The sequence below is a fragment of the Paenibacillus cellulosilyticus genome (assembly GCF_003182255.1).
Lineage (GTDB): Bacteria > Bacillota > Bacilli > Paenibacillales > Paenibacillaceae > Paenibacillus_T > Paenibacillus_T cellulosilyticus.
This window is the reverse complement of record NZ_QGTQ01000016.1, coordinates 1-57,671: the sequence shown is the minus strand read 5'-3', so window position 1 is coordinate 57,671 and position 57,671 is coordinate 1. Positions and strand designations below refer to the sequence as shown.

Annotated in this window: 34 protein-coding genes and 2 pseudogenes (1 of these 36 running past the window's edge); 25 read left to right on the top strand and 11 right to left on the bottom strand. The window is 53.1% G+C overall.

Annotated elements, in window-relative coordinates:
- On the top strand, window positions 1-843 hold the 3' portion of the coding sequence (locus DFQ01_RS18735; RefSeq protein ID WP_110045491.1) for a copper amine oxidase N-terminal domain-containing protein. It extends 9 nt beyond the left edge of the window; only the last 843 of its 852 coding nucleotides appear in the window; the start codon falls outside the window, past its left edge; the stop codon is at window positions 841-843.
- Between the two features lie 348 nt (window positions 844-1,191).
- Here the strand turns inward: DFQ01_RS18735 and DFQ01_RS18730 are convergent, their stop codons facing one another.
- Together DFQ01_RS18730 and DFQ01_RS18725 are read right to left on the bottom strand one after the other, a co-directional pair.
- A complete protein-coding gene (locus DFQ01_RS18730; protein ID WP_110045433.1) occupies window positions 1,192-1,398 on the bottom strand; it encodes a helix-turn-helix domain-containing protein in 207 nt (68 codons plus the stop codon).
- Window positions 1,399-1,408: 10 nt separating this feature from the next.
- Window positions 1,409-1,885, bottom strand: a complete 477-nt coding sequence (locus DFQ01_RS18725; protein WP_110045432.1) for a DUF2975 domain-containing protein — start codon at window positions 1,883-1,885, stop codon at window positions 1,409-1,411.
- A gap of 188 nt (window positions 1,886-2,073) precedes the next feature.
- Here DFQ01_RS18725 and DFQ01_RS18720 point away from each other — a divergent pair, with 188 nt between their 5' ends.
- From DFQ01_RS18720 to DFQ01_RS18680, 9 genes are all read left to right on the top strand, one after another.
- The gene (locus DFQ01_RS18720) at window positions 2,074-2,373 is read left to right on the top strand and encodes a thioredoxin family protein (RefSeq protein ID WP_110045431.1); all 300 of its coding nucleotides are present in this window, start codon (window positions 2,074-2,076) and stop codon (window positions 2,371-2,373) included.
- A gap of 341 nt (window positions 2,374-2,714) precedes the next feature.
- Window positions 2,715-3,506, top strand: a complete 792-nt coding sequence (locus DFQ01_RS18715; RefSeq protein WP_110045430.1) for a formate/nitrite transporter family protein — start codon at window positions 2,715-2,717, stop codon at window positions 3,504-3,506.
- Window positions 3,503-4,423, top strand: coding sequence for an L-lactate dehydrogenase (locus DFQ01_RS18710; protein WP_110045429.1), 921 nt, complete (start codon window positions 3,503-3,505; stop codon window positions 4,421-4,423). Before DFQ01_RS18715 ends, DFQ01_RS18710 begins: the two co-directional genes overlap by 4 nt.
- Window positions 4,424-4,928: 505 nt before the next feature.
- Entirely contained in the window at window positions 4,929-10,310 is a 5,382-nt protein-coding gene (locus DFQ01_RS31955) for a LamG-like jellyroll fold domain-containing protein (RefSeq protein WP_174812502.1), read from the top strand.
- 138 nt (window positions 10,311-10,448) lie between these two features.
- Window positions 10,449-11,000: a dihydrofolate reductase family protein gene (locus tag DFQ01_RS18700; RefSeq protein WP_110045490.1), complete on the top strand. Its 552-nt coding sequence runs from the start codon at window positions 10,449-10,451 to the stop codon at window positions 10,998-11,000.
- A 109-nt stretch (window positions 11,001-11,109) separates the two neighbouring features.
- On the top strand, window positions 11,110-15,267 hold the full coding sequence (locus tag DFQ01_RS18695) for a choice-of-anchor I family protein (protein ID WP_174812503.1): 4,158 nt from the start codon (window positions 11,110-11,112) through the stop codon (window positions 15,265-15,267).
- Window positions 15,268-15,749: 482 nt separating this feature from the next.
- Window positions 15,750-16,529, top strand: coding sequence for an NUDIX domain-containing protein (locus tag DFQ01_RS18690; protein ID WP_110045426.1), 780 nt, complete (start codon window positions 15,750-15,752; stop codon window positions 16,527-16,529).
- An 82-nt stretch (window positions 16,530-16,611) separates the two neighbouring features.
- A complete protein-coding gene (locus DFQ01_RS18685) occupies window positions 16,612-18,015 on the top strand; it encodes a nicotinamide phosphoribosyltransferase domain-containing protein (RefSeq protein WP_110045425.1) in 1,404 nt (467 codons plus the stop codon).
- A 107-nt stretch (window positions 18,016-18,122) separates the two neighbouring features.
- The gene (locus DFQ01_RS18680) at window positions 18,123-18,728 is read left to right on the top strand and encodes an adenylyltransferase/cytidyltransferase family protein (protein ID WP_110045424.1); all 606 of its coding nucleotides are present in this window, start codon (window positions 18,123-18,125) and stop codon (window positions 18,726-18,728) included.
- An 84-nt stretch (window positions 18,729-18,812) separates the two neighbouring features.
- Here DFQ01_RS18680 and DFQ01_RS18675 read toward each other — a convergent pair whose 3' ends face one another.
- The 4 genes from DFQ01_RS18675 to DFQ01_RS18660 form a co-directional block, all read right to left on the bottom strand.
- Window positions 18,813-20,228, bottom strand: coding sequence for a sugar porter family MFS transporter (locus tag DFQ01_RS18675; RefSeq protein WP_110045423.1), 1,416 nt, complete (start codon window positions 20,226-20,228; stop codon window positions 18,813-18,815).
- A gap of 236 nt (window positions 20,229-20,464) precedes the next feature.
- A complete protein-coding gene (locus DFQ01_RS18670; RefSeq protein WP_174812727.1) occupies window positions 20,465-21,859 on the bottom strand; it encodes an AraC family transcriptional regulator in 1,395 nt (464 codons plus the stop codon).
- 110 nt (window positions 21,860-21,969) lie between these two features.
- A complete protein-coding gene (locus DFQ01_RS18665; protein WP_110045422.1) occupies window positions 21,970-23,433 on the bottom strand; it encodes a sensor histidine kinase in 1,464 nt (487 codons plus the stop codon).
- On the bottom strand, window positions 23,430-24,509 hold the full coding sequence (locus DFQ01_RS18660) for a substrate-binding domain-containing protein (RefSeq protein WP_174812504.1): 1,080 nt from the start codon (window positions 24,507-24,509) through the stop codon (window positions 23,430-23,432). Before DFQ01_RS18660 ends, DFQ01_RS18665 begins: the two co-directional genes overlap by 4 nt.
- 176 nt (window positions 24,510-24,685) lie before the next feature.
- Here DFQ01_RS18660 and DFQ01_RS18655 point away from each other — a divergent pair, with 176 nt between their 5' ends.
- A complete protein-coding gene (locus tag DFQ01_RS18655; protein WP_174812505.1) occupies window positions 24,686-25,834 on the top strand; it encodes an RDD family protein in 1,149 nt (382 codons plus the stop codon).
- A 529-nt stretch (window positions 25,835-26,363) separates the two neighbouring features.
- Here DFQ01_RS18655 and DFQ01_RS18645 read toward each other — a convergent pair.
- Window positions 26,364-27,137, bottom strand: coding sequence for a Cof-type HAD-IIB family hydrolase (locus DFQ01_RS18645; RefSeq protein WP_110045418.1), 774 nt, complete (start codon window positions 27,135-27,137; stop codon window positions 26,364-26,366).
- A 165-nt stretch (window positions 27,138-27,302) separates the two neighbouring features.
- Here DFQ01_RS18645 and DFQ01_RS18640 point away from each other — a divergent pair, with 165 nt between their 5' ends.
- From DFQ01_RS18640 to DFQ01_RS18605, 8 genes are all read left to right on the top strand, one after another.
- Window positions 27,303-27,449, top strand: a complete 147-nt coding sequence (locus DFQ01_RS18640; RefSeq protein WP_110045417.1) for a DUF4023 domain-containing protein — start codon at window positions 27,303-27,305, stop codon at window positions 27,447-27,449.
- Window positions 27,450-27,635: 186 nt separating this feature from the next.
- Window positions 27,636-29,429, top strand: coding sequence for a cache domain-containing sensor histidine kinase (locus DFQ01_RS18635; protein ID WP_110045416.1), 1,794 nt, complete (start codon window positions 27,636-27,638; stop codon window positions 29,427-29,429).
- Window positions 29,422-30,837 carry a response regulator transcription factor gene (locus DFQ01_RS18630; protein ID WP_110045415.1) on the top strand — a complete coding sequence of 472 codons (1,416 nt, stop codon included), beginning with the start codon at window positions 29,422-29,424 and terminating at the stop codon, window positions 30,835-30,837. The genes DFQ01_RS18635 and DFQ01_RS18630 overlap by 8 nt, the downstream gene beginning before the upstream one ends.
- A 332-nt stretch (window positions 30,838-31,169) precedes the next feature.
- Window positions 31,170-32,930 carry an extracellular solute-binding protein gene (locus DFQ01_RS18625; protein WP_174812506.1) on the top strand — a complete coding sequence of 587 codons (1,761 nt, stop codon included), beginning with the start codon at window positions 31,170-31,172 and terminating at the stop codon, window positions 32,928-32,930.
- A 122-nt stretch (window positions 32,931-33,052) separates the two neighbouring features.
- Window positions 33,053-33,943, top strand: a complete 891-nt coding sequence (locus tag DFQ01_RS18620) for an ABC transporter permease (RefSeq protein ID WP_110045413.1) — start codon at window positions 33,053-33,055, stop codon at window positions 33,941-33,943.
- Between the two features lie 18 nt (window positions 33,944-33,961).
- A complete protein-coding gene (locus tag DFQ01_RS18615; RefSeq protein WP_110045412.1) occupies window positions 33,962-34,855 on the top strand; it encodes a carbohydrate ABC transporter permease in 894 nt (297 codons plus the stop codon).
- Between the two features lie 196 nt (window positions 34,856-35,051).
- Window positions 35,052-35,936: a DMT family transporter gene (locus DFQ01_RS18610; protein WP_110045411.1), complete on the top strand. Its 885-nt coding sequence runs from the start codon at window positions 35,052-35,054 to the stop codon at window positions 35,934-35,936.
- 692 nt (window positions 35,937-36,628) lie between these two features.
- Window positions 36,629-38,521 carry a methyl-accepting chemotaxis protein gene (locus DFQ01_RS18605; RefSeq protein ID WP_110045410.1) on the top strand — a complete coding sequence of 631 codons (1,893 nt, stop codon included), beginning with the start codon at window positions 36,629-36,631 and terminating at the stop codon, window positions 38,519-38,521.
- 184 nt (window positions 38,522-38,705) lie between these two features.
- Here the strand turns inward: DFQ01_RS18605 and DFQ01_RS32220 are convergent.
- The 4 genes and pseudogenes from DFQ01_RS32220 to DFQ01_RS18585 all read right to left on the bottom strand — a co-directional run.
- Window positions 38,706-39,428, bottom strand: a pseudogene (locus DFQ01_RS32220) (X2-like carbohydrate binding domain-containing protein); the annotation flags it as partial.
- 23 nt (window positions 39,429-39,451) lie between these two features.
- Window positions 39,452-42,314 (bottom strand): annotated as a pseudogene (locus DFQ01_RS18600) (X2-like carbohydrate binding domain-containing protein); the annotation flags it as partial.
- A gap of 491 nt (window positions 42,315-42,805) precedes the next feature.
- On the bottom strand, window positions 42,806-44,350 hold the full coding sequence (gene abnB / locus DFQ01_RS18595) for an arabinan endo-1,5-alpha-L-arabinosidase AbnB (RefSeq protein ID WP_110045409.1): 1,545 nt from the start codon (window positions 44,348-44,350) through the stop codon (window positions 42,806-42,808).
- Between the two features lie 991 nt (window positions 44,351-45,341).
- Window positions 45,342-46,268 carry a prohibitin family protein gene (locus DFQ01_RS18585; RefSeq protein WP_110045407.1) on the bottom strand — a complete coding sequence of 309 codons (927 nt, stop codon included), beginning with the start codon at window positions 46,266-46,268 and terminating at the stop codon, window positions 45,342-45,344.
- A gap of 342 nt (window positions 46,269-46,610) precedes the next feature.
- On the opposite strand from DFQ01_RS18585, the gene DFQ01_RS18580 reads away from it, so the two are divergent.
- The 6 genes from DFQ01_RS18580 (at window position 46,611) to DFQ01_RS18550 (ending at window position 57,141) form a co-directional block, all read left to right on the top strand.
- Window positions 46,611-47,459, top strand: coding sequence for a hypothetical protein (locus tag DFQ01_RS18580; RefSeq protein WP_146216898.1), 849 nt, complete (start codon window positions 46,611-46,613; stop codon window positions 47,457-47,459).
- A gap of 394 nt (window positions 47,460-47,853) precedes the next feature.
- Complete coding sequence (nirB, locus tag DFQ01_RS18570; RefSeq protein ID WP_110045404.1) at window positions 47,854-50,280, top strand: nitrite reductase large subunit NirB; 2,427 nt, start codon at window positions 47,854-47,856, stop codon at window positions 50,278-50,280.
- Window positions 50,281-50,357: 77 nt separating this feature from the next.
- Entirely contained in the window at window positions 50,358-52,451 is a 2,094-nt protein-coding gene (nasC, locus tag DFQ01_RS18565) for an assimilatory nitrate reductase catalytic subunit NasC (RefSeq protein ID WP_110045487.1), read from the top strand.
- A gap of 260 nt (window positions 52,452-52,711) precedes the next feature.
- Window positions 52,712-55,300 (top strand): putative bifunctional diguanylate cyclase/phosphodiesterase, encoded by a 2,589-nt coding sequence (locus DFQ01_RS18560; RefSeq protein ID WP_110045403.1) that lies wholly within the window; start codon window positions 52,712-52,714, stop codon window positions 55,298-55,300.
- Window positions 55,297-56,544, top strand: coding sequence for an ABC transporter substrate-binding protein (locus DFQ01_RS18555; RefSeq protein WP_110045402.1), 1,248 nt, complete (start codon window positions 55,297-55,299; stop codon window positions 56,542-56,544). Before DFQ01_RS18560 ends, DFQ01_RS18555 begins: the two co-directional genes overlap by 4 nt.
- 123 nt (window positions 56,545-56,667) lie before the next feature.
- Window positions 56,668-57,141 carry a cupin domain-containing protein gene (locus DFQ01_RS18550; protein ID WP_110045401.1) on the top strand — a complete coding sequence of 158 codons (474 nt, stop codon included), beginning with the start codon at window positions 56,668-56,670 and terminating at the stop codon, window positions 57,139-57,141.
- Window positions 57,142-57,671 lie beyond the last annotated feature (530 nt).

The following is a 57,671-nucleotide window of genomic DNA, read 5'->3' as shown; positions in this document are numbered from 1 at the left end:
ATAATCCCTGGTATCGCGCTTAGCCTAACACTAGCTTTTGCATCAATGCCTGCATACGCTGCGGACAATTCTGCTATTAAAATCGACGGCATCGCGATCGGGTCCGATGTACAGCCGGAAGTGCGCAACAACCGGACGATGGTACCGCTGCGTGTCATCAGCGAGAACCTGGGTGCGAAGGTTCATTGGTCGAATTCAGAAGTGACGATTACGAAGGACAACTTGAAGGTTGTTCTGAAGCTGAATAGTAAAACGGCGGAAGTCAATGGCAAAGCAGTAACGCTGGATGCTGCGCCGTATGTGAAGAACAATCGTGTCATCGTTCCTCTACGCTTTATTGCAGAGACGTTTGATTGCGAAGTTGGCTACAGCAACGCTGCAGTAACCGTCCATACGGCTCCGCTCGTCATTGGCGGGGTGCAGGTAAAAGCTTTGCAGCAGGAATACCACATGACAATGGGCGGAGTCGTTCAACAGCTCAGCGGCAATACAACGAACAAGGCGATCTATGATCTGTTCGAAGACAACAAGGGCAAGAAGGTTGATGCCCCAGAGAGTTACGACTGGAGGGCTAATATAGATGTACCGGGATCCTATGAGAAGGCCGGTCAATATGACTTCCTTGACAGCGAAGAGAATAGTGTAAAGCGTTACGATATCTATGTATTGGTTAATGCATTCCCGGAGGATCTGTTAACCGGTTATGAGAAGACGCTGCTCTATGACGCCTCGGAAGACCAATGGTACGTATTCAGCGAAAGTGCAGCAGCTTCGATCGGCAATCTAGTGAACACAGCCTACGCCAACGGCCTGGTGAAGATCATCAGCAACACGGTCGTATAGCCTAATGTCGCACGCAGTGTAGCAAAAAAGGACTTCATTCCCCGCCGCGAAGCGGGAGGATGAAGTCCTTTTGTATCAAGTCAAGTAGCAAGCTCCAAAAGTAAGTTGTGCCCCAAAAGGGGCAAGCGACTCCTATCACCCAAGTATGCGAATACGCCTCTGTTCCTCCCACGTTCATCCTTCCGGGGTCCCGGGGTTGGGAAACCCCGGGGGTCCTCCCTAGCAGGGAGGATTTAGGTGGGTAGAAATGTTGATTTAGGTGGGTAGAACTCTCGGATTTAAATGGGTAGCAATGTTGATTTAAGGGGGTAGAATCAGAAATAACGGGGTCCAAGGGGAGAACGCCCCTTACTCCTCCCTATACTCCAGTACATCCCCAGGCTGGCAGTCCAACGCCTTGCATATCGCCTCTAACGTCGAAATGCGAATGGCTTTCGCCTTGCCATTTTTGAGTATCGAAAGGTTAGCCATCGTAATTCCGACCTTCTCCGAAAGCTCGGTTACGCTCATTTTCCGTTTCGCCAGCATCACGTCGATATTAATAATTATGGTCATGTTCGTCACCTCAGACTGTTAAATCATTTTCTGATTTAATATCGATGGCATTCTTGAGCAGCCTCTGAAGGACGGCGGCGAACACGGCGACGACGAATGCGGTGAAAGCAAAGACCAATCCGATCACAATAACGCCAGGGGCGTCGTCGTTCTCCGCAATATAATAGAAGAGCGGCAGCGCGATTACATACAAGAGGCTGAACGTGAACGCGCAGTATTTGATTGTTTTCAGAGCCTTCACGGACAGATCAGAGAAAGCGATGTTCTTGTCGATGTAGCTGAGCAGCTTGAAGGATTGAAACAGCGCTGTAAAATACGGGATTGCCGTTGTATACCCAAGCGCGACCAGAAGATATACCCAAGACGCCGGATAATTATCGCCTGGATCCATCGCGATTACGGGCAGTCCATAAACACACAATGCAAGCACGGGAAGGGCGATTACAAGGAGCGTCAATTTTAGAATAAGGGTCGTTCCACGTTCCACACCATGCACCTCATTTCATAATGTTCCTTTAGAACTTACCATAGGATTTATCGATTTACAATAAATATTTGATGATTATAGATATACTGTGAGCGTCCGGAAATATTCTCAGAGGCGGCTCTTGAATATTGGACCAGAAATCGCTACATTGAAATGACGATTAGATGAGGAAGAGGGAGTGGTGCAGCATGGCGATTGCCGAGTGGACGGAGAAGGAATTGCTTGAGCGGCGGAGCGGGCGTGAGGCTGTGTTGTTCTATACGGCGATGTGCGGCACGTGCAAAGTGGCGGAGCGAATGTTGGAGGTGGTCGAGGCGACGGGGGTCCCGATCGGCATTCACAAAATCAACATTAACTACGCGCCGATTCTACGCGAGCGTTGGCGTGTGGCAAGTGTGCCGTGTCTCGTGCTGCTGGAGGACGGGGAGCCGGTCCGCATGGAATATGCGATGGGCTCGGTCGATCATTTGTACCGCATTTTACAATAAGAGGTTCTAGTCGTCGTGCCAATAGGGCCGTTTATGCCACCTGCCTTCAGCAGGGAGAAGAGCCGACGGCGGCCAGCGGCCAGCGGCAATTCCGCTAGTTGAAACGGTAGGGTGAAGAGAACTATATTTTGTGAAAGATTAATAAAGAAGCTGCTTATAGGTCGGTGCTATTGACTTATGGAGCGGCTTCTTATTTTTGTTAAAATTATACTATTGAGACTTGTGCCTCCTGTAAGCGCTGTGTACGCCTCCAAGTGTGATAAATGTCACAGCGCATCCGATGAGGCCTCTCTATAATGAAGGCCATATCCTTATCATAATGGCGGCAGGAGGCGGGCAATATGGAGCAAATTCCTTTGCAACGAGTCGTGAAGCTTGCGCTCAAGAAGCATCATATTTATGAGGTAAGCAAGCTGACCTCTCTACTCCGTGCCATGCTTGCCAGTATGTTCATCGGCTTCGGCGTTATCGTGGCGTTTAAGTCCGGAGGCGCATTTTACAACGAACATAGTCCGCTTGCTTATCCGATGGCGGCGCTGACGTTCGGTTCAGCGATCATCCTCATCTCGTACGGGGGCGGCGACCTGTTCACCGGCAATACGTTCTACTTCACGCTCGCTGCGCTGCGCAAGAAGCTGGCATGGCGTACGGTGACTCGCATGTGGTTGCTTTGTTACGTAGGCAACGTGCTTGGAGCATTCGCATTCGCATTGCTGATCTGGTCAACCGGATTGTTCCGCGATGCTTCTGTGAACGGATTTCTATTAAGCGTCGTCGATAAAAAGCTGCATGCCGATACTTTCGAGCTGTTCTTCCGCGCGATCCTTTGTAACTGGCTTGTCTGTCTAGCTTTCTTTATCCCAATGTCACTGCGGGGTGACGGGCCAAAGCTGTTCACGATGATGCTGTTCGTCTTCTGTTTCTTTATATCCGGCTACGAGCATAGCGTCGCTAATATGTGTACATTCGCAATCGGCTTGGTCGTTGGGGAGCCGGGGCAGGTTACGCTGGGCGGCATTATCCATAATCTCATTCCAGTGACGCTCGGCAATATGGTGGGCGGCGCGATCTTGATGGGCTTCATGTATCATACGGTTAACAAACCATTCGAAGAAGAGGGGAATCATCCATGAAGAAGACGAGAGTCGTTGTAATCGGAGTAGGCGCAGTTGGTTCGACTACTGCTTATACATTGCTGCTCAGAGAACGTGCGGACGAGCTGGTTCTCATTGATGCGAATCAAGCGAAGGCCGTTGGCGACGCGCTGGATATGAATCACGGCATGCCGTTCGTGGGTCAAACGAAGGTATGGGCGGGTACATATGAGGACTGCGCGGGCGCAGACATTATAATCATTACGGCGGGTGCAGCGCAAAAGCCAGGCGAGCCGCGCGTCGATCTGCTCAAACGCAACATCGCCATCTACGACAGCATCGTGTCGGAGGTGCTCAAATATAACGAAGACGGTATTCTGCTTATCGCAACGAATCCGGTAGATGTCATGAGCTACTTCTGCCTGCGCAAATCGAATTGGCCGACGAACCGTGTCATCGGCTCGGGCACGCTGCTCGACAGCGCACGTTTCCGTTACCTGATCGGCGAGGAGCTGGAGCTTGATCCGCGCAGCGTTCACGCTCATATCATTGGCGAGCACGGCGACTCGGAGCTGCCGGTATGGAGCCTTGCGAACGTAGCGGGTTCGCAGCTGAAGCTTGATGAAGAGGCGAAGACACGCATCTATACGAATACGCGTGATGCGGCGTACCAAATCATCGAAGCGAAAGGCGCGACTTATTATGCGATCGCGCTGGCGCTCGATCGAATCGTTACGGCGATTCTGCACAATGAAGCAGCGGTGCTGAACGTTTCGACGCTGCTGAACGATTACCATGGCGTATCGGATGTTTATCTGGGCGTGCCATGCGTCGTGGATCGGCAGGGCGTTCGCGAAGTGCTCGACATCGTGCTGACGGACGAGGAGACAGCGCTGCTGCATAAATCGGCTAATAAGCTGAAGTCGCTCATTCAAACGATCGAGACGAGCGAATAGTAGAATGGCGAGGAGGCTGGCACAATGGTGCCGGCCTCTTTTTGCATGCGAATAGCGTACATTTAAGTACACTAACTGGCGGACGAAGTGAGATGCGAGCGTATAGTGTACATTAATGTATACTAACTAGCGGACGAAGCCAGATGTGAGCAGATAGGATACATTTATGTGCTCTATCTACCGCTCCAGACGGAATGTACTTGTACTCAAAACGCGAATCAATACGAGGCTGGCACGACCGTGTCAGCCTTTTGCTATTTAGAAACAATTCGCCAATTATTGCTAACTTTTTATTGCGGTATTAATCAATCAATATTAATATTAAGTTATTAATAAAATCATAACATTATGATTTGACGTGCGGCTGAAGTGGGTGTGACAAAACCTATGAAGCCTGTGGTTACCTTGGAGGGAGGACTGAGAGGTCGTTTTTTTATCAGATCGAATGTAAGGGCTTTCAGGATTAATGCTTTTATTAATGTTGGAAACAGGAAAGGGGATCGCAATGTTCGCAATGCTTCCATCCAAACGTCTGGCACGCAAGAGCTTGTCCGCGGTATTAGCCATGGCATTGCTGCTGCCGACAACAGCATTTGGTGCCAGCTCAAGCGCACTAACCTCGTACAAGCAGGTGCTTCAAGATACGAAGGGCCATTGGGCAGAAAGCACCGTTCAAGATTGGTATGATAACGATCTTCTTAGCGGCTATGCAGACGGTACATTCCATCCGAATGCGGCGATTTCACGGGCGGATTTCATTGTGCTGCTGAACAATGTGTTCAATCTGCAGCACACAGGCACTAAGACATTCTCCGATGTTTCTGCAACCGCTTACTATGCGGACGATGTAAGTAAAGCAGTTGCGGCAGGCATTATCGAGGGCTACTCGGATGGGACTTTCCAGCCGAAGAAGCTGGTTAGCCGTGAGGAAGCAGCAGTTATGCTGTTCCGTGCGTTCCAGCTGGCGAGCAGCGCAGGCGAAACGGCAATTGCTGATCAAGATAAGCTTCATTCGTGGAGCAAGGATGCCGTTCTGTCGATGCTGGATGCAGGTTACATTAAAGGTTACGCAGACGGCACATTCGGCGGCGCTAAGTCGATTACACGTGCTGAAGCGGTAACGCTGCTTGATCGCATCGCAGGCAACGTGTTCCATGCGGCAGGTGAGTATAAAGGCGTTACGAAAGGCAATGCGGTCATCAATGTAGGCGGCGTTACGCTGAAGGATGCTGTCATCGAAGGCGACCTGTACATTACGGAAGGCGTTGGCGAAGGCGACGTGACCCTCGATAATGTAACGGTTAAAGGCGAAACACACGTTAACGGCGGCGGCGAGCACAGCATTGTGCTGAACGGCGTGACGATCTCGAAGATTGTAGTCGACAAAGCAAACGGCAAAGTACGGATTCTCGCGAATGACGGTACGGTTGTACAGGAGGTCGTACTCAAGTCCGGCGCTGCGTTGGAAGAGCAGATCAAAGATGGCGCAGCAGGCTTCGGACAAGTACTGCTCGATTCCTCGATTCCGGCGGGCGACATCGTTAATCTGTCGGGCAGCTTCGACCATGTAACAAGTAACGCGGACCAAGCGACAATTAAGTTGAACAGCGGCAGCATTACGCTGCTGGAGCTGCTGCGAGCAGCGGGTATTACACTAGCAGAAGGCACGACGGTCAGCGAACTGAATGTGGGCGCGGGCATCGTCGTTCATGTGACTGGCAGCGGCAAAGTAACGAAGCAGGAGCTTGGCAACGGGCAGTCGCAGCTTATTTTTGACGATGAACAATCCACAGGCAGCACAGGCAGCACTGGCGGTGGTACCGTAACGCTGCCTCAAGAGCAGCCGCAGCAGCAACAGCCGACATTCACGGATGTCTCGGTTCATGACCCGTCGGTCATTAAAGTCGATGACACGTACTACGTATTCGGCTCTCACCTCGCAGCTGCGAAGACGAAGGATCTGATGAACTGGACGCTGGTTGCATCGGGCGCTACGGCGGACAACCCGTTGTTCGAGGATGTAACGCAGAACCTAGCAGAGACGTTCGAATGGGCGGAATCTGATACGCTGTGGGCGGCGGATGTTATCCAGCTCGCAGACGGTAAGTACTACATGTACTACAATGCGTGCAAAGGCGACTCGCCGCGTTCGGCCATGGGCGTAGCTGTTGCGGACAGCATTGAAGGCCCATACGTGGACAAAGGTATTTTCCTGAAATCCGGCATGTGGGGCGAGATCAGCGACGACGGTGTCAATATTTATGATCTGGCCATTCATCCAAACGTCGTTGACCCTGATGCTTTCTTCGATAAAGAGGGCAACTTCTGGATGGTCTATGGATCTTATTCGGGCGGTATCTTCATTTTGAAGATGGACCAGGAAACAGGCAAGCCAGTTCCAGGCCAAGGCTACGGCAAACGGCTGACCGGCGGCAACTCCCGTATCGAGGCTTCGTATATGCTCTACAGCCCAGAGACGGATTACTACTATCTGTTCCTATCGTTCGGCGGATTCGCCTCGGACGGCGGCTATAATATGCGAATCGCGCGCTCGAAGAGTCCGGACGGGCCGTTCCTTGATGCACAAGGACAAGATATGACCAATACGCGCGGCACAGGCAGTACCGACATGGTCAACGATAGGGATATTGAAACGTACGGCGTGAAGCTGATGGGCAATTATCAGTTCGCCGACGAAGCAGGCAATAGTGTAGGGTATGTTTCCCCGGGACATAACTCCGCTTACTATGACGAGGAGACGGGGCAATACTATCTCATCTTCCATACGCGCTTCCCAGGACAAGGCGAAGGTCACCAAGTACGTGTCCATCAAATGTTCATGAACGCGGATGGCTGGCTTGTTACGGCTCCATATCGATACACCGGTGTGACAATCTCGACAGCGTCTGCACAAGCGCTCGTGGGCGACTATCAATTTATCAACCATGGGTACGAGATTACGACCGAGATTAAGAAAGCACAATACATCCGTTTGAATGCTGACGGTACGATTAGCGGTACGGCAACAGGTACTTGGCAGCTGCATGACGATCACGACATTACACTGACGATTGGCGAAGATACCTATGAAGGTGTCGTAGCCAAAGAGTGGGATCCGCTGCGCAAAGCCTATGTGGAAACATTCACAGCAGTATCGAGTAGCGGTGTAACGGTGTGGGGCAGCAAGATGGCAGCAGAAACAGATGCACAGGTTGTGGCGAATGCGAAGACGCAGCTAACCCTTGGCAACACGTCGCGTGTATATACGGACCTGACACTGCCAACGGAAAGCTATCGTCAAACGCAAATTACGTGGAGCTCCACGAATGAAGCTGTCGTTTCGACAACGGGTCATGTTACGCGTCCAGATGCTGGTGACGGTAATAAGACGGTAACGCTGACGGCGACGATTAAGCGTGGAACTGCAACGCAGACGAAGACCTTCCAAGTGACCGTCATTCAACAGGCGACGGATGCGCTGCTTGACGGGCTTGTGGCACGCTATGATTTTGAAGATAACCTGAATGATTCGGGTCCGGACAAAGTGACGACAGGTGCGGTCATCGGCAGTAAAATCGGTGCTGCAGCAACAGAGAATACGGCTATCACATATGCAGATGGCATTAACGGCAAAGCGGCAGTATTCAATGGCGAGTCTGGCGTGAAGCTGGCGAACGGTCTGATCAAAACTCGGATTTACAGTGTATCGATGTGGCTGAATCCAGAGGAACTGACTGCATACACGACCACTTTCTTCGGTGCAAAAAATGATACAAGCTGGATTAGTCTCTTGCCTAACAACTGGGACGACAAAACGATGCTCTGGTCCGGTGAGGCTTGGTATGACGGTGTGACCGGTATGCGAATTGCGAAGAACAGATGGTCGAACGTTACGTTTACCGTCAACAATGGCAATGTGAATGTATATGTGAACGGCGTTCTTCGCTTCACAGGCACGGACTTCCCAGATGTATTCACAACATCGGACGGTACATTCACGTTGGGCGTTAACTGGTGGGATACTCCGTTCAAAGGCATGATGGACGATGTGCGCGTGTACGAAACAGAGCTTAGCGCAGAGCAAGTCGCACAGATCGTGGGCGAGCATACGTCTGGTCAAAAGGTTGGTCTCGTTGCTCACTATACGTTCGACGGCGATCTGACGGACTCGACGAACCATTATGATGCAGGAACGGTTACAGGAAACCGTCTGAGTAACACGGGCGGTACGATTACGTACGGCGACGGTGTCAAAGGACAAGCTGCTCAGTTCGATGGAGCATCAGGCATTAATTTGGGCACCGGCCTCATTAGTGGATCGGAATATTCGGTATCGATGTGGCTCAACCCGACAACATTTACGGCTAGCACAACAACCTTCTTTGGTGCGATGACAGACACAAGCTGGATTTCACTCGTACCGCAAGCATGGGACGGCAATACGATGCTCTGGTCGGGAAGCTCGCCATGGTACGATGGCTCCTCCGGCATTAAGATTCCGGCGAATGAGTGGTCCCATGTTACGTTCACCGTAGATAAAGGCGCAGTAAAGGTCTATATCAACGGTGAGCTGAAGTTCCAAGGTACAGACTTCCCGGATGTATTCAACTCCGCTGACGCTGTGTTTGGTCTTGGCGTTAACTACTGGGATACGCCATTCCAAGGCCAAATCGACGATTTGCGTGTATATGACAACGTACTGTCCGATACGGAAATTGGGGCGTTGGCATCGGACATTCAAGTGAGCGGTGTAACGTTAAGTCATTCAAGCTACACGCTGACGATTGGCGATTCGACTACGCTGGCGGCAGCGGTTACACCTGTTACGACACTGCTGGATCGTACGGTAACATGGACGTCGAGCAACGATGATGTTGCGACGGTAGACGAGAATGGTGTTGTTACGGCTGTAGAAGAAGGCGTGGCAACGATTACGGCGACGTCCGTATCGAATCCGAACGTAAGCACATCGGCAGAGGTACACGTGATCGCCGAACCCGTTGCAGTGGCTTCGCTTGAGCTGGGACTGGAATCGAAAGCACTGAATCTGGGTCAAACATTCAAGCCGTCTATGATTGAAGTGCTGCCAACAGGAGCGACGAATAAAGCGCTGAGCTGGGCTTCATCGGATACGGACGTTGCAGTCGTTGATGCGGCAACGGGTAAAGTTACAGCGGTCGGCATTGGCTCTTCGACGATTTCGGCGGTAACGACTGACGGTACGAATTTGACTGACAGCTACATTCTCGATGTAAGCGGGAATGGACTTGTCGCGAATTACACCTTTGACAACAGCTTAGCGGATGCTGAAGGTACTTACGCGAACGGAACAGTCAGCGGCGTGAAAATCAATGTTGAAGGCGGCACTGAGAATTACACCGAAGGTGTGAAAGGTCAGTCGTTCGTATTCGACGGCAGCACGGGTGTCCGCTTGCCGAATGGCCTGATCAGCAGCAATACGTACACGGTATCGCTGTGGCTCAATCCGGCAGAGCTGACGTACCACACGACGACATTTTTTGGTTCACGCGATGATTCGCATTGGCTGAGCATTGTGCCTCAGGCTTGGAACGGCAACACGATGCTGTGGTCTAACAGCGACGGATGGGTGGATGGCAACAGCGGCATGCTCATTCCAACGAATGCATGGTCGAATGTGACGATTACGGTTAATAACGGAACGGCTGCGTTGTACATCAACGGGGTCAAGAAATATGGAGCGACTGGCTTCTCGAACATCTTCACGACGGCGGACGGTGTGTTCAGCCTCGGCGTGAACTGGTTCGATGACCCTGCCTTCAAGGGCAGCATGGACGATCTGCGCATCTACGACACGGCGCTTGATGCCGATCAAGTTGCCAATATGGTAGCTGGCGTAACCGAATAAGTAGGAAGAAGAAGATGTCCCTGAAGCATGAATTTGCTTTGGGGGCAGTTTTTTTATTCCAAGAAGCAAAGGTATTATATAAAGAGAATAATGGCGTTTGGGTTTAACGGATCTATCAATCGAAAGGGGACACGAACGATGACGCGCAAAATCATTTTAGATCTAGCTGTTTCTTTAGATGGTTTCATTGAAGGGAAGAACGGGGAAATCGATTGGTGCATCATGGATGAAGAGATGGGTTTCAATCAATTCCTAGGTCAAGTCGATACGATTCTATATGGACGAAAGAGCTACGACCTATGGGGAGAGTTCATGCCAGAAGGGGAATCATCGGAGGCGGAGAAACAATTGTGGGATCTCGTTCATGGTAAGGACAAGTATGTATTCTCCAGAACGCAGAAGAGGGCGGACAGTAAGGCGATTTTCATAAACGATAATATTGTTGAGGAAGTTCATCGATTAAAGAACAAGCCAGGTACAGACATTTGGTTGTACGGCGGCGCAAGTCTGATTACATCGTTTATCAATTTAGAACTGGTTGATGAGTTCCGATTATCCGTTCACCCTGTTGTTCTGGGAGGGGGTACACCGTTGTTTGTAAATATCGAGCAGCGGTTGAATTTACAGTTGGTTCAAACAAGAACGTTCTCCTCAGGCGTCGTACAGCTAATCTATCAGTTGAAAGGATGAGATGAAACGAGCATTTTACAATACCTTTAGAAAATGAACATGTCCCGTTTACAACCCCATGCTATTCTGGCTCGGAATATAGGCAGATCATATGGGAGGGCTTCGATTCATGTTCAACCGTTATACACGGAAATTCGGAACGGCAGTCGCGCTGTCGGCTGTGATTCTTAGCGCAACATCGGCATTTAGTGGTCCAGCAGTCTTCGCTGCAGAAGGCGCTGCTGTGGTAGGGACGCCGTACCAAGCAAATGGAACCTACGATCGGACCGTACCGCATCTCTTAATCAACCAAGCATATGGCGGTGGCCTCAAGACGGCAACAGATACTTATGCATCCCATGGATTTATCGAATTGTACAATCCGACGGATACCGATATTAACCTAGCTGGCTGGACGCTGCAGTATGCAGATCGCGATAGCGGTGACACGGGTCCCACGAAGGCATGGGAGAAACTTGAGTTGTCCGGTGAAATTAAAGCGCATTCCAGCTTTCTGATTGTAGGCAAGGCAACGGGTGCAACAAGTCCGACACTTAATCTGTCAGGCAAGGCCGATTTGACTTGGGACCACTGGATTAACAATAAAGGCTTCAAGGTCGCTCTTATACAAGGAACGGACCTGATCACGGACGTGAATCCGTTCGATACCGACGGCAATGGCACGAAGGCAGCGGGTTATGTGGACATGGTAGGAACGGCAACGAATGATGGCGGCGACATGGACGGATATGAGACGGGCTATGTGGCGACAGGCATCTCGAAGAAAAAAGCGATTCGCCGTATTGATCTTGCGGATACGGATATCAACAATGCCGACTTCGAACAGATTGACTACAGCTCCGCAAGCGCAGCAACGATCGCTGAGATGGGGCCTCGCAGCAGTGCTGACGGTGCTTGGGGCCAACTCGAAGTCGTGACTCCACCTAGCATCACGACGCAATCGCTGCCGGATGCCGTAATTGGCGTTCCTTATTCCGCAACGATCGCTGCTTCCGGCGGTACGACGCCCTATACATTCTCGGCGGATGGACTGCCGCAAGGGCTGTCGATCGATCCGGCAACCGGCGTGATTTCGGGTACTGCAAGCGGGTCGGAAGAAGCAGCTGTTACGATTCAAGTATCGGACGCATCGTCACCTGCATTAACAGATTCGCATGTCTATACGCTTCGCGTAGCAGCAAGTGCGTACCAAGATCAAATCTCCGTCACCCAGATCGGTACCTACTCCGTTGGTGTTACAGATCCTGATGGCGGCGTAGCGGAAATCGTCAAGTATAACAAGGATAACGGCAAATTTTATCTCGTGAACGGCTCTTCCGACCCGGCGAGTCTGGATATCGTCAGCTTGGCTGTCGGAGATGGCAGCAGCTTGAACCATCTGGTGAAGGAACATACGATCAACGTGGAAGAGCTGGCTGATACAGATGGCTTCGAATACGGCGACCTGACAAGCGTTGATATTAACACGAACAATAAGCGTGTCTACCTGTCCGTACAAGAGAAAGATCCAACGAAGAATGGCCGCATCCTGGCGCTTGACTATGACGGCAATCTGATGGCTGCTTATGAGGCGGGCGTACAGCCGGATATGATCAAGTCGACGCCGGATGGCAAGTACGTACTCACAGCGAATGAAGGAGAACCTCGTGAAGGTATCGATCCTAAGGGCAGCGTCACCATTCTCGATACGGCTGCTGGAACCGTAACGAATGCGGAGTTTGATAACGAAGCGATTATTGATGACAACGTGCATATTCGCGGCGCATCCGACCCAGATACAGGCATTATTACGGGCAGCGGCACGAAGGCTGATGCGCTCTATGATCTAGAGCCGGAATACATCGCATTGTCCGGTGACGCGCTGACGGCTTATGTTTCGCTGCAGGAGAACAATGCCATCGCAACGCTCGATCTGAAGACTAAGCAGTTCACAGCGGTGAATGGACTTGGATTGAAAGATCTGAGCCTCCCGCGCAATAGCTTGGATTTGTTGAAAGACGGCCAAATCAAGCTTGAGAACGTACCGTTCTTCGGCGTGTACATGCCAGACGGCATCGCTTCTTATACAGTTGATGGTCATACCTACGTCGTTAGTGCAAACGAAGGGGATGCAACGGATTGGCCTGGCCGCACGAATGCCGGCAAAATTTCCAGCGTGAAGAGCAGTCTTGATCCTGATTCTGCTGCAGCACAGCTGGTGAACAGCACGACGACTTATGATGGCGTTGAAGTTATGACGGATATGGGGACAGACAGCCTCTACATGTTCGGCGGTCGTTCGTTCTCGATCTGGGATGCAAGCACGATGGCGCAGACGTATGACAGCGGCAACGATTTTGAGAAGATTACGGCAGAGCGCATTCCTGATTTCTTCAACTCGGGGCACGACAAGACGGCGATGGATGACCGCAGCAGCAAGAAGGGGCCTGAGCCGGAGGACGTGAAGGTTGGACAAGTTGGCGAGCGCAGCGTGGCATTCGTGGGCCTTGAACGTATCGGCGGCGTCATGATGTACGATGTGACGGACCCTGCGAACGCAACATTCTTGAACTACACGAACTCGAGGGTCTTTACGCCGAAAAATAACCTGAATACCGATACCGGTCCTGAAGGTATCGAATTCATTCCAGCGGACATCAGCCCTACGGGTCAACCGCTGCTGCTTGTTGCGTATGAGGTGAGCGGCACGGTTGCGGTATTCCAGCTGAACGTATCGAAGCTGTCGCTCGATAAAGCTTCGCTCAGCTTGACGGCAGGCAGCGCGGCCGGCAAATTGACGGCAACGGTTGTACCGGCTGCAGGCAGCTCCTCGGACGTAACGTGGGCGTCGTCCAATACGTCCGTTGCAAAGGTCGACAACACAGGTAAAGTAACCCCGGTTGGAACGGGTACAGCTGTGATCAAGGCTGTCAGCGCAGACAAATATGCAACGGCTTCTGCGACAGTAACGGTTGCTGCGGCAGCAGGTGGTGTCATTGTTGGCTCAGACTCGGGTTCGGGGTCTGACTCCAGCAGTACAGGGAACGAAGAAAGCAATAATGGTGAAGAAGCGGTGAGCGAGGGTACCGTTAAGACGAATACGAGCGATGGCACTTCCTATACGACGTTTGAATTGCCATCGGGTAAAGATGCGGACGGAAGTCCACAAGCTTTATTGTCAGCTGATCTCGTGAATAAAGCGTTAGAGGATCTGAACAAAGCAGGTGCAGGCAATAAGCAGCTGGTCATCCACGCCGAAGTATCGGAGGGTGGCTCGATCTTACTGGCTGAAGATGCGGTTGCGCTCCTTGCGGACCTGACAGGTGTAGAGTCGGTATCGCTGGAGACGAATCTGGGAACGATCGCATTGGAGGCGGATGCATGGAAGAGCCTGTTATCGTCGATCGGTTCCGATGGCAAAGGCAGCATCACCCTCAAGCTGACCAGCGAAGCGGGTACAGGCTCGCTTGCAGGACAGAAGGTCGTACATTTCCACCTGCTGATTGATGGTAAGGAAGTAAACAATGTGCAGGGCGGAATTGTTGTTGGTCTACCGTACCAGCTGGCACAAGGAGCTAACTTCCTAGCCGTTGTTCCTTATGCAGTTCTGCCGGATGGTTCATCCGCAGCAATGATTCTCGGCATCTATGATGAAGAATCGGGTCAGGTCGTATTCCGTGTAGACTCGCTTGATGCGGGCTTTGCGGCAAAATACAATGACGCTGCATTCTCGGATACGAATAACAGCTTCGCATCCAATGCTATCACGTACCTTGCGGCACGCGGTATCATTGGCGGCGTGGGCGGCGGTCAGTTTGCGCCGGGAGCTAACCTAACGCGCGGCGATTTCGTTCTGATGCTTTCACGCATCGCTGGCGTTCAGCCAGGTGAATTCACAGGTTCTAGCTTCAACGATGTCAAAGCTGATGCGTACTACGCACAGGCGGTTGAGTGGGCATCGAGCCTCGGGATCGTAACGGGTACGGGCAACGGTGCGTTTGAGCCGACTGCAGAAGTGACGCGTGAGCAGCTCGTCACGATGCTCGTTCGTTTCCTCGGCCTGCTGGGCTATGAGCTGCAGCCGGTCGATGAACCGATTAGCTTCGCTGATGCCGATTCGATTTCTGGCTATGCAGCGGATTCGGTCGCTGCTGCACAGCAAGCGGGTCTCGTAAGCGGCCGTCCAACTGCAGGCGGCGATGGCGTTGCCTTCGCGCCGCAAGCATCGGCTACGCGTGCAGAGACAGCGAAGCTGCTTGCTCTGCTGCTGCTCGAACTTACGAATTAATGAGATAGGCGCGATTCAGTGGCGGTGGTTTAGAGTAAGGACTTCATGAACGAAGCGTCAGTCTCCACGTCCTTGTAGGACGGACATGGGGATTGGCGCTTTTTATTTCGCGTCGAACTGATGTGTTGGAACCATTGGGGACGTCAGATGTCCGATAAGAGTGGTCCAACCACGCTTATCTCATCCAATTGCATCCGCAACAACAGATAAGTGTGTACATTCGCGCTTACTGTGGAGCTGAGGCAGGTAAACAGGTATTCAATAGGTGAATAAGAGAGGATGTACCATACTTAAATTGCTGAGTGTGACGGCGAATGACCGATAAGCGCGACTTAGCCACACTTAATCCATGGAGTCGGGCTATCGTAATGACGGTCAGATAGATCGATATCGATACGGGAAGGTCGTTCAACTATTTTATAAAGTCATATTGACATTATAAATTCAATTGGCGTATACTGTAAACATCAAGGAGGTGCTGCATGACACACCAACAACCAACACAATACCGGTCACCGGACGGACTGCCGGTCGACATCGCTATATTCACGATTACATCGCACGCGAAGCAAGGCAATTATAAAATGCTCGCCGATCGCAGACTCGACGTTCTGCTCGTTCGGCGCAGTGCATCCTCTGAAGCCTACCCGAGTTACTGGGCGCTGCCAGGCGGGTTCTCGAAGGAAGGGGAGACGCTGCTGGAGGCAGCGTACCGCGAGCTGAAGGAGGAGACGAACGTTGATCGCAACGTCATGATCGAGCAGATCAAGACGGTCTACTATCCGGGACGCGATCCACGCGGGTGGATGCCTTCCGTCCTCTATTGTACGCTCGTGAAGGAAGCTTATCTGCTGAAGCTTGCGGCTGACACGGATGCCGATGAGGTAAGGCTGTTCCCACTCGAAGAGGCATTGAAGATGAAGCTTGCCTTTGATCACAACGAGCTGCTGCAGGACGCACTCACTTATGTGCAGACGAAGATGATGACGACGACGATTGCGAAGCAGTTTCTGCCGGAGGAATTCACGATTCGAGAGCTGTACCAAATTATTAAGACGGTCGTGCCATCGTTTGAGGAAGACATCGCGAACTTCAAGCGCAACCTGCTGACGACAAAGGCGAGACAAGGTCTCATCCGTGAAGCGGTGACCGCGGATGGTCAGCCAAAGACAACCGATCGGAACTCGAACCGCCCCGCACAGCTGTATGTCTATACCGACTACGAGCCGCGCATCTCGATTTATAATTCCGGGCTTTTCTAAGCTCGGATATATTTCAAACCATCTATATAGTCATATCGACTATCAATAATATAATCTTAAACATTCATTGGAGGTCATTACTATGTTGAATACACTTCGCAATAATCCACTGCTTCTGACGGACAGCTATAATCTGTCGCATGCTCGGCTCAAATGCAATATGGACTGGGAAGTGAGCCATCTGTACAACCGCAAGGAAGGAATGATTCTGTATGGCTTCCGCGAGACCGTAACGGAACTGCTGTCGATCCAGATCACGGAGGCGCATGTCGTAGAAGCCGAGCGCTGCGCGGCAATGCAAGGTCTGGCTTTTCCATCGGAGCTGTTCCGCCGAGTGGTGAGCGAATGCAACGGCTATGCGCCGATCGCGGTGGAGTCGGTACCGGAAGGTACTTGGTGCCCGGCGGGTACGCCTTTTGCCCAAGTGTACAATACAGTTGAAGGCTTCGGTGAGCTGGTGACGTGGTGGGAAGGCATGTTCATGCATGCGTACTTCCCAAGCGGATGCGCGACGGAGGCGTTCCACATGCGCCGTTACTTGGAGGCGAAGCAGGCGGAGCATGGCGCAGACGATGGTTTCCTGTGGCGCATTCACAGCTTCGGATTCCGCGGACATCGGGGCTTGGAGGATGCGTACTGGGCGGGAACGGCGTGGAATCTATCGCTGCAGGGAACGGACGATTTTCACACGACGCATCATACGCCTCAGGCTGTGATCGGCAGCATCGCGGCGTTGGCGCATAAGGTGACGCAGCAGTATGACGATGAGCTGGCATGCTTCATGCATGCAATCGACTCGACGGCGGATGCAGGCGAGAAGATCGTTGCACTCGTCATCGATACGTATGATGCGAACCGCGTGATTGAGCTGTATTTGCCGGAGCTTGGCCGTCGTGCACGTCAGCGGGGCGTACGGATTGTGATGCGTCCGGACAGCGGCGATGTGCTGGAGCAGGCGATTGCGATTTACCGGGTCGCTCAGGCGAATGATCTGCTTGATGCAGTTGGCGTTATTATCGGCGAAGGGATGAACTTCGAGCAGGTGAAGCGGTACGATGCAAGACTGGAGGCAGAAGGCGTGCCGCTGGCGTTCGTCGCATATGGCGTGGGATCGGGCTTCTACAATCATATCGACCGCGATACGTATGGATGGGCGATGAAGACGGCGTACAGCAACGGCAAGGATCGGATGAAGTTCGCGATGGCAGCAATCAAGCGGAGCATTCCGGGCCGCGTGCGGCTAGTTCGAGTGGAAGGCGAGCTGACAGCGATCGCCCATGAGGGTGAAGAGACGAACGGCGAGGAAGTATACGAAACAATCTACAAGCACGACGGAACGGGCAAACCGCATATGATGGTTGCTGGGGCAGCATTTTGGAACGAAGTACGCGATCGGATTCGGGTGCAAAATCCACAGCAGCAAGCGATCAAATTATCGGCTGCCATTGAGAGGAAAATCGCTGCGCTTGCGGAACAGTATCTATAGAGGATGTTCAAATAGTCCGCTTTTGATCACGAAGCAACACTTTTTTTGAAGACGTAATTATTATTGATAGTCTATAAGCTTATGTTCATGAACAGGAGGCGCTGCCGATGCCGACGAGCAAGCCTTATCGGTATGGTTTTATTCTAGGACGATTCCAACCGCTGCATATCGGTCACGAACGAATGATAGATGCGGCGCTGGATGTGTGTGACAAAGTGCTGGTGCTGGTCGGCTCCGCACAGCTGCGAGGGACGGTACGCAATCCGCTGGATATCGAGCTCCGTGCACGTCTGCTGCGCAAAGTGTACGGCAATCGGATCGAGCTGGCTCCGCTCACGGATTACTCGCATGAGGGCGACCACAGCACTGCGTGGGGAATGTATTTGCTGGGCGCTGCGAAGCAATACGGCATTGACCGTGGTTTCCATCCGCTTGACCTGATGATCGCCGGCGACGATGAGGAACGGGGGCAGTGGTTTCCAGAGGATGCGATAGCGGGCATTCATCAGCTGGCCGTTCCGCGTGCGGACATTCCAATCAGCGCCACGCTGCTGCGGGAAGCCGTCATCGCGGGTGAAGAAGGATACTGGCAGGTGTACACGAACCCTGCGCTGCATGATGAATTCGAGACCGTCCGCTGCGCGCTGCTCGAGATCGAGTATTATCGGGAGCGGGCTGAGGCGGAAGCGGAAGCGGCAAGTTTTGAACCATGATGGACGTTACTAGCAAGCGCAAAAAAGCGGTCAATCCAATCCCGCAAGGGGAGAGGTTGACCGCTTTGTATATATAGGAACCGTTTAGTGGTTAACGCCAGATTTCCACATCGTCTCGATTTCCTCGAGCGATTTGCCTTTTGTCTCAGGAATCATACGCCATGTGAAGACGACCGTGATGAGACCCATTACCGCATAAATCCAGAACGTTGATGCGGCGCCGACCGATTTCAGCATCGGCGGGAACGTCTGCGAGACGACATAGTCGGCTGCCCACAGCGCCATCGATGCGATTGCCGTTGCGCGACCGCGAATGTGATTCGGGAATATCTCCGCGAGCAGCACCCAGACGACAGGTCCAAGCGAAATCGCGAACGCGGCTACGTAGACGAGCAGCAGAATGAGCACGAGTACACCTGACGTATGTCCGGTATGGAAAGCAAATCCGATAAACAGCAAGCACAGCGTCATCAGTCCGGAGCCGATCAGCAGCAGCGCTTTGCGGCCAACCCGGTCGATGAGACGGATTGCGATAATCGTGAATACAACGTTGATCAGACCGACAAGAATCGTTTGGACGAGCGCGGCGTTTGTGCCTGCACCTGTTTCTTTCAGAATCTCCGGCGCGTAGTACAGCACCGCGTTAATACCCGTTACTTGCTGCAATACAGCGATAACAACGCCAACGATGAGTGCGGTACGAAGGCCTGGCTTGAACAGCTGGCGCAGCGAGCCGCGGGTTTCCTGCTTGAACGATTCCTTGATGTCGAGCACTTCTTGACGGGCGCCGCTCTCACCATGGATTTTAACCAGAATATCGAGCGCCTGCTCCGCACGGCCCTGCTTAATGAGCCAGCGCGGGCTTTCCGGTACGAGGAACAGCAGCACCATGAAGATCGCGCCAGGAACAGCGCCAACACCGAGCATCCAGCGCCAAGCGGTCGAGACGTCCCAAGCATCGTCGCCCATCGAAGCGAAGGCATTATTAACGAAGTACGTCAGGAAGATACCTGTTACCGTTGCAAGCTGGTTGAAGGCGACAAGACGTCCGCGGTAGCGCGTCGGCGCGATCTCTGCATTGTACAGCGGACAGAGGGTGGACGTAATACCGATGCCGAGACCGCCAATCATGCGAAAAATAACATAACCCGTAAACGTACTCGGCAGCGCCGAGCCGATTGAACCGATGATGAACAGCAGCGCAGCAGCGATCAGCACTTTTTTGCGGCCATAACGGTCACTTATGATGCCGGATGCGCCAGCGCCGACAATACAGCCGACGATCAAGCTGGACACGGCCCAGCCGACCTGTACTTCGCTCAAGCTGAAGTGATCCTGCATAAAGCCAACCGCACCGGAGACGACGGCTGTATCGAAGCCGAACAATAGTCCGCCGAGCGCGGCGATAATCGATGTGAGCGTGACGAACTTCATGTTGATTCCGCTGTCTTCAGCGATATGGTTGTGCTGCGATTGAGTTGCAGTTATAGGGGCAGCCATAGGGTTCATGCTCCTTCTCTTTGAATAATGAATGAACCGCCTGTATAAGAAGCTAGGGGGGCGGCGTCACTCATTATAGCACCGGGATGGCCGCGCGAAGGGAACGATGAACAGCACTATATTGTTAGGTTGCCGCACATTTCGAATCGTCCGATCGGTTATTGGCTAACGATTCCGAGCGCTATCACTATTTTGTCCTGCCAGCACAAAAATGTCCTCTTCCCACGCATCCGCTGTCACGAATCGCTGCCCTTCGAGCCGCTCGCCCGATAGTCCGATGGGGTGACTCCCGTGACCTTCTTGAACACTCGGCTGAAGTAGTTCGGGTCTTTATATCCCACCTCGAAGCATATCTCCTTCAGGCTGAGCGCATCGTCCTCAATCAGCTGCTTCGCCCGCTTAATGCGCAGCGAGGTAAGGTAGTCGATGAACGTCTCACCGACATATTGCTTGAATACTTTGCTTAGGTAAAAAGAGTTCAGGTGCACGTGGTCCGCCACCTCTTCCAGCGACAGCTCCTCCGTGAAGCGCGATTCGATGTAGCGTCTGGCGCGATCCAGCGCCGAGATCGTCTGGTGCTCGCGCATTTCGCGGCTGCGCCGCAGGGCGGACATGACGTAGGCGTTCGTCGCCTCGTCCGCGCTGACGGCAGAGCCTTCCGCCAAGTCCGCGTTCATGCCGCCGCTGCTGTTCATCGCAGCAGGGGCGGCGCTGCCGCCAGGTCCGCTGCGCTGCAACTCGGCGAACAGGCACAGTCCGCCGCCGCTGCCGCAGCAGGAGGACGCGAATACCGCCTCCACGTAGGAGCGGCGGAGCCCTTCAACGCCGGCGTGCTGCACGCCAACGCCGATTGAAGCGGGCTGGCCGAGCCGATCGGCTGTCCATTGGGCGAGCCGCTGACCGATCGTGCCGGCATTCGGGGCCGATGCTGTGCTCTCCTTCGGAGTCGGGAAGAACAGCGCCATATGGCGGTCGATGATCGAGCTGACCAAGCATTGGCCAAGCGATTTGGCGAATGCTCGCACTTCCTCGAACAAGGCGCGCCGATCCTTTGACTCAGGCGGCAGCTCCGGCCACGCCGCGACAACGGCGAAGCCGCCTTCGAGCGGGAAACGAATCCATTCCGCGAGCTGCTCCGCCTCGGCGCCGATCACCTGGTCGACCATAAACATGAGCGCCAGCTCATTCTCCATAATGGGCTCCAGCTCGAATAACCGGTCGATCAGCTGCAGCCGTTCGCTGCGCGCCTGCTTCTCGTTGTCCAGCTCTTGGACGAGCTTCTGCAGCAGCGAAGTGATCTGCTCGCGGCTGGCAGGCTTCACGATATATTCCTTCACGCCAATCGCTATCGCTTCTTGCGCATAGGCGAAATAATCATAAGCCGTAACGAGCACCAGCTTCGTATCGGGCATCCGGTCCCGAATTTGCCGAAGCGCATCAAGGCCTTGAATGCCGGGCATATGGATGTCCATGAAGATGATATGGGGGCGGTGCTCCTCGGCCAGCTCCAGCGCCCGACGGCCATTTTCGGCAAAAATCATCTGGAACGCATCCGGCATTGCACGCCGAACAATCCACTCCAGCCCTTCCCGTTCAAGTGCCTCGTCATCGGCAATTAATAGTCGGTAAATAACGGCAGTTCCTCCTTTCTTGCTTGCGTTAGCCGCATAAGTCATAAACTTCATTAAGCATCAACAAGGCATTCGGATGCAAGTCTCCGCATTATTGTTCACGACTCGAATTAATGTGGTTTACTAACCGCAGGCAGCGTAATGGTGAGGCGCGTGCCTTGTCCTGGTGCGCTATCGATTGCGATCAATTCACGTTCACCGAAAAACAGCTCCAGCCTGCGGAACACGTTGCGCATGCCAAGTCCAGCGGACTGTGAAGCTTTTGTATTCGAAGGCGGGGGGCTGCTGCTCGCAGCAGCATTATGAATATCGTCGGATGTGGCTTGCAGCAGCCGACGACGCACCTGCTCGGCCATCCCTTTGCCGTTGTCGGCTACGGTAATTCGAACAGCTTGGTCATCTGGTATGACCTCGATGGACAGTGAGATGACAGCGCCTCGCTCCAGCTCCTCAACGCCATGAACGAAGGCGTTCTCGACGATGGGCTGCAGCGTAAGCGGCGGCAGCATCGTATTGAGCGCTCGTTCGTCGATATGACGCTCGAAGGTGATTCGCTCGCGGAACCGTGCCTGCTGAATGGTCATGTAGGCATCGACATGAGCCAGCTCCTCACGCAGGGTGACGGGGCGGTCCAGGCTTTGCAGGTTGTAGCGAAGCAGGGAAGACATCGACACGATGAGATCGCTTGTCCGCTCGGCCCCTTCGATTAAAGCCAGCTTGGCTAGTGCATTAAGCGAGTTGAATAGAAAATGCGGCCGAATCTGGCTCTGCAGCGAGCGCAGCTCCAATTCGCCGAGCAGCCGCTGCTGCTCGCTTTGTTCGCGCTCGAGCCGTGCGATTTCGCGCAGCCCGCCCAGCATGCCGCTGAAAGCCTCGGCCATCATGCCGAGCTCATCCCGGCGGGCAAGCTGGGGCGGCTCGGCCTCAAGTTCGCCGCGGGCGATGCGCCCCGCCGATTCGACGAGCATGCCGATGGGGCGGGTGATGCTGCGCGAGATCCAGAGCGCGAGCAGGGCGGCGAGCACGGTTTCGACGATGAGGACAGCTGCGCCGAGACGAAGGAGCTGGACATTTTCCTGCTGGATACGGTGGAAGACCGGCTGATCCGCTTCCAGCTCCATATCGATCAGCTGGCTGCCTTGCTCGTAAATGAAACCAGCCGTATCTTCTGCTTTTTCGTATAGCGCAAGCGCTTCTGCAGGCGTAGTGGAGGCAAGTGCAGCCTGCGTTTGGTCGAGCAGCGTACCGAGCATTTGAGCGTAGCCGATCGATTCGGAGGCGGTCGATAGGCTGAAGCCATTTCCCAGCAGTTGGGCTTGCAGCCTGTTAAGCTCGATCTTCAGCTGGAGCAGCTGAGCCGCAGATACATCGGTCGGGTCATCTCGATTGCTGTAGAGTGATTGCAGCAACTGGTTCGATGTTTGTGCAGCCTGTTTGTACAGCAGCAGCCGTTCCATCATTTGGTCGTAGCTTCGCTGCACGACGTTTGTGCTGCGGAATAGCAGGAGCGTAATCGATCCGACGAGCAGGACGAGCAGCGGAATGAACAGCAGCAGCTTGGTACGGATCGTCATGGGCAGCCGCCTTGCAGACCGAGCTTTTGTCTCGTCATAACGGTCGTTTCAGTTAGAATGTTCGCCAGCTCCTGACCCGCAGACGTCAGTTCCCGGAGCAGCTTTACCGCTTCATACCCCATCTCGTAAGGCTTTTGCACAATTGTGGCAGAGACAAGACATTGTGTGATCGCCTCGCGTGTACCTGGCAGCAGATCGAACGCGTAGAGAGCAGGATACTTGATCGCTGCTGCGGATGATGCAGTCTTAATCGGAGCAGCTTCATTCGCAGCAGTTCTAAGTGCTTCGTTGTCTCCGCCAGCTGTTGATGCCGCCTCCAGACGTCGAACCGCCTCCGCCATACCTGGGCCATCGAGTGCGCTGAAACCAACGATCGCGTTGATCGCGGGATGCTGCTGGATGAGCTCGGTCGTCTGCTCAACAGCACGCAGCCGGGAATTGCTCGTCGTGCGAGCGTCGACGATGCGAAGCTGCGGGTATTGCGCTATCGCATCCTTGAAGCCTTGCAACCGCAGCTTCTGGTTAACGGCGCTGCTGCCCATGAGCACGCCGATCTGCCCGCTGCCGCCAGTTGCAGCCGCGACCTGCTCGCCGAGCTGCCGGCCGGCCTTGCGGTTGTCGCTGCCAACATAAGCAAGCCGCTTGCTGCCCTGCTCATCGGCATCCATCGTTACGACGGTGATGCCAAGGTCATGCGCTTCGTCGATCAGCGCGCGGTAGTTCGGATCGTTGAGCCCTTGCACGATGATGGCGTAAGGCTTCGATGTAATCATTTTGGCAAGCAGCCGCAGTTGTTCTTCAGGATTAATCCGGCTTGGTCCGATATAGGAGAGAGATAGCTCGAATGTCTCCGCTGCGGCCTGGGCGCCTTGCTTGATCTCAAGCCAGAACGGATTGTCCGTTTCTTGGGCGATTAGGACGACCCGCGGCTGCTGCACTTGCTCGGCAGATGGTGAAATGACAAGGGATTGCGCCAGCCGCTGAACTTGGAAGACCGAGGTGAAGAACAGAACCAAGAGGGCAGCGAATAAGGCAAGCAATAGAAGGGACAGCAGCGTTGTTTGTCGTGTAGACATAAGGACTCCTTCGATGATGGCGCTCCCCATAGCGTGCGTCAAATCGTAGGAAACCATTACACAAGCTGTGTAAGAATATAGGCATCTCAAATGTCCGGATGTTGATGACAATGTAGTCACTATTTGGGTTTTGTGCTACGATCAAGGTAGGACAACTAGGAGAAAGGATATGGGACGTGGAGCATATACCAGAACGAACAGAGAAGGAGTTTGCATTTACACCTGTGGATGACGTTGAACGGTGGAACGTAGCAGGCGATGAACCTGATGCGGAGAGCATCGTTTCGAGATACAGCGAGTCGATATTCGCCAGGCGGCTCGGCGCAATCGTTATCGATAATTTGATCGTGGCCGCCTTGTTGATGGGGGTGTTCATGCTGTATACGGTTCCCCAACTGACAAATGAGGAGTGGAACCCAGCATCGCTGCTGTTAATCGGCTTGGCTATCGGGGTTGTATATGGGTATTTTGTGTTGCTGGAGGCATTCTTCGGTTCAACCGTCGGCAAATGGGCGCTGCAAATTCGAGTCGTCAAGATGGATCGTTCGGCGCCAGGATTCGGAAGGGCGCTCCTCCGGAGCGTGATTAAAACGTTTGAGTCGAGCATCCTGATGCTGTGCGGCATCGTTTCTGTCATTCTCATTCTTGTTACGCGCAAAAAGCAGCGACTGGGCGACATGGCCGCGGGCACCTTCGTCCTACGAGCGCGGGATGCGAAGCCGTTGGATAGAGGTCGGCTTGCTGCGATGCGCGCCCTATTAATCGTGTTGTCCGTTACAGCCGTCATGTGCATTCCGATCAGTATTAGTGGAATGGTGAAGCTGGCGGCTTCGCCGCAAACTTTCGAGACTGCGGACGGGCAATACCAATTGCAGGCGCCTTCGAGCTGGGATGCTGAGGACACTGACGGAGAATTGTATATTAGCAATTTTCTATCGGACGAGTCCGTCATTGTTGGTTCGGATGATGAATATACGCTCGATGGATGGGTGACGCTTGAGGAGTACCATGAGATCATCTTGGATTGGCTTCCGGAAGCGATAGAAGCCGAGCTGGATGGCGGACAGTCCGAGGCGATCAGCTTGAACGGTCATCCTGCATATCGATTCACGATGAATGGCCGTTCCGATGGCGAGCGGCAAGCTTATAACGTTACAGTGACCGGTGATGAGGACAAATACTACTTCATCGTCGCATGGGTCTCTAAGACGGACAATACGGACCGATCAGTCGAGCAATTCCGGCAGGATTATCAGCACAAATTAGAGCATCTCGACGAGATCGTCGGCACGTTCAAGTCGGTGCGCGGCTTGGTGAGTATATAGGTTGGTACGAGGGGCCTTCAACTGCTGGCTAGGCGGTTGAAGGCTTTTTTGATTGTTGGGAGGAGGCGCGCGGTAGAATAGGTGCTGACCGGTTGCGATAGAGGCGATTTATCGCTCCTATCTATGAAGAGTGAGCTAATGGAGCGGGATAGAGGCGATAAATCGCTCTTAAGTGTGGGGGATGAGGGAATGGAGATGGATAGAGGTGGTTTATCGCTCCTAAGTGAGAAGGTGAGAGAACGGTGCGTATTAGAGGCGATTTATCACCCCTAAAGGTCGGGAGAAATTCGACGAAACATGTTAGAGGTGATTTATTGCCTCTAAGTCAGGACCGGTTAGATGACTTGAAAGTACCTTATCCGCCACCGAACCGCCATCCGCCCCAGATAGAGTACATAAAAGTATCCTAACCACCACCGAACCGCCGTCCGCGCATTCCCAACCGTCAACAAGCGCACCAACACCGCCACCGAAAAACGCAAAAAAGCCCTAACCCAAAGGGGTCAGGGCATGCAATATCACGCCGTGCTTACAGCAGGCCGGCGTGCTTCAGGCCTTGGCGGATGCCGCCTTCGTTCACGTGTGCCGTCACGTAGTCGGCATGTGGGATGAGCTCAGGGTGCGAGTTGCCCATTGCAACGCCGAGGCCGACTGCAGCGAGCATTTCTTTGTCGTTCAAGCCGTCGCCGAATGCCACTGCTTCTTCAACGGAGATGCCAAGGTGACGCAGCATCGCATCAATGCCGAGCGCTTTGGAGCCGTCCTCAGGGAGCACGTCCATCGCGTTTTTGTGCCAGCGTACAAGGCGCAAGCCCGGCAGTACGTCCGCGTACAGCTCTTCCTCATGCGCTTCGCAGTGGAGGAACGCTTGATAGATGCTCTCTTTTTGCCAAAAGTCAGGATCGTGTCCCGGAGGCGAGATCCGCAGCGAGTTGACCGATGTCAGCATGCTGTTATTATCAGGCGTATTCGCATAGTACGATTCGCCGCCCTCGAACACGAGCGGATGATTGTTTTTGCCGGCATGCTCGACGAGCGCTTCCAGACATTCACGTTCAATCGGACGCTCGAACAGGACGCGGCCATCATGCACTACATACGCACCGTTCAGGCTCACATACGAATCGATGCCGAGCTGCTCGGCAATCGGCTTGAAGAAATACGGTGCGCGGCCAGTCGCGATTACCGGAATAACGTCCGTCTGCTTCAGCTCGTTGATGGCGTCAATCGTATCTTGCGGAATTTGCTTCTCTTCGTTTACAAGCGTACCGTCAATATCGAAAAAAACGATTTTATAGCTCATGTTGTCGTCTCCTATCCTATTATCTCTATTTTCTATGAAAACCGAACTTATTACGGCCTATCATACTATGGATGTACGCCCTGCGTCGAGATATGAGGCTGATATTGGAAGCATAAGCAGCACGCACCGCGGATAACCTAAGGGTTGGAAAAGGAGGCGACAACCATGTGCAACATTCACAGCGGTAGCACGAGCGACTTCGTTAATTCCATTAACGAGCAGCAGTACAGACAGCGGAAGAACAAGGAGCGCTTCGGCAAAGGCACCCCAAGCTCCAAGCTGCAAACAAAGCAGCATACGAATAATCCATAGCGCGAATTCATGCCATTAAACCAATTAAGGCCATCCCGCATGCGCACCAGTTGTGCTACCAGGGAGGCCTTTTTTGCTATATATTGTTAGATGGATAGGTCCTGGTTCCTGCATTCACACGGCAGGCAGGTATGCTATAACTATAATACGACAAGTGAATATGGCAGTTGAAAGGGTGCGAGCACGATGGCAATAAAGCTGAGCCGGCTTACGCAGCAGCTATCTCCGTTTCGGACAAGCAGCCTAGGTACACCTCAACCGGACAAAAGGTCGCTGCGGCGGACCGTCGTCGTTTATGTGCTGATCGGCAGTTTGCTGCCGCTGGCGCTGCTCAGTCTCATGACGTACAACTTGATCTATAATGTCATGACGAACAAGGTGCAGACCGGTATCGAGGCGACGCTGAAGCAGGAGGCGGCAAGCCTGGAGAATACGATCAACAACCTCGACTTCGCTTCCAAGCAGTTTGCGCTCGATGGCGGCGTGGTGGACGAGGTGGCGGCTTTCCTGCAGGAGCCTGAGGTATATAAGAAGCTGCAAATTATGACCCGCATCAACGAGAAGATTAACCTTGTGAACTTCACCAATCCGTATCTAGGTGTAACCGCTTACATTATGCCGAAGGCGGAAGATCCGGTCTTATTCTCGAACTTAAATCTATACAGCGACGTTAGCTTTGATAAGCTGCCCCCGTTCACGACGTATAATGGCGGCAATTACTACGGACCTCATCGCACGATGTACAGCGCCAGCGATAATACGGTGTTTTCTGTCGTCCGCAAGGTGCGCATGGACGATGACAGCGAGGTCTATGTCTACTTAGAGACGAACTACAATCAGTTTCGCAAAATACTTAATAACGAGTCGTACGGCATCAAAGTGTCGCATCTGCTCATCAACGGCGATGGAGAATCGACCTATATCGATCTGGATGACAAGCCGGAGCTTGGTCTCAATGCCAAGTGGAAGAGCGGAGAGCCGCTTGCCGATGCCTACAAGGGCTATCGCGATTTTCGCTATACAAGCCCGCAGGGCTGGCAGCTCGTGACGCTCGTGAAGAAGTCGGCTTTCAACAGCGAGATCAACGCTTGGTTCGTACAATTGGGGCTCTTGGCGTTCGCGACGCTAGGCTTTGCCGTATTGCTGGCGCTGCTCATCTGGCGGTGGATTTATCGGCCGCTCAACAAGGTTAATCAACAGATCGTACGCATGTCGGACAATCGGACGACGCCGGTATCTTTTACGAATGTGGAAGAGTTCGACCTGCTGCTGACGAGCTTCAAGGAGATGAAGACGCGCATTAACGATCTGATCGGCGAGGTCGAGCACAAGGAGAAGGAGAAAAGCCGAATCGAGATCGAGAAGCTGCTGAGCCAGATCAATCCGCATTTTCTGCACAATACGCTCAATACGGTGCAGTGGCTGGCACGGATGAACGGCCAGAAGGAGATCGATCGGCTCGTGACGCTGCTCGTGAAGGTGCTTCAATACAACCTTGGCAAGCAGAGCCTCATAGTGACGATGCGCGAAGAGATTGAGGCTGTGCAAAATTACATGGAGCTGCAGCGTATCCGCTACGATTACGAATTCGAGTTCAGTCTGGAGCTGGACGATGCGGCGATGGCGGCGGCGGTGCCGCGCTTCCTGCTGCAGCCGCTTGTCGAGAACGCGATCTACCATGGGGCGAGTGAGTCGAACGGATGCGTGACCGTTGCGGTTCGATCCGCGGATGGCGATCGGCTAATGCTTGTCGTTGAGGACAACGGAGAGGGCATTAGTGAAGAGAAGGCGCGCAAGCTGCTAGAGGAAGATCCAGAGGGACGGAAGCAGGGACTGGGCATCGGCCTATCCTATGTGAATCGGATGCTGAAACGTTTCTACGGTGAGCAGGCAACGATGCATATTGGCAGCAAGCCCGGCGAAGGGACCGTCATCGCAATCACCATTCCTAGAAGGACGAAGGAGGAATTCCATGATTAGAGCATTGGTCGTAGACGATGAGAAGCTCGTGCGCAAAGGGTTTATCTCGATCATCGATTGGGCGTCGCATGGCATCGTCATAGTCGGCGAGGCGAGCGATGGTGCCGCTGCGCTGGAATGGATGAACAATAACGAGGTCGATCTGCTCTTCACGGACATTACGATGCCGCGAATGGACGGCTTCGAGCTGATCCGCCAAGTGCGTCAGCAGTTTCCGCACATGCAGTCGGTCGTGCTGACGTGCCATCATGAGTTCGACTACGTGCAGGAAGCGATGCGGCTTGGTGCCATTGACTATATCGTGAAGACGCTGCTTGAGGTGGATAGCAGCGATTCGGTCATCAGCCGGATCGTGGAACGCTGTCGTTGGGAACGGGGTAAAATAGGTGGCGCCGCCGAGACGGCCTCCCGGCAAGCAGCGCTTTCCGTTGGACAGGCCATCGCCTTCGTCCCGCGTGAACGCGGCGGCGACAGCGGCGAGCTGTTCCGGCTGCCGCTTGCCAAGGGCAGCCGGCTCATACAGCTGTCAGCTGGCGTATGGCTGACGCAGCCAGCCTCATCTTACACAGCGGCCGAGCTCGACCGCGAGCTGGGTGACCGGCTGCTTGCCTGCTGGCGTCCCGTTATTGTAACGGGTATAGAAGGTGGTGCAGCCGTCGAGGAAGCCGGTCGTCTCGTTGAAGACTCGAAGCTGCTAAGCCGCTTATTCTATGCGCCTGAGAAGTCGGGGACGATGACGCTTGCGATCGGAGATTTGAAGCCGCGGTATAAGGGAAGCAGCGCGGATGCACAGCTAGCCGCTGCCGTACCTAACCAGTGGCATACGCTTCGTTGGGCACTCCATACAGAGGAGTGGAAGACGATGCTTGCCGAAGCAGAGCGGCTGGAGATACAGCCCGAAGCCTGGCACACGTTTGCTGGTCAACTGTTCGCGGACTGGTCCGGCCTGCTGTTCACAGCGGACGAGCGTGTCCGCATGTTAGAGGAGAGCAGCCGCAATCGGACTTGGCGTGACTGGCGCGATTGGCTGGGCCGCGTGTCGTCACTCGTTCGCAGCCGAACAGAGGAGCTGGCGATGTCGCGGGAAGTAATGGGCTGCCTGATCGGAGCAGTCATCTATATGCGGCAGCACGCCGGGGACAAAATCAATCAGTCCGACGTTGCGACGCACGTCTCCATGAGCCGCAGCTACTTCAGCCAATGCTTCGCGAAGCTGGCTGGCGCATCGTTCGGCGACACGCTGCGGGCGATGCGAATCGACCTCGCCAAGCGGCTGCTGCAGGAATCGGATGCACCGGTGTACGAGATAGCGGAGCGGGCGGGCTTCGAGGATGACAAGTATTTCAGCCGCGTCTTCCGTGAGCATGTCGGGCTGCTCCCATCGGAATACCGCACAGCCAAACGCTAAGCTAGAAGGAGATGCAAGCGAGCAGGTTTGCCCATGCACGTCTGCGACGATCATACACGTAGTTAATTATCGGTAACGTTTTCGAGAAGTGAAAGTTCTGCCGGGTTAGACAACGGTTGTGCGGCTGGCTCGGCATTGATCGGAGCACAGCCCCCTAGTAGTGCGAGTTCAACCCCTAGTGGGAATATGGTTCTGTGCGGTAGGAATTTGGTTCACAAACCTCAAACAGGCGAACGTGAACGGAAGGCAGCTTTCAATCTCGCTCGCTCCTGTTTGTTCGCTACAATGAAAGCGTAAACATTAACGATGAAACGCAAGGGGGATATATGGTGATGGCAAACTACAGATCGTCCAAATGGATGGCAGCGCCTATCGCTTTGGCCGTATTGCTTAGTGCTTGTGGCAGCGGCGGCGACAGCGACGCTGGAGACAGTGGCAAGAGCTCGACGTCATCGGATGCTGGCGACAGCGGTAAGACGACAACGTCATCGGACGCTGGAGACAAGGGCACGACGACAACATCATCGGATGCGAAAGGCGACACGCTTGCTTATGAGAAATACAGCGAGCCTGTATCGATCAGCGTCGGCTTCAAAATTCCGGATGACAAGCTGGGCGCAGGCGACACCAACGATAACAACCCTGTATCGCGCTATTTAGAGAGCATTTCGAATATTAAAGTAACGCATGCTTGGGAAGCAAAGGGCGATGACGCCTTCAAGCAAAAGGTGAACCTCGCAATCGCCAGTAATGACCTGCCGGATGCGATGGTCGTCGACCGCAACCAGCTGCGCAAGCTGATCGACAACGACATGATCGAGGATTTGACCGATGTTTATGCGAAGTACGGCTCTGAGCTTGTAAGAGCGATGTATGACTCGACGCAAGGACTTGCACTCGCAGATGCAACGGTGGATGGCAGATTGTATGGCTTGCCGAACGTTGCGATCGAGGCGGATGCACCTTCGCTGCTCTGGATTCGCCAAGACTGGCTCGACAAGCTGAACCTGCAGGCGCCGAAGACGGTTGACGAGCTTGCGGCAGTGGCGAAGGCATTCATCGAGCAGGACCCAGATGGTAATGGCAAGAAGGACACGCTTGGTCTGACGGGCGATAAGCAGGTTGTATATGGACAAAAGCCGAACCCGAACGGCTTCGACTCGATTTTTAGCTCGTATCATGCCTTCCCTAAGAACTGGATCAAGGACAAGGACGGAAACGTCGTCTATGGTTCAATTACGCCAGAGAACAAGGATGCACTCGCGAAGCTGGCGGAGATGTATAAAGGCGGCTTGATCGATCCGCAGTTCGCGCTCTATAAAGAAACGCAGGAGCCGATCGTCGCGAACAAAACAGGCATGTTCTTCGGCCCTTGGTGGATGCCATATTGGCCGCTTGCTGACGCAGTGGCGAACGATACGAAGGCCGAGTGGAAGGCGTATGCGGCTCCGCTCGACAAAGATGGCAAGTTCGTCACGCACATGGCGCCGGTAACGGACCGTTACCTCGTAGTACGCAAAGGCTACAAGAACCCAGAAGCGGCAGTGAAGCTGCTGAACGCATTCACGCGCATCGAGCGCCGTCAAGATCCGAACAAGGATGAGATGAAGAAGCTCGACGACTATGCAACGGCAAACACGGTACAGAACCGCAACTACTACCCGTTTGACCTGCTGCTCGACTACTCCGACGCAGTTGTGAAGCGTTACAAGGATGTGCAGGCCGCGCTTAAGGGCGAGCTCGATCCAGCAACGTTTGATCCAGACACGAAGCAAGTATACGACTACTCGGTCATCGAGAAGGAGAATCCGAAGAAAAACATGGACGCGTGGAAGCCGGCCAAAGCGTATGAGCTCGGCGGCGGCATTCTCGCTAACACGGACATGGAGAAAGTCTACAGCCTGTTCTACGGCACGACGAAGACGATGGAGACGAAGTGGACGTCGCTGCAGAAGCTGGAGAATGAGACGTTCTTGAAGATTATCGTAGGCGACCTGCCGGTCGATGCATTCGATTCGTTCGTCAGCGACTGGAAGAAGCTTGGCGGCGACCAGATTACGAAGGAAGTTTCCGATATTGTATCCGGTAACTAGTAGCTAGTTTCGTTTGGGAGATTCGCTTGGGGGCTTCGGCGTTCGCCGGGTCCCCGTTGGATTCTCAATTTTGACAAGTACGGCAAGTGAATGACCATTAAACAGTAAAGCGGTGAGAACCGATGTTGTGGAGAAAACGTTCGTTTCATTATCACCTGATGGTATGGCCGGGCATCGTGTTCCTGATTCTATTCAGCCTCGTTCCGATGTTCTACTCGCTTATGGCATTTCAAGATTTTCGGCCGCGGCGCGGCATTACCGGTTCGGATTGGGTCGGGTTCGAGAACTTCAAGTACATGTTCGAGCTGCCGGACAGCCGGACGATTTTCTTCAATACGATATTTCTCGCGGTCATGAAAATCATTGCCAACCTGATCGTGCCGCTCGTGTTCGCGCTTCTGCTCAACGAGGTGAGGGTACGGTTCATGCGGAGATGGATTCAGACGATCGTCTATTTGCCGCACTTCCTGTCATGGGTGCTGCTCGCTACGGTCTTCTTCGATGTCTTCTCGCTGGATGGCATCATGAATAAATTGTTCGGCTTGTTCGGCGTCGACCCGATTCTGTTCTATCAGAGCAACAAATGGTTCCCGGCGATCATCATCAGTACGGACGTCTGGAAGGAATTCGGCTTCGGCGCAATCGTCTATCTGGCAGCTCTCACTGGCATCAATCCTGTGCTGTACGAGGCTGCGGAGATTGATGGCGCTTCCCGGTTCCGTCAGCTCATCCACGTTACGATTCCGGGCGTGAAGACGACGGTCATTCTGCTGGCGACGCTGGCGCTTGGCAACGTGATGAATGCGAACTTTGACCAGATCTTCAATATGTACAACCCCTTGGTGTATCAATCGTCCGACATTATCGACACGTACGTGTATCGCGTCGGCTTGAATGATCTGCAGTACAGCTTGGCTACCGCGGTTGGACTGCTGAAGTCCGTCGTCAGCTTCGTCCTCGTGACGGTGTCGTACGTACTGGCTTCGCGGTTCGCGAACTATCGGATTTTCTAAGGCGATGAGGTGACCTCCATGGTAGGAAGAAATAATATTCAGAATCGGATCATCGACCAATCGATCCTCGTGGTGCTCGTCGTCATTACGCTGGCGTGTCTCATTCCGCTGCTGCATACGGTAGCTGTGTCGTTCAGTGATAAGTCGGCCGCCGACGCAGGCAGGGTGCTGCTGACGCCGATTAAGCCGACGCTTGCCAGCTATTCGAAGGTATTGGATGATTCGTTGTTCTTCACGGCCTTCTTCATCTCAATCAAGCGGGTCCTGCTCGGTGGATTGCTGAACTTCGTCATTACGATTATGATGGCATACGCGCTGTCGAAGGACGCGAAGCAGTTCCCGCTGCGCAACGTCTACATGTGGTTCCTCGTCTTCACGATGATGTTCAGCGGCGGTATCGTTCCATGGTTCATGACGGTCAAATCGTACGGTCTGCTCGATTCCATCTGGGCGCTCGTACTGCCGCATGCGGTACAGACGTTCAACGTTATCCTGCTCATGAACTTCTTCCGCAACCTGCCGAAGGAGCTGTCCGAAGCAGCGGAGATCGACGGAGCGGGACCCTGGTACACGATGATCCGCTTATACGTGCCGCTGTCGCTGCCGGCGATCGCAACCGTAACGCTGTTCAGCATCGTGTTCCACTGGAACTCATTTTTCGATGGTCTCATCCTCATGAACAAGCAGGACCATTACCCGCTGCAAACGTATATCCAGACGCTCGTCGCCCAGCTGAGTGCACAGGCGATGACCGCCATGACGCCAGAGCAGCTTGCCGAGGCGATGGCTGTCTCCAACCGCACGTTCGGCGCAGCGAAAATCATCGTCTCGATGATTCCAATCCTCGTCATCTACCCGTTCCTCCAACGCTTCTTCATCCACGGCATTACGCTGGGATCGGTGAAGGAGTAGGAGAGAGGTGGGTCCTCTCGGAAACAAAGCCCCGATTCGCGCCTACGCGCGGAGCGGGGCTTGCTTTATTTAGGACAGATCATAAAGAGTCTGAGTCATAACTCTAATGCATGACACTGATACCTAACATTCATTTTCATGATGGTTCAAAATGGTGTATCATTCGGTTGAACCTTCTCACAAGGAGAGACTTGTAATGTCTGATGCATCATTGTCGCGCAAACAAACGTTATTTTACTTGGTTTTCCTCATTCTAATGTGGGGGATTAATTGGCCTTTGTCCAAATATGCGCTAGAATTCACGCCGCCGATTTTATTTGCCGGCCTGCGTACTTTAATCGGTGGAGCGCTGCTTATTATGATTGCACTGCCGCGCTGGAGGCAGCTCCGGCTTCGGGAAACGTGGCTCTATTATGTGCTGTCCGCTTTCTTAAGCATTGTATTTTATTACGGCTTCCAGACCGTTGGCTTGCAATACATGCCGGCAGGGTTATTCTCAGCGATCGTATTCTTGCAGCCGGTACTGCTTGGACTGTTCGCGTGGATATGGCTTGGAGAGCGGATGTACCCGCGGAAAATGGTCGGTCTGCTGCTCGGCTTTGGCGGCGTTGCCGCCATGAGCATCGGCGGATTGGAGGGAGGCATCTCTGTCATCGGCATCTTGCTCGCGTTGGCATCCGCGCTTAGCTGGGCGCTTGGCACCGTTTATATCAAACGGCAGGCAGCCAAGGTCGACTCGCTGTGGATGACGGCTATGCAGATCATCATTGGCGGCATCGTCATGACGGCGTACGGCTCAAGCGTCGAGAGCTGGTCAGAGGTACGCTGGACGTCCGCTTTTGTATACGATACGTTGTTCATCTCTGTATTCGTCATCGCGCTCGGCTGGCTCGTGTATTTCAAGCTGATTGGTTCAGGCGAGGCATCGAAGGTAGGCTCGTTCACGTTCCTCATTCCGGTCGTCTCCATCATCTGCAGCATCTTGTTCCTTAACGAGCATTTGACCATCAACTTGGTCGCAGGCATGATCCTTATCGTTGGCAGCATTCTGCTTGTGAACGTAAGATCGAGACAGGTTTAATTGTTCGACGAAAAACGTGTTAGACTGGCTTGAATAAAGAAACAGCGGTAAGTTTGGACTGAACAATAAAGTCCTAAACTACCGCTGTTCTAACGTTTTCGGTTTGTTCACAGTAAATAGGATACTAGGGCCCGGAAGCAACACTCGAAACGAGCCAAATAAAACCAGGTTGAAAATGAAGCAGAGCATATCGTCGAATTGCAAGCTGCGGTGTTAAGAATGAAACTAACCATATCACTACAATAACAGCAATCACTGACTGAACCACCCGCTTTTTTGCTGTGCTTATTTTGTATCGCCTCAACTCACTTGGTTCTCTCATTAAAAACTTCAGCCTCTTTTATCGTACCATATATTGGAATTTTACTGCCCGTTAGCTGAACAGGCTGCTGAGAAATCAGCAGCCTGTTTTTGTCATGCTATCAATATCCAATTAGCTCAATCTAATCGGCAAGCCAATTAAATGAGGTAGGAATCTCCTTGCAATTATTAAATCATTCAAGAGAGGCGGACCTTCCTACCGAGCCGGAACCCAAAATACCTGACAAATTTATCTGAAAGTCACTAATAACTCGACGGATTAGTGTCGATATATGTGGATAGTCATCCATATGGAATCGTAGCAGCCGGTTGTTTGATTGGTGTATGGATGGCTCTAACATCGAGAATTGCAGCTTAGGGGGAACTAACGCATGTTTAGAATGAACTTGATCAGTAAACTAATTAGTATGGCTTTGGGCGTTATTATTTTATGTTCTGTTGCAGCGGTTGGCGGGATCGTAACAATCCGTTCGCTCGGCGATACCGTAAAGGAGATGGGAGCGGACGATTTGCCGGCTGTCTTATTACTGGGTGATATGGAGAGCACCATTAACTTGATGGATCGCAACAGCGTCATGAGCGTTATGTCGAAGATGATGCCTATGCAGGAAGAAGGCGGCAAGGAGCAATCGGGCCAACAGGCAATACCTTCGAATGATGCTGCGCCTGAGGGGCAGCCGGCAATACCTGCGGATGGTGGCACAGCGCCTGCTGGAGGCCCTGCTCCTCAAGATGGAGCAGCACCTGCAGACGGTCCCCCTGCAGGAGGAGGAACAGGTGCCGGTGCCGGTCCCGGAGGCCAAGATATCGGTAAAGCCCTGCTCGAGAATGCTGGAAAAATTGACAAGAGTGCGTTGGATTATAAGGCCAAGCATCTGAATCCTGGTAAGGAAACCGAATATTTTAACAAATTTTACGCTGCGTGGGTGCTCTACCGAGACAATGTACTGGTTAATAATGGTCTTAAGGATATGGAGTTAACGGAGGAAATGCAGCAGCAAAGAACGGGCGATCTCTATGCGGCGGCATTGGAAGGAATCGAACAATTAAGAGACTCGAATAAAAAGTCGGCTACGACTCTTATCGACGATACGTCAGAACGAGTTAGCTCTAGCACGATTATGAACTTCACGCTCCTGATCGCCGGTATCGTCGTTGCTTTGCTTTCAGCTTACTTCATTACCCGGTCGATTACGGTGCCGTTGTCTAGAATCGTCCGTCAAGTTAAGCAGGTGGCAAGCGGCGATTTGAAGGTTGCTCCTTTGGTTGTCAAAAACAAGGATGAAATTGGCGAGCTCGCTGCTGATTTTAATCAGATGAGCCAGTCTCTTCGCGAGCTGATGGCGACAATTGTTGATAACGCGCTGCATGTCGCTTCGACCTCCGAGCAGTTGTCGGCAAGCGCAGAGCAGACGAGCGCGGCGACCGAGCAAATTTCGACCCGCGCGACCGAGCTGGCGGAAGGCGCAGAGCAGCAGCTCGAGCGCGTGTCGAATACGACGGAGACGGCGTTGGGCGTATCATCCAAAATTGCTAGCATTAGCGAAAGTTTCGGCAATGTCGCGAATCTGATTGCGCAAGCGCAGGACAAGGCGCTGAAAGGCAACGTCGTGATTAACTCTACCGTCAGCCAAATGCGCGGTGTTCACGATAAAGTCGTCCAATCGTCGGAATCGGTTAACCAGCTGGCGCGAAAATCAGAGGAAATCAGCGAAATTACGTCACTGATTAAAGATATTGCCGCACAGACGAACCTGTTGGCTTTGAATGCGGCGATCGAAGCGGCCCGCGCTGGCGAGCAGGGCAAGGGCTTCTCGGTGGTAGCGAATGAGGTTCGCAAGCTGGCCGGCCAGTCGGAAGAGGCGACGACGAAAATTACCGCGCTCATCACGGAAATTGTTAACAGCACGAAGCAGGTCACGCTGTCGATGAACGAGGGCGTCCATTCGCTTACGGTCGGTATGAATCTGGTGGACGAAGCAGGCAAGTCGTTCTCCGACATCGTACAGTCGGTCGAAGCTGTCAGCGAGGAAGCGGAAAGCGCAGTAGAGGAAGCTCATTCGGTTAACGCCGACTCGGAAGCGATGGTTGCGTCCATGCAGGAAATTGCGGGGATCGCAAATCGAGCATCCGAAAGCACGCAGATGGTTGCTTCGGTTGTTCAGCAAACGATGGCGTCGATGGAGGAGGTCTCCGCTGGCTCCACGATGCTGTCCGGCATGGCGGATGGTCTTTCTGAAGCGGTTAATAGATTTAAGATATAGCAATCTGAATGGTATCACCCGTTCGAAGTGACGCCCTTCGAGGATGTAGGAAAGGGAACAAGGGCTGCCTGCTTGGTTTGATAAACAAGTACGGTTTGCCAAATACCCGAACAGCACTCCTGCCTGAGCGACAAAAGAGACCATCCGCGCCGGATGGTCTCTTTCTTCATGCATCCTAAATGTATTACGGCTCAATACCCCATTGCAGCGTACCGGACAGGTAACCCGTTACTTTGTTCCAGTCCACATAGCTCGTGCTGCTTGTGTTGAAGGAGTAGTCGCCGGTCTGTGTATAGTTGCTCCAATCGGTGCGCGAGATGCGTATTTGAATCTCGGTTGATGCGCCAGCTGCCAGCGTACCTGCAGAGCTGGAGAAGCCGATTTCGAAATAGGTGTCGGCGCCAGTTTTTGGCGATGACATCGTAACGAACGATCCGGTTACATTGCTGCTTCCGATGGTTGCCCAGTCGCACCAGAAAGCCTGCGAGGTCGTCGCGTCTGCCGTGTAGTAGTAGCGGAGCTTGACGTTGGCGAGGTTGATCGCCGTCGTTCCCGTGTTCACCAGCTTAATACGTGGACTGATCGTGTTGCTGGAGGCGGATGTGGTGCCGTTATACATCTGGACCTTTAATGCGCCCGTCGTCGTTGTGGAGGTTGTATCAACAACCGTCACCGTCAAGGAAGCAGCTGATCCAGCGCTGAAGTTGAACGTCAGCGTCGTCGTGCCGACTGCTTGTGCTGCCAGGTACGATTTGTTGATCGTAACCGACGAGCCCGACATCGTGTAGTCCGTTCCGGACACGAGCGTAGTGGAGCCGTTCTTAATGCTGGACAGCGTATTGCCGTTCAGCGTCATCGTCACTGCAATATTCGCTTGGTTCGCTGTGTTTTTATCGAACGATGCCGTCGTTGGCGTGATCGTCGAGTTCGACACCGTCGACGTCGTATCGACAACCGTAACAGCGAGCGTTGCAGCTGACCCAGCGCTGAAGTTGAACGTCAGCGTCGTCGTGCCGACTGCTTGTGCCGCCAGGTACGATTTGTTGATCGTAACCGACGAGCCCGAAACCGTGTAGTCCGTTCCAGATACGAGCGTAGTGGAGCCGTTCTTAATGCTGGACAGCGTATTGCCGTTCAGCGTCATCGTTACTGCAATATTCGCTTGGTTCGCTGTGTTTTTATCGAACGATGCCGTTGTTGGCGTAATCGTCGAGTTCGTAACGGTCGATGTCGTATCGACAACCGTAACGGCAAGCGTTACAGCTGATCCAGCGCTGAAGTTGAACGTCAGGTTCGTCGTACCGACTGCTTGTGCTGCGAGGTACGATTTGTTGATCGTAACAGACGAGCCCGACACCGTATAATCTGTACCGGACACGAGCGTAGCGGAGCCGTTCTTAATGTTGGACAGCGTGTTGCCATTCAGCGTCATCGACACTGCAATGTTTGCTTGGTTCGCTGTGTTCTTATCAAAGGTTGCGGATGTCGGTGTAATCGACGAGTTGTTGACAGTCGACGAGCCGTTCGGATCGCCATAAATGACACCGCGGCCGTTCGTGCCGATGTAGACGCGGCCATAGATGCGAGGGTCGCCTGTAATAACGCTGTTCGTAACGCCGTATTGGTGCGCGTCATCGTTGATGCGAACCCACGATGCGCCAGCATCGTCGGAACGGAAGAAGCCGCGTACGCCATCGATCTTAGCAGACGTGTAGATAGCTGGGTAGGTTTGCCCCGTTGCTGCTTTGCCGAAGCCTACAACGTCGGCCTCTTGCACGTTGGACAGCTTCGTGAAGGTTGCACCACTGTCGGACGAATGCCACAGACCGTATACGGTCGTGTCGCTGCCGCCAGCGATCCACACTTCGCCTTCTTTGCCGAATACCGTCTTCAGATCGCCGGTCGTTGGCAGTCCCGTTGCTGCAGACGCCGTGAACGAAGCGCCGCCGTTCGTCGAGACGTACACTGTGCCGTTGCCGAATGCGTAGAACTTGTTTTTGTTCGCGCGGTCAGATGTGACCTTCGCGCCTTGCGGGAGGTTCGAAATCGCTGTCCAGGAGTTGCCGCCAACCGAGTAGTAGACGCCTTGGTCCGATGTACTCCAGACGAGCGTACTGCCGTCAGCCGATACTGCGATGTCGCCGCCGCCCTTCGTGCCGGACGGGCGGTTCGGGTTGTACCAGTTGCTGCCGCCATCATACGAGAAGGCGATCGAAGCTGTGCTTGCGTCATCTACTGCACCAACGCGAGCCATGAAGGTTGGATTCAGTTCGGCGAAGTCGATGCTGTTCGTTTTATTTGGTCCGACAAACATTTTGGTAGGGGAGACCGTCAGATCGTCATGGCGGAAGCCGGATACGTCAGGCATTGCGCTGAGCAGGTTCGCGCCAGATGGCGGGCTGATCAGATCGTTGACAGCTTCTTCCTCGATTCCTTTGGCCATAACCGAAATGTTAACCTTCGTGCTCGTACCCCAGCTGAGCAGGTTGTTCGTGCCATAAATCGTTGCGCCCGTGCCGTACATCATGCGGTTCGAGTTGAAGGGGTCGATTTCAATGTCGCCGATCATCCAGCCGAGCTTCAATGCAGGCTCTGGTGGCGATGGGTTGGAGCCGAAATCCAGCCATGGCGCTGCCGTAATATCTTGCGTGTACAGCAGGTTGCGGTTCGGATAGCCGTTCCACGACCAGATGCTCGTCCATGTTGCACCTGCATCTGTGGAGCGGTAAATGTTCGCATCCGGCCACCACGAGTTGAGCGTCGTAACCATAATCGTATCTGGGTTATTACGGTCAACAGCCAGACCGCCGTAGCCGAAGTACAGGTCTGTGCTCGTGCTTGGAATTGGACTGATGTTGGTCCATACGCCAGTTGCGATGTTGTAACGATAGACGTCGCCTGATACTCCGTCATAAGGGCCGCTGCTGTTGTTGTACGTAACGTAAAGGTTGCCGTTCGAAATCTCACCGTGGTGAGGTACGAAGCCAGTTGGCTGGCCTGGAACGGCTGACCATGTCGCACCGCCGTCTGTTGAACGATAAATGCTGTTGCCTTTGTCCGCGACACCGACGTAGATCGTTTGCGTTGCGTTACCCGACGTACCCGTCGACTTGTCGAACGTGATCCAAGCGAGACCTTGGATATCAGCCGTGTACGCGTAGGTAGGATCCTGCACATATGTTCCGACGTTCGTGAAGCTCGTCACTTGGTTCCACGTTACGCCGTAGTCCGTACTCTTCCACAAACCGTTGCCGCTGCGTGCGCCGAAGTAGAGAATGCTGTTCTTGTTCGGGTCAATCGCAAGACGTTCGCCCATCGAACGGCCAGGCATGTTGCCGCCGACATAGAACGGAAGCTGCGTACTCTGCCACGTGTTACCTTTGTCAGTAGAGCGCATAATGTAACCATGGTTAGGGTCCCAGCCGTTCGTGTACATACCGGTTGCGATATAGACACGGTTCGGATCCACCGCGTCCGTCGCGAGCGCATCAACGCCCAGCTTGCCCCAGTCGGTCCAGCCGACGTTATCGAGCAGCGGAGTCCAGCTGCTGTCGGATGCGTTCCAGCGGTACAAGCCGCCGATATCCGTTCTCGCATAGATCAAGTCTTTCTCCGTTTGGTTGAAAATAATGCCCGGTACGAAGCCGCCGCCTGCGCCTGTTACAACGTTCTTCCATGTGTACGGCACGCTTGCCGCTGCATTCGCGACTGGCGCGACGATGGAGAGGGAGGTGCTAATGAGCACGGTTGACAACAGCAGGCTGCACCATCGGGTAAGCCTTTTACGAATCACAATAAAACCTCCGATCGAATAATGGTTGTTTTCCTACTATTGATGAAAACGTTTTCGAGAATTGGCTGCCGGAATTTATGAAGGCTGGGCAACCCCGTTTGCATGCTCCTCGGCTTGTGCCAACGCCGAAACGATCACCTCCTGCGTTATCGGTCACATCAGATGTATGCGGTTTCATCTTAGCATATTAGGTAAAAATTTCTATAAGTCGATTGGGAGATTTTTGGACGCGCGTGAGTAAATGAACATTCGGCTATCTTTCGAGTTAAATCGTGATCATTCGATCGGAGATAGTTAGTTGGGAGGGGGTAGTTGGTTGTGTTCTGCTGAACATAGGGGCTGCAGATATATAGCAAACAAGCCGGTGGGGACCGGCCTGTTTGTCTTTCGTATCATTTCGATAAGTAGGGCGAAAATCTCGTGATGTTGCGAGGTGCAAACCACGAGACATAGTTATAGGAACATTCAGTCAGACGAATGGGGCGAAAAGGTTACTTCTCGATTGCGACGTGGCTGCCCCAGATCGAGACGCCATTGTCTGATAATGCGCTAAACGTCATAACTTGCGTTTCCATACTCTCATCGTATTCGCGGAGGAATACGCCTTTGTAGTCGACGCCATCAATCGAGATCACTGCATTATGGTCGCCGTCCAGCTTCCAAGTACCTGTCGCTGCGCCGCTTACTTTGCCGTCTTCGGACAGCGTAACTACGGACGAGTCCACGATGTCAGCCGTAATGCCGTGGCCGTGGTTCACGTATTTGTAGTCGCCGACGATATCGGATGTTGAATACTTGCCGATCGTCTCACCGCCATAGCGGTGTGGAGCAACAACTGGCCAGCCATCCGCATTCATGAACATCTGATGGACACGAACCTCATGCGCCTCGCCGCGTCCCGGGAAGCGGGTATGGAAGATGAGATAGTATTGGCCTGTCTTCTCGTCATAGTAAGCCGAGTTATGGCCTGGTGAAACATAGCCGTAGTCAATCGCATAAGGGTTTCCAGTTGGCTCGCCATCTACCGAGTTGAATCTGTAGTTGCCCATCAGCTTCACGCCGTATGGCTCATAAGCAGGGTCATCGAACGTTGTGCCAGGTGTACCCATTGCATCGATCATATCTTGACCTTCGGAATCAACGAATGGACCGTCTGGATTCTTGGAACGAGCAACACGAATGTTATATCCACCGTCGGCGGTAAGTCCACCGTAGGACAGGAACAGATAGTAGTAGTCCGTTTGCGGGCTGTACAGCATGTACGGACCTTCGATTCGGGCGTGGTTGCCGCCAAGCAGCTTCTTGCCATAGCCTTGGTCTGGCAGCGGCATGCCTGTTTTCTCGTCCATCTGCATGATGAAGATCCCGCCGGAATAGGAACCGTATACCATCCATAGCTTGCCGTCTTTATCGAAGAATACGTCAGGGTCAACTACGTTCGGATGAGTGGTTGCGTCGTATATTGTTCCGTCTGGGCTTTCTTCGCCCCATTGACCGGATTTAAGAATGATGCCGAGATTTTTGTAAGGACCTTCGATTTTATCTGCAACAGCAACGCCAAGCGCCGAGCGAGGGGAGTCGCCTTTGCATGCGTTGTAATACATATAGAATTTACCGTCGGCAAGCTGGATAACGTCTGGTGCCCATAGTGTGTCGGATTCTGCCCAATCGAGCGTTTCCTTCAGTTCTTCCGTTACGTTCGGGATGAGGACGTTGCCATCTTGTACGCCAGAGTCGATAAGCGTCCATTTCATCAGGTCCGTCGTCTTCGCCGCAGCAAGGTGGGAGCCGAATACGTAGTACGTGTCATCTACTTTAATGACCGAAGGGTCGTGTACGGATACGTTTTCAAAAACAGGTGCTTCTACAGCAGGCGCGTCACTCGTCTGGCTCGACGTTTCGTTCGCGCTGTCTGCTGGGGTCTCTGTTTGCGAGTTCGTGCTGCTGTTCGTTTCTTTACCGTTGCCGTCACTGCAAGCGCTTAACATTGCAACCGTAAGAACGGCAGCGGCAGCAAGTTTGATCGATTTCTTCATATGGCGAGCAACCTCCCTTATGTGTCTAAGCCTAGTGTACACTGTTCGACACGAATTAACAATATTATAAACCTATTTATAAATATACAAATGTTAATTTTAGGAGTGGACGTGTTAGGGGTGTATGCGGAGCAGATAGGGGCAAGAAACCGCCTCTAATTAGTAGTATGAGTGTGGGAGGGACGGTTAGGGGCGAAAAATCACCTCTAATCGGTCGTATGAGTGTGGGAGGGACAGTTAGGGGCGAAAAATTGCCTCTAACCGGTCGCGTGAGTATGGGAGGGGGGGATAGGGGCGGAAAATCACCTCTAACCGGTCATGTGAGTGTGAGTGGGAAAGTTAGGGGCGAAAAATTGCCTCTAACCGGTCGTGTGAGTGTGAGTGGGAAAGTTAGGGGCGGAAAATCACCTCTAACCGGTCGCGTGAGTATGGGAGGGGCGGATAGGGGCGGAAAATCACCTCTAATCGGTCATGTGAGTGTGGGAGGGACAGTTAGGGGCGAAAAATTGCCTCTAATCGGTCGTGTGAGTGTGAGTGGGAAAGTTAGGGGCGGAAAATCACCTCTAATCGGTCGCGTGAGTGTGGGAGGGAAAGTTAGGGGCGAAAAATTGCCTCTAACTGGTCATGTGAGTGTGAGTGGGAAAGTTAGGGGCGAAAAATTGCCTCTAACCGGTCATGTGAGTGTGAGTGGGAAAGTTAGGGGCGGAAAACCGCCTCTAACCGGTCATGTGAGTGTGAGTGGGAAAGTTAGGGGCGAAAAATTGCCTCTAACTGGTCGTGTGAGTGTGAGTGGGAAAGTTAGGGGCGGAAAATCACCTCTAATCGGTCGCGTGAGTGTGGGAGAGAAAGTTAGGGGCGGAAAATCACCTCTAATCGGTCATGTGAGTGTGGGAGGGACGGATAGGGGCGAAAAATCAACTCTAACCGGTCGCCACTCAGCCACGCAAAAAAACGCCTATGACATTAAGCCATAGGCGTTCCTTCACAACTATTACGGCTGCGCTTGCGCCGTCGTATCTGCTTCCGTCGACTGCTGCACGGCTGGCGTCTGGCTTGAACCCGAGCTTGCGTTCGAATTGAGCACGGATGAGAAATCGATGAACGGTGTGGCGCCGCCGGTGACGCTTGGCAGGCGGCCGTCCCATTTGTCGAGCGCCTTCTCCTGTACCTCAATCTGCTTCAGCTGCACGAGCTCCGGCGTGACTTCCTGCTTCTTCAGCTTCAGCGATTGCGCTTCGGCTTCGGCCTGCGCGACGAGCTGCTTCGCTTCAATCTGCACACGCTTCAGGTCATTCTCGGCTTTCAACGCCTGCTGCTGAGCAACCTGCTTCGCCTCGATGGATTGGTTGAAGGCGTCGCTGAATTTGAAATTCACAATATTAATCTCTTTCACAAGAAGATCGTATTTCGCCAGCCGCTTCGTCAGCAGGTCGCTGATCTCACCTGCTACGATATCCCGCTTAGCGATCAGATCCTCCGCGGGGTAACGAGCCGTCACTTCCTTCACGATTTCTTGAACGGCCGGATTAATAATGATGCCGTCATAGTTTGCACCGACATTATTCATTAGGTTAAACGCGGACGCTTTATTGACGGAGTAGTTCACCGCTACATGCGTCGATACCGGCTGCAAATCCTTCGAGGAAGCAGTCGAATCCGTTTCGGCCTTCGTGACCTGCGTGTTCACTTCAATGACCGATTGGAAGAAAGGAATTTTTAAATGAATGCCGGGCTCCAACGCACTGTCGTTTAATTTCCCGAACGTTTTGTACAGACCAACATGACCATATTCGACGGTGGTGTAGCTGTTGAAACCAATTATTAGTACGAGCAGGGCGCCGACGCTCCAGCTAATAATACGACCTACCTGCGGACCGCGGCGAGGTGCGTTCGGGTTGAAATCCGTCACAGTACTCATTGTTAAGCTTACCTCCCATGTAAAATGTTGGTTTTATTAGGAAATACGCCTATAACCATCACTCGGTTGCATTTTCAGAGCAGAATTCGAAATTACCGTCGCCCAATGGATCGCAGATGAGCAGCGGTCAGCACAGCTGCTAAGCAGCACTCATGTCTACGTAGGGCTGCCGGCACCCACCAGGCTCTGTGCCTACTCACTTCGTGTAATCGTATGTGGCGAATCGGGAACTATGCGGGATATTTGCATACATTTGCACGGAAATGGCGCCTCCAAGATGCAACTTTCATGGAGCCAAACGAGTCTTATTAGATACATGATTATTGGACGGGGGAGCACAAGTTGAGGAGAGCGGATTGGTTGAAGTGGGTGGCGGCAGCTGTCTCATTAGCAGCTGTTGTAATCGTTGCGATTAACTTTATTGCTGAGCAGCGGGAGGAACCGACGATCGCAGACGGGATACGGAATAATGAGCTGCATCCGCCGAAAGAAGCAGCGGTAACGACCAGCGAGACTGTGAAATTCATTGAAACGCCGACGGCAGAATCGATTTTTCAACAACAATATAAGCTCAACTTCAAACCAGTAACGGATGCGTTACAGCCGATCCAGAAGGTAAAAGCGTCGTCCGTTGCAACGGACGATCGTGTGCGGACGATCAACATCGACGGACAGACCTATTGGATTTATACAAGGCCAAGTAGCGATGATCCGACAGAAGTATTTATCGGATTAGCGGCAGGCAGCGACCTCTATGATTTCGGTACGATAGGGGGCGACGTCTACGCGGAAGAAGCAGCAATCGACAAGGTCGAATTGTTCGGAGCGAGCTATATGCGGTTGTCGGGTTTTTGTGGTGCGAACTGTGCGGTCGATCGTTACATCCGAATGAAGGATGGGGTTCCGGTACAAAACATCTATTTTAACTTCCCTACACAAATAGGGGATTGGAATCATGATGGCCAGAATGAGCTCGTCTATTCGGATAGCAGCATGCCGGTCAATTCTATACTCGTTCGATTCCAGGACGACAAGCTTGAAGCTGTTAGTTTGATGGAGCTGCTGCAAGCGAAGGGTGGTGTCGTATACGACAGCGGTACGAACACGTTCAACGCCTATATACCTTCCAGCGACAAGGTCACTTCATTCGTCTTCGAGTCGGGGGATAAGCTGGTTCAAAATATAAAGTAAATGCGTTCCATGAAGCAGTCTCTGCCGGCAACCGACGGCGGGGGCTGTTTTTGCGTTATTTTGTCTATTTCCGAGGAAATAATCGGATTGGCTCGACGTTTCTCTATCACATAGGAACGGATGTAAAGCAAAATCAAGTTTTGTGTTACGTATTCTAACATAATAAAATGAAGTCGACCTTTCTGAAGGTTCAAAACCGGCTTCGATATCATGCCAATTCGCTATTGATTATTCTCCTGCAGTGGAGTACATTGAGATTAATGTCATATAACCTAACATATATATCTGAATGATGTTGCGTGCGAGTGGGAATTTAACAATATGTCAACTATCTTTACATAAAATATAGAGATCAAATGGGATGGATTTGGAGTCGAGACCTGGAGGGGAAACGATGACGAGGCAGAAGCTAGTTCTCATCGGGAACGGAATGGCGGGCGTTCGCTGTATCGAGGAAATATTGAAGCTGCGTCCTGATGCATTCGATATTACGATCATCGGCGCGGAGCCGCATCCGAACTATAACCGAATCATGCTGTCCAAAGTGCTGCAGGGCGATACGCCGATGTCGGCTATTACGATTAATGAGTACGTTTGGTATGAGGAACGCGGCATTACGCTCTATACGGGCGAGGCGGTAATTGCTATCGACACCAAGGGTCGAACGGTGACGACGGACCGTAAGCGGGTTATTGCTTATGACAAATTGATTATCGCGACAGGATCGCTGCCATTCATGCTGCCGCTGCCGGGCAACGACAAGCCGGGTGTGACAGCTTTTCGCAATATGAAAGACTGCGAGCTGATGGTAGAGACGGCAGCCAACCATAAACGCGCTGCAGTCATTGGCGGTGGTCTGCTAGGTCTTGAGGCGGCGCGGGGACTGCTTAATCTTGGGATGGAGGACGTTCATGTCATCCATAACAGTCGTTATTTGATGAATCGTCAGCTAGATCCTCATTCCGCGAATATGCTCAAGCAGGAGCTGGAGCAGCAGGGGATGAAAATTTGGCTTGAACGCAATACAGAGCGGATTATCGGCCGCAAGCGAGTCGAAGCGCTCCAGTTTACAGACGGCACGCGGCTTGCGGTTGATCTTGTCGTTATTGCAGTAGGCATTAAACCGAATGTACGGCTTGCTGCGGAGAGCGGCATTGAAGTGAGCCGCGCAATCGTCGTCAACGATCGGATGGAGACGAGTGTTCCGAATGTTTATGCGGTTGGCGAATGTGCGGAGCATCGCGGGATGGTCTATGGCCTGGTCGCTCCTTTATATGAGCAAGGTAAAGTGCTGGCGCAGGCGATCTGCGAGCAAGAGACGGAAGGCTACCACGGTTCGGTACTCTATTCGCAGTTGAAGGTTTCTGGTGTTGATGTGTTCTCGGTCGGCGACATCGATGATTCGCAGCTGTCGACGATGCAGCTGCAGTATGACGGCATTCGCCGAACGTACCGCAAAATCGGTATTCGCGACAATCGGATTGTAGGCGCCGTATTATTCGGCGATAGCAGTGACAGCAACAAGCTGCTCAGCTATGTGAAGCAAGGGGCGGATGTTTCAGTTCTGGAGCAGGAAGCGTCGGCTTCTGGCGGTGGAGCAGGTGGCGGCACGACCGAGTATGTAAGCGAGCTGTCGGATAGTGAAACGATCTGCTCCTGCAATGGTGTTAGCAAAGGAACGATTACAACGGCTATCCGTGAACAAGCGCTCGAAACATTCGAGCAGGTGCGCGAATGTACGCGTGCAGCGAGCTCATGCGGCGGCTGTAAGCCGCTAGTCTCCGCTCTGCTGCAATGTGTGTTGGAGAGCAGCGAAGACGAGGCAGTGAAGGTGACGCCATTATGCGGATGCACCACGCTCAGCCGTGAGCAGTTAAAGGATGCGATAGCTGCAAGCCGCACATCGACTACTCGAGAAGCGATGGCGACTCTCGGTTGGCAGACAGCTGATGGATGCAAGGTGTGCCGCCCGGCCATTCGATATTATATTGGCTCGCTTGGTCGACTGAGTGCAAGCGATCGTACGCCGGTGTCGTCAGCCGCGCTAACTGCGGCGGCCGAGACAGAAGTAGAGATGACAGCGAGCGCGGCAACTGGGAAAGGCAGCTATGCCCTGCTAGCGAATGGCACCTTTGCTGTTCAGCCCCGACTGTATGGCGGTGTTACAACAGCGGAGCAGCTGCGGCGAATTGCTGACGCGATCGAGCGTTATCATGTGCCGCTCGCGAAGCTGAACGGTGATGGGCGGCTGGAGCTGCTTGGCTTGTCCGAGGCGGAAGCGGTTGGCGTTGCGCAGTCACTTGGCAGTCCGGTCGCAGCTTATGCATATGGTCGCCCCGTTGCTTCTGTCGTGACTTGTGGCGGTATTAGCTACGAGCGAGGCGCTGTACGCGACTCTATTGCTACAGGCGCGATGTTGGAGCGGCGGTTGGAACGGCTGCAGCTGCCGACAACGGTAAGCGCAGCTGTATCGGCAAGTCCGCTCCATCGAGCGGGCTCACTCGTTCGAGATATTGGCATCGTCGGGGTGCCGGGCGGCTGGGAGCTGTATGCGGGCGGCAGCGCAGGCATCGAGGTGAAGGAAGCGAAGCTGCTCTTAACAGAGCCGGATGAGCGAGCGGTAGTTGATGCTGCTGCTGCCGTGCTCCAGCTTTATGCAGAGGAGGCGCTGTACGGCGAGCCCGTCTGGCAGTGGCTGGAACGAAGCGGTGCAGTCGCTATACGCGAACGAGTGCTTGATCCGCGCAGCCGCAGAACGCTGCTGCTGCGCTCCCAATACGAGGCTGAACAGCCAATGGCGCTGCGAGGTGAATGCTCTTGAGGTTAATTCCAACGATTCCATATCTGTATGAACATGCTGCAGCAGATGGTGGTGGCGGAGTGGCAACAGCGCTCGTCATGGAGACGCAATGTCCGTTCTGCAGCGTGCAGTGCAAGATGAGACTGACTGAGTCAGGTGATTCGGCAGCAGGGGAAGTGCAGTATTCGGTTGAAGCGAAGCCGAATCGCGCATCGGAAGGCCGTCTATGTGTGAAGGGGATGAATGCCTATCAGCATGCGGTCAGCGAGGATCGAATTCTATACCCGCTGGTGAAGCGGGATGGTCAGTTCGAACGCATCTCGTGGGAAGATGCAATGGCGTTAATCGTTAGCCGCTTTAAGCAGATCGCGCAGGAGTCAGGCGTTGACGCGATCGGTCTATACGGCGGCGGCTCGCTGACGAACGAGACGGCTTATCTTCTCGGCAAATTCGCACGTGTTGCGCTTCGATCGAAGTATATCGATTATAACGGTCGGTTCTGTATGTCCGCAGCGGCGTCAGCCGGCAGCAAGGCGCTTGGACTTGATCGTGGGCTGACGAATCCGCTGTCGGATATCGCACTGGCGAAATGCATCGTCCTGGCTGGCACGAACGTCGCGGAATGCCAGCCGACGTTGATGCCGTATTTTACGAGGGCGAAGGAGAATGGGACGTTCATCATCGTTATCGACCCGCGGGAGACGGGAACGTCGAAGCTTGCCGATCTCCATCTGAAAGTACGTCCTGGCATGGATGCTGCACTCGCGAACGGCATGCTGCGCTCGCTGCTGGATGAAGGGTTGGTAGACGAGGCGTTCGTTCGAGAGCGTACGCGAGGGTATGATACGCTGCGCGCCCATCTGATGGAGCAATCGGTAGAAGAGATCGCGGTCATGACGGGGGTCCCTGCGGACTCGATCCGTAGAGCGGCATTGACGTTCGGTAAGGCTTCAACGGGCATGGTGTTCACTGCTCGCGGCGTGGAGCAGCAGACGGACGGCTATATGGCGGTGCGCAATCTGCTCAACCTTGTGCTGTTAACAGGCAAAATCGGCAAGGCTGGTTGTGGCTATGGCGCGATTACAGGACAGGGCAACGGACAGGGTGGACGCGAGCATGGACAGAAGGCTGACCAACTGCCAGGCTACCGCTCAATCGAAAATCCAGAGCATCGTGCTTACGTTGCGGATGTATGGGGTGTCGATCCGAACGAGCTGCCAGGCAAAGGTGTATCCGCCTACGAAATGATGGAGAAGGCGTACGAAGGCGAGATAAGGGCGCTGCTAGTCATGGGCTCCAATCCGGTTGTCTCGAATCCGAACGCAAGCTTGGTACAAGCGGCGATGGAGCGTCTTGATTTACTCGTTGTAGCCGATATGTTCATGTCGGAGACGGCGCGCTCTGCGGATTTGATTTTGCCCGTGACAGCTTATCTGGAGAACGAAGGTACGCTGACGAATCTTGAGGGCCGCGTACTGCTGAGGGAAGCGCATCGGCCTGCACCGGGCGAGGCGAAGCATGATTGGCGAATTCTATGCGACCTAGCGGAGGGACTCGGACGGGGAACCTACTTCCGTTATGAGCATGCGGAGCAAATATTCGAGGAGCTTCGATTGGCGAGCAGGGGCGGCACTGCGGACTATTATGGCATTACGTATGACCGAATTCGCCGCGAGGAGGGCGTGTACTGGCCTTGTCCTGACACAGAAGGAGAAGGCGTGGGACGGATGTTCGAGACTTCTTTCGCCCATGCGGATGGACGTGCGGAGCTGATCGCGGTCGATAACCATTTTCCAGCAGAGCTGACCGATGAGGCATACCCGATCTACCTGACAACAGGCCGCGTGCTCAGCCATTATCTAACTGGGGTTCAGACACGGCGAAGCCATACGCTGGCTTCACGCGATTTTGAGTCATTCGTTGAGATGCACCCGAAGACGGCGAAGCAGTACGGACTAGCAGAAGGCAAATTGGCGGTGCTCACATCACGCCGCGGCGAGATTGTTGTACGCTGCCGAATTACGAGAACGATTCGAGAGGATACGGTATTCGTGCCGATGCATTGGGGCGACAGTCAGAATGTGAACGTGCTGACGAATCAAGCGCTTGATCCGACATGCCGAATGCCGGGATTCAAAGTATGTGCAGTGAGCATCAGGCCTTTTATAGCCAATCCATCATACGAGATGTAAATAGAAGCAGCGGTCCTGGAAGTCTGGGGCTGCTGCTTCTTTGTTTGTTGGCTGTAGTGCAACGAGGGTTATGTAAAGGAAACGAAAATCTTTCCTGTTCTTCTGGAATTGCTACTGAAATCTAGAACGCTTACAGCCGATGTAATAGGGTAGGACTTAAAGATTATGTAAACGCGTTCCAATAAGCATCGAAGGAACGACATTCGACCGCAATAATGGGATGAATTCCTTTACAAATGTCGATTTAGAAGGAGAACAGCATGACTAATCGGATACGCGGATACCTTTTTCGAAAAAACGGACTTGTTTACATTTTACTAGGACTTTTATCCTATGCGTGCTACTCTGTTCCGATCTCTCCGCTCTTCGGCATTAGCGGTTCATTTACAGCGGGGTTCCTCTTTCTCGCCGTCGCTTGGTTTGGCTGGCGGGCGGGCCTCGTGCTGCTATTGCTCGTATATGGGGCGTTAATCGGCACGCAGCAGTTGGACTTTCTACTGTGGAGCCACTTGGCAGAGGCGATCATTATTATTGTGCTCAGTGTGCGATGGCCAAAGCTTGGACTGATCGGAGCAGGGGCTGTCTATTGGGCGTTAATTGGCATACCGATGTACGTGCTGCTGAGCAGTAACTCAGATTCGATCAACCAGGAGATGTTGTTCTACACGTACATTGTGACCGCATGCGGACTATTTAACGTGCTGCTTGCGGAGCTGTTCGTCTATTATACGCCAGCCGGTTTCTTCAAGATGAGCGGCATTTCTGTTAATCCTCCGCTGCGTATTTCGCGGGCGCTCATCCATCTGATGACGGCAGCGATGATTGGTTCATCCATTCTGTTCCTCATGAGCGGGAGCAACAGCTACGAGCACACCATTATCAAGGAAATTAATAATTCAGCGGATCAAGCCTCTCATGCGCTAGTGGAGGGTATGAAGACGATGTCGCCACAGGAGCAGAGAGGCATTCGCCTGAACGGTTATATGGAGCTCGCGACGGTAAGGCGGATGATCGACAACGCACTGGCTTCCGATCCCTATGAGGCTGTATTGGTGGGACAGGGTGGACGGACGCTTCTCCACACAATGGGGGGTACAAGCTATGATTTCGAATGGCTGAAGCTGGACAATTGGCAGAGATATTTTGCCGAGAGAAGAATGTGGAGTCCTGACACGCATGAGCTAATTTCAATAGGATCAAGTTGGAAAAATATGTCCTTCATCTATCCTGTGCCTTTAGGAATGTTCGAGCTGTATGTTCGAGTGCCGCTTGATACGTATCGCGAGCAGGTGTACTCGGTTTATAACGCTCAGATGATGAGCTGTCTATATGTAGCGGCCATCATCGGGTTGTTTGCGTTTATGATTCAACGCTTCATCATTACAGGTGTCCGCAGGCTGGCTGATGTGACAAACGGCATTCCAGATAAAGTAAAAGAAGGCATTGCGACAAGTTGGCCGCAGTCACGACTGGAGGAGATTAACTCGCTGGTTGGCAACTTCCGAATCGTGACGGAAAAGCTCGGCCACATGTTCATGGAATCTCGTGAACAGGCGTATCAGGATATGTTGACAGGGCTGCCGAACCGCCGAAACTTCAATGAGCATCTGGAGAAGGCTATGGATGAGATGGGACCTGACGATGAGATTCATGTCATCTTCATCGACCTTGATCGATTCAAGTATATTAACGACACGCTTGGCCATGCGGTTGGCGACTTGCTGCTTCAGCAGGTGTCGTTCCAACTGCTGCGTACGGTTGGTGACCGCGCCTTTATCGCCCGTCTAGGTGGAGATGAATTCGTCATTGTGTCCAATCAGCAGCGTAACGAGGTTCGTATGATGGCGGAAGAATTGATTAGGAAGCTGAAGCGGCCGTTTATGATTAACGAGGAAGAGCTGTTCGTAACGGCTAGCATGGGGATTAGCTCCTCCACGATTAGCGGTGATGACATCGAGACGATCGTCAAAAATGCTGACTTTGCCATGTATGAAGCGAAGGCGGCGGGCGGCAACGGATATCGTTTCTACGAAAAGCCGGATAACGACCTAACTCAGCAGATGCGGCTGGAGTTTGAGCTGCATAAGGCGCTGGACCGCAATCAGCTGCAGCTGCATTATATGCCGATTTATAACAAGGAGCAGGAGAAACTTGTATCCATTGAGGCGCTGCTTCGTTGGCAGCATCCGGAGTTCGGGTTCGTATCACCGGCACAATTCATTCCGATCGCGGAGAGCTGCGGGCTGCTAAAGCCGATTGGCGAATGGGTAGCGCGTGAAGCCTGCCGCCAGATCAAAGAGTGGCTGGATCAAGGTGAGCGGCCTGCACCGGTAGCGATCAACTTGTCGCCGACGCAAATTCAGATGCATGGCATCGTTGGTTATCTGGAGCGGCTGCTTGAAGAGACCGGCACACCGGCTGAGTTGTTCGAGGTTGAAATTACAGAAGAAGTGTTCGCCAAATATCCTGAGCGCGTCATTACGGAATTGCTACGCTTGAAGCAGCATGGCGTGAAAGTGTGGATCGATGATTTCGGCACAGGTTACTCTTCGTTAGGATTGCTGAACCGAATGCCGATTGACGGGTTCAAAATTGACCGGAGCTTCGTGAAAGGACTTCACGAGGATTCTGGCAAGCGATCGATCATTGAAACGATGATGCTGCTGTCAAGATCGCGCAACTGGCATGTTGTCGCCGAAGGCGTCGAGACGGTTGAGGAGTCCGAAGCGCTGGGGCAATTCGGCTGTTGGCTGCAGCAGGGCTTCTATTACGGTAAAGCGGTACCAGCGGCCCAGATTGTAAGTTGGTTCGAGCAGAAGCGCGAAGACGAAAGGAGGGAAGCGCAATGAATCGAACAGTACGTCGAGGATGCCTCCGATTATGGCCGGCTATCGCGGCACTGGCGCTTCTCTTCACTGGCTGCGCTAGCGAGCCGGAAGCTGAAGAGCAGACGGTGAACATGCAGCAAATGATGAAATTGGAGAAACCGGAAGGTATGACGAAGCTGCGCATCATGTCTGGCGATTCGGATCAACAGGAGCAAGTAAGTGATTTTGAAGAGAAATATGGTGTGGAAATTGAATGGGTTCCGTCAGGTAATGGTACGATCAATGATATCTTATCGGCGCTCGATAGTCCGAATCCGCCAGATTTAATCGAATTCGATTACTCGCTCATTCGGGATCTCATCGATTACGATGTTTTTGAACCGCTGGATTTGGCGCCTTACGACGCTAAGTCTGTAATCGGCAGCTACTTCCCAGGTTTGGACATGTCTTATTTTCGAGCGCTTGATCGACAGCATATCGTGTTCATGCCGGAAATTTTGCATGCAGGAGTTACTTATTATCGAGCGGATCTGATGAAGGAGTACGGCTATCCGGACGATCCTGAGGCGTTGGGTAACTATATGGAAAGCCCAGAACGTTGGCTGGCGATGGCGAAGAGATTGAAGCGCGAAGGTAAACGCATTATGCAGCGGCCAACGGACTTACTACAGGTGCTGGATCTCTCGAACGGCTACTTCAATATTGATGGTTCATTCACCCGCGATACGAGCGAGTTTGTGTCTGCGGTTGCGATCGCCAAGGAAGCGAATAGGCTTGATCTGCCACTCTGGTCGTCCATTTGGGATGAGGAAGGGCAGAAGGCGATCCGTAACGGCGAGCTCATCATGTTCGTGAACGGGGAGTGGGGCGATTCGTTCCTGCAGTCTTGGGCGCCGGATACGTATCAGTTGTGGCGGAAAACGCGGCTGCCGCTGAATCAGTACGGTATTATTACAGGCTGGGTGAGCGCCATTCCGAAGGAAGCTAGGAATAAAGACTTAGCATGGAAGTTCACGCAGTACCAGCTGCAACGAAAGCAAGGCTATTTGAACACATTAGACATTTCGAAATGGTATGACAAAATGAATGAGGTTCGTCGTACGCCGCTCGACGCTGCAGCTAGCGCCATTTGGGATCGAGAGCTTAGCTGGCGCATATCGACAGAGATATCGTCGGATCGGATTATATCGATCATCGAGTCCAATATTATGTCGCAGCTTGCAGACCGAATCGACCTGCTATCGCCACTTAACGCGCGTCGATAACGGGCGGATTGTGGGCATGCTGCTAGCATTCCACCATTTACAATCCTATTCAATCCGACTACACTAGTAGCTATTGTATAGACAGATAGACGACAAACGACTAGATTGGATAGGAGCATTAAGATGGCAAACACGAATACAGCAACGCTGCAACGCTCTGAGCTTGTGGAGAAGCTTGGACTTCAACCGCATGTTGAGGGTGGTTGGTACAAAGAGATTTGGAAAGCATCCTTCACGATTCCGCACGAAACGCTTGGCGGCGACTATTCCGGACCACGTTTCGCAGCCTCATCGATCTATTTCGTCCTGCATTCGGACGAGCAATCGGCATGGCATAAAGTTCTCTCCGACGAGCTGTGGCTGTGGCACTCGGGCAGTCCGCTGATGTTGACACTCGGCGGCGACGGCGACCAGCCTGGCGAAGAAACGGAGATTATCGTTGGCGGCGACGTAGCGGCGGGCCAGCACCCACAAGCACTCGTCCCAGCGCGCGTCTGGCAAAAGGCACGCCCGCTTGGTGACGAGCCAGTCTTCGTATCCTGTGTCGTTGCACCCGGCTTCCATTACGACGACTTCAAGCTCGTCGATAAGAAATAAACGTCTTTGACGTAAGACACCCCTCAGCATTGCATCGGATGGACTAAAGGTCCGTTGATGCCAAGCGTGAGGGGTGTTTCACTGTGTTGCTAATCAGGCAGTCGCCATCATTGGCTGGCTGCCTTTTTGTTATGCCCCGAGGTTCGGTTGTTCATTCATCCCTCGTGCCTGCTCCTCGCTTAAAGGTTGCCACAGCTGTTATTTCGCGATCATCGCCGCTTCCGAAACTCTAACGGTTGCAGAAGAGTCTATTGGTGCCAGATCGCCGATTCCACGCGGAAAATAGCTCAATAAGCTCCGAGTCAACCGTTAGCCGCAAAACGCACACCTTACGAGACTAATAAGCTCCACCACAACCGTCCCTCGTATTTAAGGGTTTCTCTCACGAATGCTCAACCATTCGCAGGATTTCAACTATTAAGATGTCGGATGAAGCGATGGAATTAGGGCTGACAGTTGTTGATGACACAGTCGGGGTATGCAGGAACAGAAGTTGCGTTGATGCGCACTTCTCTTTAAGTTCTACTGCA

Excerpts from the sequence above, each read along its gene's own strand:
- abnB (WP_110045409.1), bottom strand. The coding sequence starts at position 44,350 with ATGAAGAAATCGATCAAACTTGCTGCCGCTGCCGTTCTTACGGTTGCA.
- DFQ01_RS18675 (WP_110045423.1), bottom strand. The coding sequence starts at position 20,228 with ATGGCTGCCCCTATAACTGCAACTCAATCGCAGCACAACCATATCGCT.
- DFQ01_RS18610 (WP_110045411.1), top strand. The coding sequence starts at position 35,052 with ATGTCTGATGCATCATTGTCGCGCAAACAAACGTTATTTTACTTGGTT.
- DFQ01_RS18645 (WP_110045418.1), bottom strand. The coding sequence starts at position 27,137 with ATGAGCTATAAAATCGTTTTTTTCGATATTGACGGTACGCTTGTAAAC.
- DFQ01_RS18605 (WP_110045410.1), top strand. The coding sequence starts at position 36,629 with ATGTTTAGAATGAACTTGATCAGTAAACTAATTAGTATGGCTTTGGGC.
- DFQ01_RS18690 (WP_110045426.1), top strand. The coding sequence starts at position 15,750 with ATGACACACCAACAACCAACACAATACCGGTCACCGGACGGACTGCCG.
- DFQ01_RS18685 (WP_110045425.1), top strand. The coding sequence starts at position 16,612 with ATGTTGAATACACTTCGCAATAATCCACTGCTTCTGACGGACAGCTAT.
- DFQ01_RS18660 (WP_174812504.1), bottom strand. The coding sequence starts at position 24,509 with ATGTCTACACGACAAACAACGCTGCTGTCCCTTCTATTGCTTGCCTTA.
- DFQ01_RS18555 (WP_110045402.1), top strand. The coding sequence starts at position 55,297 with ATGAATCGAACAGTACGTCGAGGATGCCTCCGATTATGGCCGGCTATC.
- DFQ01_RS18720 (WP_110045431.1), top strand. The coding sequence starts at position 2,074 with ATGGCGATTGCCGAGTGGACGGAGAAGGAATTGCTTGAGCGGCGGAGC.
- DFQ01_RS18715 (WP_110045430.1), top strand. The coding sequence starts at position 2,715 with ATGGAGCAAATTCCTTTGCAACGAGTCGTGAAGCTTGCGCTCAAGAAG.
- DFQ01_RS18710 (WP_110045429.1), top strand. The coding sequence starts at position 3,503 with ATGAAGAAGACGAGAGTCGTTGTAATCGGAGTAGGCGCAGTTGGTTCG.
- DFQ01_RS18615 (WP_110045412.1), top strand. The coding sequence starts at position 33,962 with ATGGTAGGAAGAAATAATATTCAGAATCGGATCATCGACCAATCGATC.
- DFQ01_RS18730 (WP_110045433.1), bottom strand. The coding sequence starts at position 1,398 with ATGACCATAATTATTAATATCGACGTGATGCTGGCGAAACGGAAAATG.
- nasC (WP_110045487.1), top strand. The coding sequence starts at position 50,358 with ATGGAGACGCAATGTCCGTTCTGCAGCGTGCAGTGCAAGATGAGACTG.
- DFQ01_RS18550 (WP_110045401.1), top strand. The coding sequence starts at position 56,668 with ATGGCAAACACGAATACAGCAACGCTGCAACGCTCTGAGCTTGTGGAG.
- nirB (WP_110045404.1), top strand. The coding sequence starts at position 47,854 with ATGACGAGGCAGAAGCTAGTTCTCATCGGGAACGGAATGGCGGGCGTT.
- DFQ01_RS18625 (WP_174812506.1), top strand. The coding sequence starts at position 31,170 with ATGGCAAACTACAGATCGTCCAAATGGATGGCAGCGCCTATCGCTTTG.
- DFQ01_RS18630 (WP_110045415.1), top strand. The coding sequence starts at position 29,422 with ATGATTAGAGCATTGGTCGTAGACGATGAGAAGCTCGTGCGCAAAGGG.
- DFQ01_RS31955 (WP_174812502.1), top strand. The coding sequence starts at position 4,929 with ATGTTCGCAATGCTTCCATCCAAACGTCTGGCACGCAAGAGCTTGTCC.
- DFQ01_RS18635 (WP_110045416.1), top strand. The coding sequence starts at position 27,636 with ATGGCAATAAAGCTGAGCCGGCTTACGCAGCAGCTATCTCCGTTTCGG.
- DFQ01_RS18620 (WP_110045413.1), top strand. The coding sequence starts at position 33,053 with ATGTTGTGGAGAAAACGTTCGTTTCATTATCACCTGATGGTATGGCCG.
- DFQ01_RS18665 (WP_110045422.1), bottom strand. The coding sequence starts at position 23,433 with ATGACGATCCGTACCAAGCTGCTGCTGTTCATTCCGCTGCTCGTCCTG.
- DFQ01_RS18700 (WP_110045490.1), top strand. The coding sequence starts at position 10,449 with ATGACGCGCAAAATCATTTTAGATCTAGCTGTTTCTTTAGATGGTTTC.
- DFQ01_RS18695 (WP_174812503.1), top strand. The coding sequence starts at position 11,110 with ATGTTCAACCGTTATACACGGAAATTCGGAACGGCAGTCGCGCTGTCG.
- DFQ01_RS18680 (WP_110045424.1), top strand. The coding sequence starts at position 18,123 with ATGCCGACGAGCAAGCCTTATCGGTATGGTTTTATTCTAGGACGATTC.
- DFQ01_RS18560 (WP_110045403.1), top strand. The coding sequence starts at position 52,712 with ATGACTAATCGGATACGCGGATACCTTTTTCGAAAAAACGGACTTGTT.
- DFQ01_RS18640 (WP_110045417.1), top strand. The coding sequence starts at position 27,303 with ATGTGCAACATTCACAGCGGTAGCACGAGCGACTTCGTTAATTCCATT.
- DFQ01_RS18585 (WP_110045407.1), bottom strand. The coding sequence starts at position 46,268 with ATGAGTACTGTGACGGATTTCAACCCGAACGCACCTCGCCGCGGTCCG.